This is a genomic window from Leisingera sp. XS_AS12, from assembly GCF_041224635.1.
In the GTDB taxonomy this organism is placed as follows: Bacteria; Pseudomonadota; Alphaproteobacteria; order Rhodobacterales; family Rhodobacteraceae; genus Leisingera.
Genome location: NZ_JBGFGM010000087.1, coordinates 1 through 55,232 on the forward strand (window position 1 = coordinate 1; position 55,232 = coordinate 55,232).

Here is a 55,232-nt window from a genome sequence, read left to right on the forward strand (position 1 = left end):
GCATCGATGGCGCGCATGTGATCTTCCAGGCGGTCTGTCAAAAGACAGATCTCCTCAACCATCGGATCCATGGGATCGATTTCTGCGAAGAGCGCGTTTTCGAGGCGCAGCGGGTCACCAACGTATTTCAGAGTGAACAGCTCGTGCAGGGCGGCGAGATCGAGGCGGGCACGACGGGTCAGTTGCCGGGCTTCTCCCAGATGATCCAACAGATGTTGAACGCGTTTCAGGGCCTTTCCGCCACCCAAAACGAGGGCAGCATTCTGCAGGCCCTCATTGTTCTCGGAAAGAAAGAGAAAGAGGGCCTGAACGGCAGGTGAAGGGGATGTGTGCATAGCGCAACTCCTTGTTAGTGGTTTGCTGCCACTCAGGGCAGCTCAAGAAGGGGGCGGAGCGTCGCTGTGTTGTTCCTTTTCAGTTTTCGAATGACTTTGTTTTCTGCGCGGTCTCAGCCTGAGGACTGCGCGGAAAACAAAGGTCTTCGATCTCTTCGTGATTGTGGGTTCGGCCAGATAATCAAATTCTCCTTTGGCATCATCACCGATGCATGCCTCATTCTCTGCTTTCTTTGATCCCTGCCAGCCAAGCCCGGGCCAGTTTGGCCGCATCGTCACATGCGCGATGAACCGTCGTTTCATTCGCCAGATGGCTGTACACGTCGTGCAGACGTCCTGGAGCAATCTGACCGTCCATTTCCGAAAAGGCCCACCAGACCGCACGATCAAAGTCGTCGAGCGTGATATCCGGTGCTCCACCGGTGGATTGCATCAGACGGTCGAGCCAACGCTGATCGAATTCCGACGCATCGCTGACAACGTGTTTTCCTTGGAGCTTGCCCCGAAGCCACATCGCTACGCCTTCCGCCGTCTCCGCCTCATTCAGGGCACTCCTGGGGATGCCGTGCACCTTCTCGCTTGCCGGATGCCAGTCATCCATCGACCAAGACGGCTCCGGACGGATGAGTTTCGCCTCGGCAGCAACCCGACCGTTGTCCACCCAAGCGATACCAACTTCGATGGGCCAGCTTTTGGCCGCCAGGCTTGACGCTTCGAAATCGATGAAAACAGGTTCCATGGTTCTTCCTTTTCTCAGGGTTGGAGGACGCTTTTCAGCGCATTCTCACCTCGAAGGATGCGCTGAAAAGCTCGCCTCCAAGCCCGTTTCAGATGAATTCAAAGAGCTTCAAGTTCACGCCGCCGACCATATCCTCAAAGGCTTTCTGTCCTTGCAGGCGCTGTGCTTTCCCCCGCCTGTTCTGCAGTCTCACGAAAACCCAGCTGTTGATCCTCGATGACTGGGGGCCGGACCGGCTGACTGCACCGCAGCGCCGCGATCTCATGGAGATCATCGAAGAGAGTTACGAGCGCGGTTCCACCATGATCACCAGCCAGCTGCCCGTCTCCGCCTGGCACGACCTTATCGGAGAACCCACCTTCGCCGACGCCATCCTCGACCGCATCGTCCACAACGCTTACCGCATCAAACTCGAGGGCCAGTCCATGCGGAAAACCATCGCCGAAAAGGATGACGTAACACCTCAGACCTGATACCCCGAAACCTATGCCTCACGGCAACGCGTCAAGGGTGGCCGAATACTTCGGTACAGGTGGCCGGATAAAATCGGAATCAGTGGCCGAATACGTCGGAATACGCAAACATGACACGAAAACTCGTCACGGATAGGTCCAGCTGGATGAGCCTGTTGTAGAGTCGCCAGGACAGCTGAACCCTTGGATTTTCGACAAACATGAATGTCCTTTCTTTCGCTTGCAGAAAGGACATGGTCGCTACCAGTTGAAAAAATAGAGGCGGGTTTGATTCCCAAGGCTTGGGGAAAACCCGGCTGTGTTCGGTCAGTTTATGGGGTCTAAAGTCGAAAAATTCTCGTTCACATCCGCTCTACACAGGGCTTCCAGCCGCGTAACCGTTTGCTTTCAAGGTTTTTCCTTGGTTGAGAAGCAAGAGAAACGGTAGAAGTTGAAGAAACTACAGAACCCAAAGAAAGACGCTTTGAAAGGCGAAACCATCAAGATTTTGCCAAATTCCACCTCGACTCGCCTCGACGCAGAATCTGACGGTTCCTTGGCAAGATACGATCCTGAATTTGAGAGAAGGACTTGACTGGGAACAGGGAGGTGGCGTGTTTGACCGGCGCCCTTCCGCTCCATTTCTCAGGTTCAGCACAGGGAGCGCCAAGTGCCCGCACCCCCATTTTAGCGGAGCAAATGAACGAAGAGTGCGTCATTCACCTCTCGGGTCTATTGCGCACCACCCAAACCAGGTGAATCGTTCATCTGAAGTTAATGCGATGTTTTTCCCGGCCAACCCACGCAGACTGGACTGGCAGGATTCTACTCACTCGGATTAACCGCGATTGCCCCAGACCGGGCTGAACCCGATCACGGCAATCTGCCCTTCACCGGTTATGCGCACGTCATTCGCCTGATCGCCGCCGATCATCAGGCAATCCCTGGCGCCGAGCTTTTCGGGCCGGTCGGCCGCGGTTGCCACCATGTTTCCTGACAGGCAGAAAAACGCCATGGTCGACCAATAGCAATCGACCACCACGGTTCCGGCAACGCCAATCCGGAAGGCCGAATGCTGAATGCGGCCTCTCCGCGACATGATGTTCAGGTCGACGACCTGATCACCAAGCAGCCGCGAGGTGACCCGGGCGTCCGCCGGAAAAGCCAGAAAGCCGCGTGGCCCGAGGGTTTCGACCGGGCCATCCGCAAAGAGCAGCTCGATCCCGTCGCCGTCGAGGATAAACAGGCTGCGATCGATGCCGTCGAACACCGAGAACGGCCCGTCCCGGGCAACGGTGGCCATGGAAATGCGCCAGTCGAAGCTCTCCATGTCCGCACCGGCTGGAAAAACGGCGATCTCGCGGGTTTCGCCGCCGCCGTTTTTCCATTGGTTGACCGGGTAGTCCGAGGCCCGGAGCAGCCGCATCAGTTGCCCAGGATCCCGGGCAGGCACAGCCCGTGCTCCTTGGCGCAGTCGATGGCGATGTCATAGCCGGCATCGGCATGGCGCCAGACGCCGGAGGCGGGGTCGTTCCAGAGCACCCGCTCGAGCCGCTTGGCGGCCTCGGGCGTGCCGTCGGCGCAAATCACCACGCCAGAGTGCTGCGAGAAGCCCATGCCGACGCCGCCGCCGTGATGCAGGCTGACCCAAGTGGCGCCCGAAGCGGTGTTGACCAGCGCGTTCAGCAGCGGCCAGTCAGAGACTGCATCCGAGCCATCCTTCATCGCTTCGGTCTCCCGGTTGGGGCTCGCCACGGACCCCGAGTCCAGATGGTCGCGGCCGATCACGATCGGCGCTTTCAGCTCGCCGCTGGCGACCATTTCGTTGAACATCAGCCCGGCCTTGTGGCGGTCACCCAGTCCGATCCAGCAAATCCGGGCCGGCAGGCCCTGGAATTCGATCCGGTCGCGCGCCATGTCGAGCCAGTTGTGCAGATGCTTGTTCTCGGGGAACAGCTTCTTCATCGCCTCGTCGGTCTTGTAGATGTCTTCCGGGTCACCCGACAGCGCCGCCCAGCGGAACGGGCCGACACCCTTGCAGAACAGCGGGCGGATATAGGCGGGCACAAATCCGGGGAAGGCAAAGGCGTTTTCCAGCCCCTCTTCAAAGGCCATCTGGCGGATGTTGTTGCCATAATCCACCGTCGGCACGCCATCCTCGTGGAAGGCCACCATCGCCTCGACCTGCACCTTCATCGAGGCGCGGGCCGCGGTTTCAACCGCCTTCGGCGCCAGCTCCTGCTTGGCACGCCATTCCGACACGTTCCAACCCTGCGGCAGATATCCATGCACCGGATCATGGGCGCTGGTCTGGTCGGTGACGATATCGGGTCGGATGCCGCGCTTGTAGATCTCGGGGAAGACATCCGCCGCGTTGGCAATCAGCGCCACCGATTTCGCCTCGCCCGCCTCGGTCCAGCGCCGGATCATGTCCAGTGCCTCGTCGAGCGAATGGGTCTTTTCATCGACATAGCGGGTGCGCAGGCGGAAGTCGGCGCGGGTCTCGTCGCATTCGACGGCCAGACAGCAGGCCCCTGCCATCACTGCCGCCAGGGGCTGGGCGCCGCCCATGCCGCCCAGACCGCCGGTCAGGATCCATTTGCCCGTGAGGTCGCCGTTGTAGTGCTGGCGGCCCGCCTCGGCGAATGTCTCGTAGGTGCCCTGCACGATGCCTTGGCTTCCGATATAGATCCAAGACCCGGCGGTCATCTGGCCATACATCATCAGGCCCTTCTTATCGAGCTCGTTGAAATGGTCCCAGTTGGCCCAGTGTGGCACCAGGTTCGAGTTGGCGATCAGAACGCGCGGGGCATCGGCATGGGTCCTGACCACGGCCACCGGTTTGCCCGACTGCACCACCAGGGTCTCGTCACCCTCCAGATCCTTCAGCGTGTCGACGATCAGATCGAAATCCTTCCAGGTTCGCGCTGCCCGGCCAATGCCGCCATAGACCACCAGTTCGTGCGGATTCTCGGCAACGTCGGGATGCAGGTTGTTCATCATCATCCGCAGCGGCGCTTCGGTCAGCCAGGACTTGGCGTTCAGCTCGGGGCCGGTGGGCGGAAAGATGTCGCGGATATTCTTGCGGGGATCGGTCATGTCGGGTCTCCTTATCGGGTCAGCACGCCGGACAGGGCGAGGTCGTTCAGGTTTTGCAGGATGGTCTTGAGATGCGGGTGCAGCCGCTCGGCGCGGTCGGCACGGTAGGCCCAAGGGGCGGATTCCTCCATATAGGCCCGCTGGGCGAGTTCCATCTGGATGGCGTGTTCACCTCGCCCCGGCCGACCGTAATGGCGCGTGGTCCAGCCGCCCTTGAACCGGCCATTGGTGACGTCGTCGAAGTCATCGGCGGCAGCAGCGATGCCGCTCACGGCCGCCTCGATCTCGTGGTCTCAGGTCTCGCCATTATTGGTGCCGATGGAAAACACCGGCAGGGTGCCCTCGAACAGGAAGGGGATCTCGGACCGGATCGAGTGGCATCATAGAGGATCGCCACACCATGACGCGCCTTCACTCGCGCGATCTCTTCGGCCAGTGCGGCGTGGTAAGGCGCGTGGTAAGCCACGCGCCGGGCCTCGATCTCGTCTGCCGAAGGCTCCTGCCCCGCTTCCCAGATCGCCTGCCCGTCGAAATCGGTCAGCGGCACCAGCGTGGTGGTGTTCTGCCCGGGATAGAGCGACACGCCCTCGGGATCGCGGTTGGCGTCGATCACGTAGCGATGGACGTTGGATTTCACCACGGTGGCACCGTCAAGCAGCCCGTCATAGAGCCGGTTGATATGCCAGTCGGTATCGTCCAGCCCCTGCCCGCGCGGGTTCAGGCGGGCAAGGATGTCCTCGGGCACGAAAGTGCCGCCATGCGACTGACCCAGCACGATCGGGCTGTCGCCCCGGATGACGTCGAAGACGTTCATGCGCCCAGTTCCGGCAGTTCGGAGCCGCAGGCCTCGGTCAGCGCACCGGTGCCGACCAACACCGCGGAGACCTCGAGATCGGGGGCCATGTAGCGGTCTGCGCCAAGTGTGGCGATATCCTGACGCAGCCGCGCCACGACCTGTTGCAGCGGGCCGCTGGTCTGCAAAGGTGCGCGGAATTCCACGCCTTGCGCCGCGCAGAGCAGTTCGACCCCAAGGATGCGGTTGAGGTTTTCGACCATGCGCGACAGGCGGCGCGCGCCGTGCGCGGCCATAGAAACGTGGTCTTCCTGGTTGGCCGAGGTGGGTGTCGAGTCGGTCACGCAGGGATTGGCCAGATGCTTGTTCTCGCTCATCAGCGCGGCAGTGGTCACCTCGGCGATCATCAGCCCCGAGTTCAGCCCCGGCTCGGGACTCAGGAAGGGCGGCAGGTCAAAGCTCAGCGTCGGGTCCACCATTAGCGCGATGCGGCGCTGCGCGATGGCGCCGATTTCCGAGACCGCCAGCGCGATCATGTCGGCGGCAAAGCCCACCGGCTCGGCATGGAAATTACCGCCCGAGACGATCAGCCCGGCCTCGGTCAGAACCAGCGGATTGTCCGTGGCGGCATTGGCCTCGATTTCCAGCGTGGCGGCCGCCTGCCGCAGCACGTCCATCGCCGCGCCGGTCACCTGCGGCTGGCAGCGGATGCAATAGGGATCCTGCACCCGCGTGTCGCCCTCGCGGTGGCTCTCGCGGATTTCGCTGCCTTCGAGGATGGCGCGCATCGCCGCTGCCGCCTCGATCTGGCCGCGCTGGCCGCGTAGGCTGTGAATTTCCGGCTGCAGTGGCGCCGTCGAGCCCATGATCGCGTCGGTGGACAGCGCCGAGATCACCAAGGTGTTTTGCGCCGATTGCCAGGCCTCGAACAGGCCAGCCAGCGCGAAGGCAGTGGAAAACTGGGTGCCGTTGATGAAGGCCAGCCCCTCTTTAGGGCCCAGCTGGATCGGTGCGAGGCCCGCCTTCGCCAGCGCCTCGGCGCCCGGCAGGATCTTGCCATCATACTCGGCCTCGCCCTCGCCGATCACAACGGCGGTCATATGCGACAGTGGCGCCAGATCGCCCGAGGCGCCGACTGAGCCCTGCGCTGGGATCACCGGAGTCACACCGAGCGCCAGCATGGCCTGCAGCAGTTCGACATACTCCCAGCGGACACCGCTCGCGCCGCGCCCGAAGCTCAGGAGTTTGAGCGTCATCATCAGCCGGGCCATGCGCCGCGGCACCGCCTCGCCCACGCCACAGCAATGGCTGAGGATCAGGTTGCGCTGCAGCGTGGCCGTGTCTTCAGGTGCGATCTTCATCGAGGCCAGCTTGCCGAAGCCGGTATTGACGCCATAGACCGCCACGTCGCCGGCCGCGGCCGCCGCGATCCGTTGCGCCGCCTCTTCCACCGCGGTTCGGCAGGCCGGGTTCAGGGCAACCGGTGTCTCATTCCAATAGACATTTGCCAGTTGCGCCAGCGTCACCGCGCCGGGGTTTAGTTCAAGCACGCTCATGTGCGACCTCCGAAAATACGTTTATGAAGGGGGTTAAAGCCGATGCGATAGGCCAGTTCGGCCGGGTGCTCTACGTTCCAGATCGCCAGATCGGCGCGCTTGCCGGCCTCGATGGTGCCGCAATCACCAAGCCCAAGTGCGCGGGCAGCGTTGCGGGTCACCCCGGCCAAGGCCTCTTCGGGTGTCATCCAAAACAGGGTGCAGCCCATGTTCATGGTCAGCAAGAGCGAGGTCAGCGGCGACGATCCGGGATTGGCATCGGTGGCCAACGCCATCGGCACGCCATGTTTGCGCAGGGCGTCGATCGGCGGCACCTGGGTTTCGCGCAGGTTATAGAATGCGCCGGGCAGGATCACCGCGGTGGTGCCGGCCTCGGCCATTACCGCCACGCCGTCTTCATCCAGATATTCGATATGGTCGGCACTGAGCGCACCATAGCTGGCCGCGAGTTTCCCACCGCCGAGGTTGCTGAGCTGCTCGGCATGCAACTTGACCGGAAGACCCAGTTCCTTCGCCACATCGAACACGCGCGCAATCTGATCCGGCTGAAAAGCGATGCCTTCGCAGAACCCGTCCACCGCATCCACCAGGCCCTCCGCATGGGCGGCCCGCAGAGCGGGAATGCAGACCTCGTCGATATAGACATCGTCGCGGCCCGTGTATTCCGGCGGCACCGCATGGGCGCCGAGGAAGGTCGTCTTGACCCGGATCGGGCGTTCGGCCGCGATCCGGCGTGCCGCGCGCAGCATCCGCAGTTCGGTTTCCCGATCAAGCCCGTAGCCTGACTTCACCTCGATCACGCCGGTCCCTTCGGCGATCAGCGCATCGACCCGGGGCAGTGCATCGGCCAGCAGCTCATCCTCGGTGGCAGCGCGGGTCGCCTTCACGGTCGAAACAATGCCACCCCCGGCCCGCGCGATCTCTTCATAGCTGGCCCCCTCAAGCCGCATCTCGAACTCGCGGGCGCGGTTGCCGCCAGCAACGATATGCGTGTGGCAGTCGATCAGAGCAGGTGTCACCAGACGACCGCCCAGATCCTGCGCGGTCAGCCCGGCAAATTCGGCAGGCAGATCCGCCTGCGGGCCAGCAAAGACGATACGGTCGCCATCCATGACAATCGCGCCATCTTCGATCAACCCATAGGCACCGGGCCCAGCCATAGTGGTGAGGTTGGCGTTTTTCAGCAGCATGCCGACGAATTCCTTGCGCGGTTCATTTCATTATGGTTTATGTCTGCACATAATGTTCTGTCAAGCGAGGAATCGACATGAGTATCATTTGGGCAGAACAGGCGATCACCACGAGTGGATGGGACAGAGACGTCCGGGTAGAGATCGGCCCGGACGGGCGCATCGCGCGCATCGAGGCCGGGACAAAGCCGGAGGGCCAAAGGGTTGGCGCGTTGATGCCAGCCCCGGCCAACAGCCACAGCCATGCCTTCCAGCGCGCCATGGCCGGCCTCAGCGAGCGGCGGGGCGACGGCCCCACCGACAGTTTCTGGACCTGGCGGCAGTTGATGTTCCGCTTTCTCAACGAAATCACTCCGGATCAGGTGCAGGCCATCGCCGCCCTGGTGCAGATGGAAATGCTCGAAGCCGGCTTCGCCACCAATGTCGAATTCCACTACCTGCACCACCAGCCCGGTGGCGTGCCTTATGACCGGCTGGGTGAGATGGCCGAACGCGTCGTCGCCGCCGTAGAGACCAGCGGTATCGGCCTGACCCTGCTGCCTGTGCAATACCAGTTTGGTGGCTGCGACCAGCGCCCGCTGGGGTCTGGGCAGGCACGTTTCGGCAATGATCCCGACCGGTATGCGCGGCTGGTGGAAGAGGCCGGAGCGGCCCTCAAAGGCCTGCCGGAGGACGCGGTTCTGGGCGTCGCACCGCACTCGCTGCGCGCTGTGGCGCAAAGCGATTTGCGCAAGGCAGCGCTGCTGGTCGCCGACGGGCCGGTCCATCTGCATCTCGCCGAGCAGATCCCCGAAGTGGAGGAGGTTCAGGCCGCGTGGGGGGCGCGGCCCGTTGAGTGGGCGCTGGATAATCTGCCGCTCGACGCGCGCTGGTGCCTCATTCACATTACCCAGATGATGCCGCAGGAAACCGAGGCCCTGGCCCGGACCGGTGCGGTGGCGGGGCTGTGCCCGCTGACCGAGGCCTCGCTGGGCGACGGCATCTTCGACGGCATGCGCTGGATGGATGCGGGCGGACGCATCTCTGTCGGCTCGGACAGCAACATCCGCATCTCGCTGGCCGAGGAACTGCGCCAGTTGGACACGAGCCAGCGGCTCCGCGATCAAACCCGCGCAGCCCTCGCCACACCGGATCTCTCTACCGGGCGGCGCCTGTTTGACGCTATCTGCGCAGGTGGCGCACAAGCGGCTGGGCGAGACTCAGGGCAACTTGCCGTTGGCAAATGGGCGGATCTGATGGCGCTGGACACCACGCATCTGGATCTGGCCGGGCTGCAGGGGGATACGCTGCTCGACAGCTTTGCCTTTACCGGCGACAACCGCATGGTCACTGATGTCTGGTCTGCCGGGCGCCACATGGTCCGAGAAGGTCGACATATCCGCCGCGACGACATCGTAGCCGCCTACAGCAAGGCGGTAAAATCCCTGCGCGACGGGCTTTGAGACTCAATACCGCGCCGTCATCCGATAGCTGCGCTGAAAAACCAGCCGGACATAGGTGATGGCGCGGGAGTCGAACCAGGTCGAGCGTTCGGCCAGAAACAGCGAGTCACCCAAGGCGCAACGCAGATGCTTGGCGACGTCCTCATCCGCCGTCAACGCCGAAAAGCTGATCTCGGCATCCGAATAGGGCACCTCTGCGATCAGCCATTCATTCGGCCCGATCTGTGAGAAATCCGCCTCAATGGCCTGTGGCAAAGCCGCCAGGTTGATCCAGCGATCCTCGAACTGATAGGGGCTGCCGTCGCCGTAATGCATGCAGGTCAGATGCAGCACCTGCCCGCCCGCCTCCAGGCTGAGCCGCGCCCGCAGCCAGTCGGGCGTGTCGATGACCTCGCGATTGACCAGCGCATAGCTATACATCAATCCGCGGCTCTCGATCTCCTTGCGCACGATGGGAATGTTGAACCGCGCCTGCCGCACCGGTGACAACAGAACGCGGGTGCCGGCCTTGCGCTTGCGCTCAACCAAACCCTCTTCGGCCAGCTCCCGCATGGCGCGATTGACCGTGGCCCGCGCACAGTGGAACTCTTCGGCAATATCCACCTCGTTGGGCAACAGATCCCCCGGCCCCCAGACTCCCTGGATAATACGGCGCCGGATATCTTCCTTTACATCCCGAAAGGCGGTTTTCATCAGTTCACATCCTCTCCGATTTGATTTCCATTTTAGCGCACACATAAATTCATTAAACAAGATTTGGTTTGTGTTTTTCCTTTTTGGCGGTCGAAGTCGCCGCTGGATTGGCAAAACATGTGTTCGCCACTCAACATTTTAGGTAATCACGAGCATTCATTAGTTTTTTTGTATGCACATATTGACCCGTACTGATGTAATCTGCCTGAAATCCCAATCTTTCGGAAAGGCAACACAGTATGGCCTCGATCTTGATGATTATCGCTAAGCGGCTGGCGATCGGCCTGCTCACGCTGCTGGTCGTCACCGTCATCATCTTCTCCGCGCTTGAATTGCTGCCCGGGGATATCGCCACAGAGAAACTTGGGCAATCGGCCACACCCGAAACCCTGGCCGCCTTTCGTGAGAAGCTGGGGCTGAACGATCCTGCACCTGTGCGCTACTGGAACTGGTTGACCGGGGCACTCGGTGGGGACTTCGGGGTTTCGCTTGCCAACGAGCGCCCCATTACCGACCTTATCGCGAACCGCACCGCCAACACCTTCTTTCTGGCCGGCTATGCCGCTGCCATCGCTGTGCCGCTGGCGGTGCTGTTCGGAGCCCTGGCCGCGCTCTACCGGAATTCCTTTTTTGACCGCTTTATGTCGATCTCGACGCTCTCGGCGATTTCCTTTCCGGAATTTTTTGTCGCCTACATCCTGATCCTGCTGTTCTCGGTGCAACTGGGTTGGTTTCCCAGCCTTGTCAGCGTGGATTCGAGCACCCCTTTGGCAACGCGTCTCTATCAGACCTTCCTGCCAGCTCTGACCATGACGCTCATCGTGATGGCGCATATAATGCGAATGACGCGGGCCGCGATCATCAACCTGCTGGCTCTACCATACGTCGAAATGGCTCATCTCAAGGGCATGCGCCGCTGGCGGGTGATCGCCATCCATACCTTGCCGAACGCGCTGGCCCCGATCATCAATGTGATCGCGTTGAACCTGGCCTATCTGATCGTCGGCGTCGTGCTGGTCGAGGTGGTCTTTGTCTATCCCGGTCTCGGGCAGCTCTTGGTCGACAGCGTGGCCAACCGTGACGTGACCGTGGTGCAAGCGGCGTGCCTGATCTTTGCCGCCACCTACATCCTGCTGAACCTTGCCGCCGATATCCTGTCAATCCTGACCAACCCCCGTCTGATGCATCCGAGGTAACCCATGACCTTCTGGCTCCAAAAACTGCGTGAAGCACCTGTCTCGGCCTGGGTCGGGTTCGGCCTGATCGCCCTCTACATCTTTACGGCTCTTTTCGCCCCGCTGCTTGCGCCTTTTGGCGAAACCGACGTGGTCGGCCAGCAATACCACCCCTGGAGCGCGCCACATTATCTGGGCACCGACGCGCTGGGGCGGGACGTGCTGTCGCGGCTGATTTTTGGCGCTCGCAACACTGTCGGCATCGCGTTGGTCACAACCGCTCTGGCCTTTCTGCTGGGCACCACCACGGGGCTTCTGGCGGCAACAGTCGGGGGCTGGTTCGATACCGTCTCAAGCCGGGCCGCGGATGTGCTGATGGCGATCCCGTCGCTGATCTTCGCGCTACTGATCCTGACGATCACCGGCACTTCGATCCTGTCGCTGATACTGGTGATCGCAGTGCTCGACAGCACAAGGGTCTATCGTCTGTCGCGCGCCGTTGCACAGGGCATCCTGACCATGGACTATATCGAGGTCGCCAGGATGCGCGGTGAGGGCAACTGGTGGCTGATCCGCCGCGAGGTGCTGCCCAATGCCGCAGCACCCCTGATCGCCGAATTTGGCCTGCGGTTCTGCTTTGTATTCCTGTTCATCTCGGCGCTGAGTTTTCTGGGCCTGGGCATTCAGCCGCCCACCGCCGACTGGGGCTCGATGGTGCGCGAAAGCGCCAAACTGATTTCGTTCGCCAATTTCTCGACCTGGCAGACTGCAACTTTCGGGCTGGCCCCGCTGCTGCCTGCAAGTGCTGTCGCCCTGCTCACCGTGGCGGTGAACCTGGTGGTGGATTGGGTTCTGCACGTCTCCAGCGGATTGAAGGAGTAAGACCATGCGCGACAACGCTAATGCCAAGCAGGATCTGCTGCTGGACATCCGCGACCTTCGGATCGAGGGTTATTCCGACGGGACCTGGCACCAGATCATCAAGGGCGTGGATCTGCAGCTGCACCGCGGCGAGATCCTCGGCCTGATCGGCGAAAGCGGTGCGGGGAAGTCTACCCTCGGGATGGCGGCGATGGGCTATACCAAGGGTGGCTGCCGGATCTCTGGCGGTTCGGTCAGTTTTGACGGCCAGGAACTGGCCGACGCCGACGACGAGGCCCTGCGCAGACTTCGTGGTGCCCGCATCGCCTATGTCGCGCAATCGGCGGCGGCGGCGTTCAACCCGGCCTACAAGCTGATCAACCAGTATTGCGAGGCCCCCGTCAAACACGGGGTGATGAGCCGCACACAGGCCGAGGCCGACGCAGTGCAGCTCTACCGTGAAATCCGTCTGCCCAATCCCGAAGAGATCGGATTTCGCTATCCGCACCAGGTGTCGGGCGGGCAACTGCAACGGGCAATGACCGCCATGGCGATGGCCTGCCGGCCCGATCTGATCATCTTTGACGAACCCACCACCGCACTGGATGTCACCACCCAGATCGAGGTTCTGGCCGCGATCCGCAATATCGTTCAGGAACACCACACCGCCGCGATCTATATCACCCATGACCTGGCGGTGGTTGCGCAAATGGCGGACCGGGTAAAGGTGCTACTGCAGGGTGAAGAGGTGGAAGAGGCGGACACCCGAACCATGCTGGCCAACCCACAAGAGGACTATACCAAATCGCTCTGGGCGGTGCGCGATTTCCGCCGCGCGCCGATGCCTCACAGCGGTGAACCCAAACCGCTCTTGCGGATGAAAGGTGTGCACGCATCCTATGGCGCGATCAAGGTGCTCAAGGATATCGATCTGACCATTCACCGCGGCAAAACGGTGGCCGTGGTCGGCGAAAGCGGGTCCGGGAAATCCACCACTGCGCGGGCGATCATGGGGTTGTTGCCACCGACGGCCGGAACCATCACCTTCGACGGCGAGCCGCTGCCGGCAACCAGCCGCACCAGGCCGCACGCCTTGCAGCACCGGATGCAGATGATTCACCAGATGGCGGACACGGCGCTCAATCCCAAGCACCGCATTCGCGACATTCTGGGCCGTCCGTTGGAGTTTTTCCTCGGCCTGAAGGGCAAGGCCAAAGAGGAGCGTATCCGCGAATTGCTGTCGCTGATCGAGCTGGAGCCCGACCAATTCATCGATCGTCTGCCCTCAGAACTTTCCGGCGGGCAGAAACAGCGCCTCTGCATCGCCCGGGCGCTCGCAGCCGAGCCGGAATTCATCATCTGCGACGAGGTGACGTCAGCGTTGGACCAGTTGGTGGCCGAGGGTATCCTGCGGCTACTGGACCGGCTACAGCGGGAAATGGGGCTTACTTACATGTTCATCACCCACGATCTGGCCACGGTGCGCTCGATTGCCGACGAGGTGGTGGTGATGCTGAAGGGCCGGATCGTCGAGCACGGGCCCAAGGACGAGATTTTCACTCCCCCGCATCACGACTATACCGACCTTCTCCTTTCCTCGGTGCCCGAAATGGACCCGGATTGGCTGGATACGCTTCTGGCCGACCGCGCGGCGAGGCCCTTAAACATGGAAAGCGCGGATCAGTAGCCATGTCTCTTTCCTACGGCCCAGTCACCTGCTCGCTCGATCTGGACAGCCCGGGCAAGCGCGCGGGCTATTTCAGCCTGACCCATTCCGACAATCGCCATGAGTTTTCCGAGATCCCGGCCCCTCTGGCCGTGGTCAGAGGCGGCGATGGCCCGACCGCTCTGGTCTGCGCCGGAAATCATGGCGACGAATACGAAGGCCAGATCATCGCCCGGCGCCTGTTCGAACGGCTGAAATCGGATGAAGTGACAGGACGGTTGATCCTGGCCCCGGCATTGAACGCCCCCGCAGTGCTGGACGCCGCGCGCGTATCGCCGCTGGATCAGGGCAACATGAACCGCTCCTTTCCCGGCGCCGAGGATCGGGGCCCGACGGCTGCGCTGGCGGGATTTATTTCCACCCATCTGATGCCGCGCGCCCAGATTGCGCTCGATCTTCATTCCGGCGGCAGCGCCACCGATTATCTGGACTGCGCCTATTTCTGCCTGAGCCATGACAAGGCCCTCAACGGCCGGACCCGAGAACTGGTCGAAACCTTGGCGCTGCCCTATACCTTCGTGGTGCCGCCCGGCGACACGGCGGGCGATTTCGATGCTGCCGCCCAAGATGCGGGTTGCGCCATGTTGTCATGCGAACTCGGCGGCGAGGGCAAGGTATCGCTACGGGCGCTGGAGGCCGGGTGGAAGGGCGTGCTGCGCGTGCTTGCGCATGAAGGCGTCATAACGGCCAAGGCTGCCCAACGGCTTGGCGCTGACGTGGCTCAGCCGACAACCTATCTGGATTTCGGCGCGGGCGCATATCATGTGACGGCACGGCACCACGGGTTGGCGGAACCTCTCGTGCAGATCGGCGAAACCGTGGCCGAAGGGCAGACCGTCGCGCTGTTGTACGATGTCCACGACTTAGACGCGACACCGGTGCCCTTGGTAGCCCAGGGACCGGGAAGGGTTGCTGTGCGCCGACACAGCGTGCTGGTTCGACCCGGCGATCATCTCTTCGAAATCGCCCCCGAGCTTGGAGGTGATGATCTGGAGCGTCTGCTGCGCGCGATCTGAAGAACCACGCTGCAGGGGGCTGTTAAGCTTTACTCAAAGTGGCACACTAAATAAACAACAGCGGAGCGTAGCATGAAGACCGGGTTCTACTGGGACGAAAAGTGCTTTTGGCACAGCGGTGGCAACTATGCATTTACGTTTCAGGTCGGCGGCCACGTCCAGCCCCTTGCCGCCGGCGGTTTGCCGGAAAATCCGGAAACCAAGCGGCGGCTGAAAAACCTGCTGGACGTGACCGGACTGGCCCGCGAACTGGATTGTCGCGGCGCCGAGGCCGCGACCTGGAAAGACCTCGTGCGGGTGCATCCTGAAAGCTACCTGACCCAGTTTAAGGATATGTCGGATCAGGGCGGCGGTGAATTGGGGCTGCGCACTCCCTTTGGCCCGGGCGGGTTCGAGATCGCGGCCCAGTCCGCCGGTCTGGTCAAGGCGGCGCTGCGATCCGTGATGAAAGGTGAACACAGCAACGCCTATGCCCTGTCGCGCCCGCCGGGCCACCATTGCCTGCCGGACTTTCCCAATGGGTTCTGCCTACTGGCCAATATAGCCATCGCCGTTGAGGCCGCCATGGCCGAGGGACTGATCCGCCGGGTCGCCGTGCTCGACTGGGACGTGCATCATGGCAACGGCACCGAGGCGATCTACTACGACCGTGACGATGTCCTTACCCTGTCCATTCATCAGGAGCGCAACTACCCGCTCGACACCGGCGCCGCCGAAGATCGAGGCCGCGGCCAGGGGCTGGGATACAACATGAATATTCCCCTGCCCCCGGGCACCGGTCACGCGACCTATCTGGAGGCGATGGAGCGGCTTGTGTTGCCCGCGATCCGGAGTTTTGGACCGGACGTCATTGTCATTGCCTGCGGCTTCGACGCCGCGCTGGTTGATCCCTTGGCCCGGATGATGGCCTCGGCCGCGACCTTTCGGGCAATGACGGAACAAGTGCAATCGCTGGCTGAGGAAGTCTGCGGCGGCCGGCTGGTGATGGCACATGAGGGCGGCTATTCCGAAGCCTACGTCCCGTTTTGCGGCCACGCGGTCCTGCAGCAGATGTCGGGCAGCGCGATCACCGCAAAAGACCCCGCTGCTGAGGCCTCGGTTCTGCGTCAGCCCGGACCTGCACAACAGGCCTTCTGTTCCGCTCTGATCACCGAGCTGGAACAGCTCTTCGAACTCTCCTGAGCCAGCGCCTCCCTTTCGCGACCCATCCCCTGAGCCGTGAAAGAGGGGCACTCAAGCGAGCCACCGGTGCAGCTTCAGAGATCGAGGACGATGCGACCGGAAGGTCGCGAACAGCAGAGCAATACCTCGCCCAACGCTGGTGGGTCGAGTGGCTCCTCAAAATACTCCACGTCGCCTTCGCGGATCGAGCAAATGCAACTGTTGCAAATACCGGCGCGGCAACTGAATTCCGGGGTCAGACCGGATTGCTCTGCCAGGTCCAGAAGTGACTCCGCCGCCTCCGTCCATTTGGCCGACTTTCCGGAACGGGCAAAGACGACATCGCCCTCGGCATGATCCGGAGCCGTTGCCGGGGGAGCTTCCCCCACCGGATACTCCGTGCCCGGGTGCACCCGGAACCGCGCGTCATCATCCACTGCCCGCGCTTCGGGATCGGTCAGAAATGCCAGGTTTGCCAGCGCTGCTGGCGCGTTGGCCGGAATCGAGGCCCGCGCCTCGGATTGTTCCGAGACCTGCGCCAGTTTCTCCAGCGACGTGGCGGTGCCGAAGAACTCATAGGCGATGCGGTCGCTGTCCACGCCGAGCTCGGTCAACAGCCGATACATCGCCACCATAAAGGGTGTCGGGCCGCACATGTAGACATCGTAGTCGTCCAGCGGCAAGAGCGATTGCAGAACGCCGCGGTCGATCACGCCTTCGCTGTCGAAACGTGCCGCCTTTCGGTCCGCCTTGGTCGGCTGGCGATAGGCCAGGTGGGTGCGGATACGCCCCCCTGCCCGGCCAGCCAGCCCGGAAACCTCCTCGCCCATCGCCTGCACCTCGCCGTCTTCGCAGGCATGAATGAACCAGACATCACGCTCGGCATCCACCAGCTGGTGCAGCATTGACACAAGCGGTGTCAGCCCGACCCCGCCCGATAGCAGGACCACCGGGCGCTTGCTGTCCTCGTCGAGAACGAAATGCCCGCGCGGCGCAGCAATCTCGACTTCATCGCCAGCCTCGACCTCGTTGTGCAACCAGCAGGAACCGACGCCATCGGCCCAATCCGGCTGATCGGCTGGCGCGGCTTCGCGCTTTACGGTGATCCGATAGCCGTTGGGGCTCGTGACATCGCCCGAGATCGAATAGGTTTTGAGAACCGGCCCGTTCTCGGTCGGAACCCGTAGAGTCAGATACTGGCCGGGCCGCGCTGGCCAGAGCGCTTCGCCGTCCACCGGCACGAGGTAAAAGGAAGAAATTATGCTGCTTTCGCGCCGCTTTTCAGCGACACGAAACCGCCGGAAACCACCCGCCATTTCAGTTCCCCATCTTCTCGTCGACCAGCGCCTCTTCGGCGATCATCGCTTCGAGCTGACGTCGGAACCGCAACTGCCCGGCGTCGATGGAAAGGTCGATATGCGGCGAGGTTTTCTCGGTCATGCCGATCTGAACTTGGTTCAGCACCTCGCGGTCCTCATTGAACGCACCGCGCACGTCCTCGTTCATCATGTCCGACAGTTCCTGGTCGTCCGGCCGGACATTGCGCAGCTGGAACCAGTAGTAGCGGGTTTCTTTTTCGGTCGTGGGCGTCATGAAATTGTAGCTGTCCATGACAAAGGTCTTTTCGTGCAGGGTGCCCTCCGGGCCTCCGGTGCCCGCCGGTGTGAAAATCGCCCGGATCAGGGCGACGCTGGGATAGCGCACCTCGTAATGCTGCAATCGATCGCAATTGCCATCAAATTCGATCACCTTCTTGTAGAAGGGCGCGGGCTCAACATCCATCATCCAGCGATGCACGATCACGCCGTCCTCGGTCTTGGTGACTTTCAGCGGCGCGTCCTTGGTGGCATCCTGAGCAAAGGACGTCTCATGCACCCAGGCGACATGAGACGGATCGAGCAGGTTGTCGGTCATGTAGAGATAGTTGCACTGGAGCTCCATCGCCTTGCCCTGATTGATCCCCCAATCCGGGCTGTCGAAATTCGGGATGTCAATGATATCATCCGGGTCGGCCATCGCCGCGTTGCCCATCCATATCCAGACCAGATTATATTTTTCGTGCACCGGATAGGGGCGCACCCGGGCCGCTGACGGGATGCGCCCAGTGCCCGGCGCCCATGTGCACTGGCCTGCGCAATCGAAGGTCAGTCCGTGATAGCCGCATTCCACATTGTCGCCCTTGATCCGACCCTTGCTGAGCGGCAGCTTGCGGTGCGGGCAGGCATCTTCCAACGCGATGACCTCGCCCTCGGAATTGCGAAATACGCAGATCTTTTCGCCCAAAACGATGATCTGCTGAAGTTCGTTGCCAACTTCTTCACTCAAAGCGGCAACATACCAAGCATTCTTGAGAAACATTTCATCCTCACATCTGTCTTACTTTGCCAAATTTCTACATGAACTCGAAAATATGTGCAGATGAAAAAGACACTGGTATAGTTTAGAAATTCTAAAAAGTGCGCTTTCTAACCGAACTCCCGCGCCTCGGCATGCAGCCAATCCAGAAACTCCTTAGAGGTCGGTTTTTCCACCATCCTCTGGCCCCAGCATACAAAATAGGGTTCCGGCATCGGCAGATCGTCATCGGACACCCGGATCAATCGTCCAAGCTCCAAGTCCAACTTCGCAAATGACGCTTGTGCCAGCACTGCACCCTTCCCGGCCACCGCCGACTCCAAAGCAAGCCCGGAAAGTGAGTGCACTTCGACTGGCTTGATTTCACCAGGCGGGACACCGGAGGCGGCAAACCAGTCCTCCCACCCGGGAACTGTTGGATATGAAGCCCCCCAGTCGATCCCGATCAGAGGCAATCCAGCCAGCTCCACCGGATCCCGTGCTTGCGGATACCGTTCAAGATACTCCGGCGAGCAGACGGGGAAACATCTATCCGTAAACAGGGGCCGTGAATGTGGAAAACTCTGAGAAACAGCGCCGTATGTCAGCCGAAACATCTGCCCCGGCAAATCCGGATCGGGCTCGTTATGGGTGGCCTCCAACTTGATGACCCCATCCCCGCTGGAGGGCTGAAACCGATGAAGCAATGGATTGAGCCATTTCAGCAGAACCGTTGGGAGCCCGGAGATGATCAGGTCGGAGCCTTCCTTCTGTTGCGCAAGATAGGCTTGCGCAGCAGCGAGTTTTTCGAAGCCCTGTTCCACGAGGGCGTGATAGGCTTCCGCTTCCGGGGTCAGCACCGCCCGACGACCATCCTTCAGGATCAGCGTCATGCCAACAAAATCCTCAAGGGCCTTCAGTTGCTGACTGACCGCGCCAGGCGTGACATTCAAAGATTGCCCGGCACCATTTACCGATCCAGTCCGCCCAAAGGCTTCAAACGCCTGCAATGCCCTCAAGGGAGGCAAGTTTAGGTCTGCGGATTTCACTTTGTTTGTCACGGCGCCCCCTTTGATTCAGTTTAGCAAATGCGAGAGATAGTTTAGAAGACCTTTCTTGCATTCCGCTCCATGCACTGAATAACAAATAAATCCATACATATTCTTCGGCAACACGACAAGGCGCACTGAACGACGTCATGCGGACTGCCCCCCAACACGGGAGACACCCTTGCCCCTCACGACAGACAGAAGATCGCTTTTGATTGGCGCAAGCGCATTTGGCGCGGCGGCGGCACTTGGCTTGCCAGTATCCGCCTCAACCCCCAAGAAAGGCGGCGAGCTCCGGCTTGGCATCGCGGATTTCGACAGCGGCGACACACTGAACCCGCAGTTGACCGAAAGCCGGTTTGCCATGAACCTGCAATGGCAGCTGCGCAACAACCTGATCGAGGTCGGACCCGGTGGCGTGCTTCAACCGGAACTGGCGACCGAATGGGAATCCAGCGCCGATGCCCAGACCTGGAATTTCAAACTTCGCAAGGGCGTTGAGTTCCACAACGGCAAGACCCTGACCGCCGAAGACGTGATCTATTCGCTGAACCTGCATCGTGGCGAAGATACAGTGTCTGAGGTCAAGTCGCTGATGAAGCAAATCACCGACATCACCGCGAATGGCGACCATGAAATCACCATCACCCTTGAGGCACCCAACGCCTCGCTGCCGTCACTGATGTCGGTCTCCAACCTGACCATCGTTCAGGCTGGCGAGACCGATTTCGACGCCGGCATCGGCACTGGCGGCTATATCCTCGAAAGCTTTGAGCCGGGGGTAAAATCGCGTGTGAGCCGCAATCCGAACTACTGGAAAGAAGGACGCGCACATTTCGACGCGGTCGAGCTGATCGCCATCCGTGATGTGAACGCCCGCACCACCGCGCTGCAGACCGGTCAGATCGACGCGATGAACTTCGTCGACCCGACAACGGCCAACCTTCTCAAAACCCTGCCAGGGCTGGATCTCATCCAGACGCAGGGTAAGGTGCATTATTGCTTCTCCATGATCACCACCCAGGCGCCGTTTGCAGATGTGCGCGTGCGTAAGGCGTTGAAACTGGCGATCGACCGCAACGAGATGGTCGAGAAGGTGCTGGGCGGCTTTGGCTCGGTAGCCAATGACCAACCGATTTCGGTGGCCTACCAATACCACAACCCGACCATCCCTAAGCATGAATACGATCCCGATCAGGCGCGTGCACTGATCAAGGCGGCTGGCGCCGAGGGCGAGGTCCTGACGCTGCACGCCTCGGACACGCCGTTCACCGGCGCCGTGGACGCGGCGCAATTGTTCAGCGAACAGGCCGCCAAGGCCGGGATCAAGATCAACGTCACCCGTGAACCCGATGACGGGTATTGGTCGAATGTCTGGGGCAAGAAACCATTCTTCGCCTCGCGCTGGTCCGGCCGCCCGAACGAGGACCTGATGCTGACGCTCGCCTATTCCCGCGAGTCGACCTGGAACGCCACCCAGTGGGACAATGACGCCTTCAACAAGGCGCTTCTGGCCGCGCGCGGCGAAACCGACGAGACCAAGCGCAAGGAACTCTACTGGGAATGCCAGCGCTTGCTGTCGGAAGACGGCGGCCTGATCGCCCCGGTCTGGGCCGATTTCCTGGATGTCAAATCCAACAAGATCGCGGCCGGCGAAATCTCTTCCGACTGGGACCTCGACGGAGCCCGCGCTTCCGAGCGCTGGTGGATGGCATAAGAAATCCCCTCCCTGTGGGGCGTACTCCGGTGCGTCCCGTTTTTACCTTTTCGCCCACAATTTTTTCGGAAAGCGCCCATGACCGATCTTGATCAGACCATTGCCCAGCTAAGCGAGATGTTCGGAGACCGGCTCAGCACCTCCTTGGCAATGCGCGAGCAACACGGGTCCGGGGAAAGCTGGCTTCGCCCTGCCCTGCCCGACGCGGTGGTCACAGTGCGCAGCACCGAAGAGGTGGCGCAGGTTCTGAAAGTCTGCAACGAGGCTTTGGTGCCGGTGATCCCCTTCGGGGCGGGTTCATCGATCGAAGGCCAGATCCATGCGCCGAAGGGCGGGATCAGTCTGAATCTCTCTGAAATGAACGCCATCTTGTCGGTCGAAGAGGCCGACATGGATTGCACGGTGCAGTGCGGTGTCACACGCCAGAAACTAAACAAGGAACTGCGCGCCACCGGCCTGTTCTTTCCGGTTGATCTGGGCGCCCACGCCACGCTGGGCGGAATGGCGGCGACCCGGGCCTCTGGCACAACCACCGTGCGCTATGGCTCGATGCGCGATCTGGTGCTGGGCCTGACTGTGGTTCTGCCGGACGGGCAGATCATCAAGACCGGCAGCCGCGCCCGCAAGTCCGCAGCCGGCTACGACCTGACCCGGCTGTTCGTTGGTGCCGAGGGTACGCTGGGCGTTATTACCGAACTGACAGTCCGCTTGTTCGGTCAACCGGAATGCGCCCGATCGGCCATGTGCAGCTTTCCGACGATGGAGGCGGCGACAGAGGCTGTGGTCATGGCTTTGCAATTCGGACTGTGCCTCAATCGGATTGAACTTGCAGACAGCCTGCAGATGCAGGCGATCAATTCCTGGTGCAAAACGGATTTCCCCGCGACGCCGACGCTGTGGCTTGAGCTCACCGGCTCGGAGGCGGCAGTCACCAATGATCTGGAGGTCTTGCAGGGTTTAACGGCTGATCGGGGCGCAACCCGTTTCGATCCCGCCAAGGACCAGGAGGCTGCTGCCCGGCTTTGGCGATTCCGGCACGAGGCGCTCATGGCGTCACGGGCGCTGCGCCCAGGTATCAAGGGCATCTCGACCGATGTCTGCGTGCCAATCTCGAAACTGCCCGCATGTATCGAGCGCATCCAGGCGGTGATTGCCGAAACTCCGATCTTGGCTCCTCTTGTTGGGCATGTCGGAGACGGCAATTTCCACATGGTCCTGCTGTTCGACCCCGGTGACCCAAAGGAATCGCAATACGCCCGAGACATCAATGCCGCGCTGGTGACCATGGCCCAGGAGCTTGGCGGCACCTGCACCGGAGAGCACGGCATCGGGTTGGGTAAAAAGACGTATATGCCGGCCGAACACGGCCCGGCCCTGGATCTGATGCGCAAGCTGAAACACGCCATTGATCCGGGTAATATTATGAACCCGGACAAGATGTTCGACTTGTAGAAAGGGCGCGACAAATGACGATTCCGCAAGATATGATCCGCCCTGAAATCGCTGGTCTGCCGGCTTATAATGCTGGCCTGGCGCTGGACCGGTTCCGCGACACCTATGGGATCGACTGCCTCGCCAAGCTTGACAGCAACGAAAACCCACACGGGGCCAGCCCGCATGCGGTGGCGGCCATCGAACTCGCCGCAGCCTCAGTCGCGTCCTATCCTGATGCCGTCTCGCTGGGACTGCGTCGCCAGATCGGCGCGGCGCTGGACCTACCGGCGGAGCGGATCGTTATAGGCAATGGTTCCGAAGACCTGATTGGCGCGATTTACCGAGCCATTCTGCGCCCGGGCGACCATGTGGTCACGATCTGCCCCAGTTTCGGCCTGCATGAATTTGGCGCACAGGCCTGCGGCGCGACAGTCGAGAAACTTCAGTTCCATGACGACTGGAGCTTCCCGGTGCTCAAAATCGAGGAGGCGCTGACCAGGAAACCGCGCGTGTTGATCTTTTCCTCGCCGTCAAATCCGGCAGGGCCCGCGATCTCAGCAGCGGAGTTCGATCAGGTGGTGGCGGCGCTTCCTCCTGAAACGCTTTTTGTGTTCGACGAAGCCTATGTCGAATTCCTCTCGCCAGAGCAGCGTTTCGAAGCGCCTGCTCGCCTTGGCGCAACCGGGCACCCCTGGATTTCTCTCCGGACATTTTCGAAAGCCTACGGCCTGGCGGGTCTGCGCGTCGGTTACGGGCTTTGTTCGCATCCTGAATTCACCGCCGCTTTGATGAAAACCCGCAACCCCTTTGCTGTGAACGCGATGGCCACCGTGGCCGCCAGCGCCGCCTTTGCGGATACCGAGCACCTTGACCGAAGCGTCAACGCCATTGTCACCGAACGCGAAAGGGTTGCCGGTGCGATGAAGCAGGCGGGTTTCACCGTTGCTCCCTCGCAGACCAATTTCCTGTTTTTCGACTGCAAACGCAGTGGCGCCGAATTCGCCGAGGCACTGCGCCACAAGGGCATTCTGGTCAAGGGGTGGCTGGAGCCGCCCTTCCTGAACTGGGCCCGTGTCACCATCGGCACGCCCGAAGAGAACGACGCCTTTCTCTCAGCTCTCCCGTAAGGCAGTGTCGTATCGGATGCCGAAATAAGCGCTTTATGATCGCCAAAACCAAGAATTCTGACCAACAAATCAAACAAAAAACAGGAGAACACTATGCGAACACGCGCTGCTGTTGCACTCGCTCCCGGAAAGCCGCTGGAAGTCATGGAAGTAAACCTCGAAGGCCCGCGTGCCGGCGAGGTTCTGGTTGAAATCAAGGCCACTGGCCTGTGCCACACCGACGAATTCACCCGATCGGGCGATGATCCCGAAGGCATTTTCCCCGCGATCCTCGGCCATGAGGGCGCCGGCGTGGTAGTCGAGGTCGGCGAAGGTGTGACCAGCCTGGAAGTGGGCGACCATGTGATCCCGCTCTACACCCCCGAGTGTCGCGAATGCGAATACTGCCTGAACCCGAAAACCAACCTCTGCCAGTCGATCCGCTCGACGCAAGGGGCAGGCCTGTTGCCCGACGGCTCGACCCGGTTCTCGATGCTCGACGGCACGCCGATCCACCACTACATGGGCTGCTCGACTTTCGCCAACCACACGGTGGTGCCGGAGATCGCACTGGCCAAGGTGCGCAAGGACGCGCCGTTCGACAAGATCTGCTATATCGGCTGTGGCGTGACCACCGGTATCGGCGCGGTGATCAACACCGCCAAGGTCGAGATCGGCAGCCGCGCCATCGTGTTCGGCTTGGGCGGCATCGGTCTGAACGTGATCCAGGGCTTGCGGATGGCGGGTGCCGATCAGATCATCGGCGTGGATCTGAACGATGCGAAAGCCGAGATGAGCCGCCATTTCGGCATGACCGATTTCGTGAACCCGTCAAAAGTCGAGGGCGACATGGTGGCCCATCTCGTCGAACTGACCAAGGGCGGCGCCGATTACACCTTCGACGCCACAGGCAACGTTAACGTCATGCGCACCGCGCTGGAAGCCGCGCATAAAGGCTGGGGCGAGTCGATCATCATCGGCGTGGCGCCGGCCGGGGCCGAGATCTCGACCCGCCCGTTCCAGCTGGTCACCGGCCGCTCGTGGCGCGGCACCGCCTTCGGCGGCGCCAGCGGACGCACGGACGTGCCCAAGATCGTCGACTGGTATATGGACGGCAAGATCGAGATCGACCCGATGATCACCCACAAGCTGACGCTCGACCAGATCAACGAAGGGTTCGAACTCATGCACAAGGGCGAATCTATCCGCGCTGTTGTCGAATTCTGAATCCCAAGGGCCTCCGGGCTGGTCGCAAAAAATGCAACCGGCCCGGACGGTGAACGGCCGACAATCGACGACATACGCAATCAACCGCGCCTCGGAATCTGAAATCCTGCACAAATCTCGCGTAACGCGGCCGGCACCTGCAAGCCAGGGCGGTCCACTTGGTTCATGTCCAAGACAATCTCATATCCAGAGCCACCGGATATTTCTGCCACAGGCGTGTTGCCTTTGAGAACATGCGCGAGTCTGGCATTTCGAACAGAAGCCCGCCCAGGGGCCCATGCTGAAAGAAAGACAGAAACGAGCACTCACGCGCTTACGCAGTCGCGTAATCACGCATGAACACAGTCCTTTATCTGCCTGTCTTTCTTTGCGCGAGGTAGGTGTTGATCCGTGAAAACGCCTCGCGGTAGTCCATGTCGAAGAACTCTGGGTCGCTTCGGATCCTCCTGTCGGCAAACAGATCATGGATGTCCTGCTCGCTCATGCTGGGGTCATCCACTGACCAGGCCATCAAGACGATCTCTGCTCGCCGCCCTGATGGAAAATTGCTTGAAGATGATCTTGATGAAGTTGGCGGCAAGACAACGGCTTTTACCAAAGTAGTGGACCGGCTCCTGACCGGACCGGAAATCAAGCTGCCGGAGGATTAATTCATGACAATGCCGGTCATGAAAGAAGGCCTTCCGTCTGGCCTGGTGGCACTCCCGGGCGCGTAATTGGGGGGGGCGACATTGTCTGCGCCCGATCGCTCTCAGCTGCCTGATGATCCGCTCATTGGTGCAGCGGACGATCTCCTTTACCCCGAAGGGGGCCCACAGGTGTTTGTCGGCCATTATAAGATGCAGGGTGCACCCGGCGTCGAAGCAGGCTCGGCGATCTGCCTGGATTCCCCAAGTCGGCCCTGCCTTTACCAATGCCGCGGGGAGACCCGGCTGAAACCGGAAAACCTGCTCGAGCTCTATTGAATCTTGCCGGGCAAATCGATGTTGCGCCAGAACACTAACCATGACACGTTGGTTTGCACAAATTGGTGCGGGTTGCACATGAACCTGGATTTTGTTGTTTAGTATCAACGCTGTGAAATTTGGCTCCGCGCCCTACCGCTGGAGCGAAAACTGATGGCATAGCTGTCTCCAGAGAGTTCCATCCTATTTCAGATTGCAACACCATACTAAGATGCTCGTGGGACACTCTCCTACTAACCCATTGATCTCTATGAGGGAGTGTGGACGTTCTCGTGGGACACCTTTGTCCTTTTTTTGTTGAGTTTTCAGGAAAACTGCGATTCCCCTACGGGCTGCCACTTTTCCGCACAGATCACGACTTCGAGACGCGCCGCTTTAGTGCGTTTTTTTCGTTTTCGCCCAATGAATTACGCCTACCCCGGCCATCGCAAAAAAAACTTCCCATTCCGGCAAAAATCCTCTTGCGCCCGGCCAGCGCAATCAGTAAACACCCCCTCACAGACAGAGTGGCCCGTTCGTCTATCGGTTAGGACGCCAGGTTTTCAACCTGGAAAGAGGGGTTCGATTCCCCTACGGGCTGCCACTTTTCCCTCTTAAATTCGAAGTGACGCAAGCAAGCGATAGTGTTTGCTGGCACATGTCGGCTCCGCGCATCTCGCGATGCTGTCGCTGTGCGATCAGGGGCGTCCAGAAGGTCTTCACTGGAAGCAGCAACCACATGCGCGAGCAACCACGGCACAGCCCTATGCGGCCAGCCCGCCGGGCGAACCTGTCGGAAACAGGAAAGAGCTCTCAAATCGGCTGTCGTGCAGGGCACGACGCCATTCTCATCAGGCCGCGGAACCGTCCTCAGCCGGGGCACCGTTGGGTGAGGAGAGCGAGGCGCCATTGGCAGCGGTCACCGGCCCCACCTCTTCCTTTTCCAACCCCTCGCGGTAGAAACAGTGCTGCGCCCGCCCGGCCCGCTTGGCCGCGTAGAGCGCCAGATCAGCCTGGTTCAACAGCTCCGCCGCATCCGGTTTCGACTGCCCGGTTGACAGCGTTGTACCCGCACTGGCGGAAATCCGGCACTGGTGGCCACCGTAGATGACCGGCTCCTCCAGCCGCGCGATCAGACGCTTCGCAATGGATTCGAGCCGGGAGCGGTCCAGAACCCCTTCGAGGATCATCACAAATTCATCGCCACCGACCCGCGCCACCGTGTCCGATTCGCGGGTACACTCCACCATGATGCGGGCCGCCTGCTGGAGCACCGCATCCCCGGCGGCATGACCATAGGTGTCATTCACCTGCTTGAAGAAATCCAGGTCCAGATGCATCAGCGCGAATTCACGACCGCCATTGATGAGGCGCGCGAGCACGTGGTCCATCGCCCGGCGGTTTTTCAGCCCGGTCAACGTGTCGGTAAAGGCCTGTTCTTCGGCGGCAATCATCGCGCCTTGCAGACGGGTGTTCAGCTGACGAGACGCCTCCATGGCGGCCGACTTTGCCTCGACCAGGTAGAGCATCTCGATGGTCAGATCCGTCGGCGAGAAATCGGCGCTGGTCAGGTCGTAGTCCCGCACGGCCTCGAGCACCGAAATGCCAAAGGAGAGGTTGATGAAGGCCCCCTGCCCATCCGGCAGCGGTGCACACACCCCCTTCAGCCCGGTTTGCGGCGCATCGCGGAATTGCAGATGCAGCTTGCTGCCAGCCGTGCGGTGCAGATCCGCGACAGAGCGGACCGAGCGGGGCCGTGACAGGTCGAAGAGACGGAAGAACCGGCGGCCCTTCCACGTCAGGTCCGGGCGCAATTTTCGCAGCGTCGGACCGGCAGACATGATGCGCCCCTTGGCGTCGATGATGACGTACATCGGACAGATGACCCCGGCCATCTGCGTGAGCTGCTCAAATGACATCATAGAGAATGCGCCCCCAGATCAAATTCGCGTCCTTCGGCGAATTTGGTGACCACCAAGGTAATCGAAATCACCTCGGCGCCGCCCTGGCGGCCGCTGTGGTCCAGGAACACCAGATCCCCGTAGTCGTCGGCCATCGCGCGCAAGACGCCCATCAGTACGTGGCCATATCCGGGCAGGCCAGGCTGGCAGATCAACTCGAATTGCTCCGGCGCCTGTTCAACCAGTTCCAGGGCCGGCAAATGCAAGTCCGACACCGCCAGTCGGGCCCGGTCCGGCAGATCATCCAATGAATGCAGGAATTCCACGTAGTTGACGCCCCCGAATCGCAACAACCTGCGCAGGGCTTCAACCTGCGGGTTGGAGACCAGGAACGTGCCCATATCCTCGAGAATTTCCGGCAGAGGCCGCGCCAGCACTTTTTCCATCGCGGTGAGCATCCGACTGGACTGCTCTTCTGAATAGACCAGCATTGCCTCGAACTCGGTAAAACCGAGCTCGGCTTCCTCCATGACCTTCTCCCACCGCGCCTTGCCGTAGGTCGTGGTCACAAATGCCTGAATCGCCCTATTGATCAGACCGTGCATGCAATGGCCTCTCCTTGCCTATGCCCCAGTCTTGCAGGCTTCCGGTTAAGAAAGCCCCAACAAAGCCCGATCACACAGCACACCGGCTTCACATGCACTTTGCCCGTTGCCCTTCGCACGTACTCTGCACCCTTGCCAGACACCCTGCAGGCCACTGTGGCGGCGGCCTGCGCAACGCTACCATAATCCGTCGACAGCCAGTCTGACCAATCAATTGCGTTTCATCGACCTTGATGAACGCAGTCGGGCCAGTACCGACTCTCGGCTGCTCATGAAGACCTAACTGAACCGGTCGCCGCGGCAGGGCAAGCCGACTGCGCCGCCTGTTCTGCGGATCAGCGGTTTTCCTCTTGCGCTTCAGGGCACTGGGCGGAACGCGAAGGTATCGCAGGCGCGCGCAACAGGATCAGAAATCCGTCGGCGCGCCGCCCTCAGCCTTGCGGCGGGCGACAAAATCCGCCAGTTCGTCCCGGATCGCAACGTCCATCGGCGGCGGTTCGAATTCGCCGATGATCTGGTGGAACAGCTTATGCGCCCGCTCCGCAGTCCAGACTGAGCCCGCCTTCTCCCAGGCCTCATAGTTGCGCCAGTCGCTCAGGAACGGCTGATAGAAGGCCTCGGCATACCGGTCCTGAGTGTGCTGAATGCCGAAGAAATGCCCGTCATGGCCGACCTCGCGGATCGCATCCAGCGCAATGTCCTGTGGGTCAGTCGCAGACAGCTGCGGCTGCATGTAGCGCTGGATCTGCTGCAGGATCTCGCAGTCCATGATGAATTTCTCGGGGCTGGCGATCAGGCCCCCCTCCAGCCAGCCGGCTGCGTGGTAGACCATGTTGGTGCCCGACTGCACCGCCGCCCACAGGGAATTGGAGGTCTCCCAGACCGCCTGCCCGTCCGGCACGTTGGCGGCGCAGACGCCGGAGGAGCGCATCGGCAGCCCGTAAAAGCGCGCCATCTGGCCGGTCATCTGGGTCGCGCGCATGTATTCCGGGGTCCCAAAGGCAGGCGCACCGGATTTCATGTCGACGTTGGAGGTAAAGGTGCCGATCACGCAGGGCGTGCCGGGGCGGACGTATTGAAACAGCGCAATCGCGCAGAGGCTTTCGGCCAGCGACTGCGCCACCGCCCCTGCCAGGGTGACCGGCGCCATCGCCCCTGCCAGCGTGAAGGGCGACACCACGATCGCCTGCCCCCGCCGCGCCAGCCGCAGGCAGCCGTCGATCATCGGCTGGTCGTGTTTCAGCGGCGAGGTGGAGTTGATGTTGGTGTACATATGCGGCTTGGACTCGAACTCCTCATGGCTGAGCCCGCCCGCGATGCGCACCATTTCCATCACGTCCTCGACCCGCTCCTTGCCCAGGCTGTAGGCGTGCATTGCCTTGTCGGTCAGCGTCAGCTTGTCATAGAGCACATCGAGATGGCGCACCGAGGCATGGATCTCCACCGGCTCCACCGGGTAGCCGCCAGCGAAGTGGATGCAGTTGAAATACTGGGTCAGCTTGAGCAGGTTCTGGCAGTTTTCGCGGGTCCCCGGCAGTTTGCGGTTCAGCGACATGTCCCAGTAGTTCGGCGGCGAGGAGACATTGCCGAACAGCATGTGGTTGCCGCCCAAGGGAATCGTCCGGTCCGGATTGCGCGGCGTAATCGTGAACTCGCTGGGCGCCTTGGCCAGCATCTCCATCACGAAGTCCCGGTCCATGCGGACCAGCTCGCCCTCCACCCGCATCCCCGCCTCGCGGAAGATGTCCAGCGCCTCGGAATTCAGGAAGACGACGCCGATGTCTTCCAGGATGCGCATGGCCCCCTCGTGGATGGCCTGCACGCCCTCCGCGCTCAACGGTTCGGTGGGGCGGTCGATGTTGACCGGGATCTGCCATGGCATCTGCTCCAGCACCGCGCTGCCGCGGCGCGCGGCCGCTCCGGCGCGACCACCCCCACGCCGTCCCGCGGATCGTCTCGTTGACCGCTCGGACGAGCCCGCACCATGCCCGTTGCCTGCCACTGCATCTGCCATTTCAACCTCCCTGCCGCGCGTTGAACTCCCGGCCTAGAGCTTAAATGTGCCAGCACGGGTGGTCCGGACCTGTCCAAACCCGACTCGCACATGTCGCTTTCGGAACATTACGGGGCGGATTTGGCATTTTCTGTACATAAGTGCCCAGTAATCGGCCCAGCGCGTCGCTTCCGACGCTGACCGATCGGGAATCAGTGGCGCGTCAACGGTCCAGCCAGGCCGGGATATGACCAATGTCGGGCAGCACCACATCGGCATGCGGTGCCAGTTCCGCTTGCAGCGCCATACCGGTCAAAACGCCGATCCGCTGCATCCCTGCCGCCGCCCCAGCCGCCAGGTCATGCAAGCTGTCGCCCACCATCGCCGTGCGCTCCGGGGCCACGCCAGTTGCGGCGCAGAAGGCCAGAAGCGGCGCCGGATCCGGTTTCGCGCCGTGGCCGCTGTCGCAGCCCGCCACGAAGGCAAACCGGTCCAGCACCCCCGCCCGCCGCAGCTGGCTGACGGCCGAGACTTCGGCATCGTTGGTCATCACCCCCAGCACCAGACCACGCGTCCTGAGGCCATCGAGAAAGGCTGCCAGCGGCACGGCCGGAGCCAGTTCCGCCGCGGCGGCACTTTCGGCCAGGTAGTCTGCCAGCGCCGCGGCATCCATGTCATCGACGAACGGCGCCAGCACCGCGGCAACCTCGTCATTGCTGCCCGCGATCACGAGACTGTCCGGGTTGAATGCCTTGCGGTCCAGATCATAGCTGATTTCCGCTGCCATCATCTGCAGCCGTTGGGCGTTGCCGCCGGAGAGCCGGTCCAGAACTGCTGCGGCCCAACCGTTCCAGGTCGCCGCGAAATCAAACAGGGTTCCGTCCTTGTCGAACAGGAGGGCTTCAATTGGCATGACAGGTCCTTGCAGCTGCGGATTCGCAGGCGAGCCTATCAGGTCCAGTTCACCTGCGCACCGCCCGGCAGCGCCATCCGCGCCATCATCGGCGCCTCATAGGGCAGACCGGCCCCATCGCAGAACTGCATCACCCAATTGTCGTCCATCGTTAAGAAATCGAGCACCGAGCCCAAGAATTCAGGCTCTGTCGCCCGGGCCCGCAGATCCGCTTCGCTGGCGCCGGTAGCGCCCAGAAACACCGGCAAAAGCTCATCATTGCCTGCCAGCCAGCCCAAAACCTTCAGCGCCAGCGTCTCCGCCGCGTCAGCGGAAAACCGCATATTCTCCACTTTTGCCCCGCTTTCCCGCCGCATTGCGGCCAATTTAGTAAAAATACGAAAGGGTTTCTTAACCAGTCTCAGCAAAACTTCCAGTCATAGGATTTGCAAGGGGCGAAAGGATACCGCGTGCAAGGAACGATCCTGGTCATCGACGGCGTCTCCACCAACCGCATCATGCTGAAGGTGCAGCTGGCGGCCGCCTATTACGATGTGGTTCAGGCTGGCAGCCTTGCCGAGGTGCTGCCTGCCATTCGCCAGCATCGCCCCGACCTGGTGCTTTCCGCCATGTCGCTGCCCGATGGGACTGCGGCCGACGTCAAGCGCGAGTTGTCCAACGACGAGAGCCTCGCCGACCTGCCGCTGATCGCGGTGAGCGACATCGAGGGACCGCAAGCCCGACTGGCCGCGCTGGCGGCAGGGATTGATGACGTCTTGCAGCAACCAGTGAACGACGTGATCCTGCAAGCCCGCATCCGCAGTCTGCTTCGTGCGCGCTCTGCCTCCGAGGAGCTAAACCTGCAGCGCGACGCGTCTCATGGGTTCATGTTGCCGCTCAGCGACCGAAGCAACAGCGAGGAGCTGCAACAAGCGACCGTCGCGCTGGTGGCACAGGATCCGCGCGCAGCCAAAACCTGGCGTGACCAATTGGCCACCTGCCTGCCCTTTGGCCTGCGCACCCATGCGATCAGCGACATTCAGGGGCTTATGCAGGCGCCGGTCGCGGATGCCATCATCATCGAGCTGACCGAGCAATCCGCCAGCGCCGGGTTGCGGCTTCTGGCCGACCTGCGCGCCCGTGCGGCAACGCGAAAATCTGTCGTCATCGCGATTCCGAACCCCGGTGATGCGGAGCTGGCCGCCGAAGCCCTCGACCGCGGGGCGCATGACGTGCTGCAACACGGATTCGACGTGGCCGAACTGGAGCTGCGCCTGACCGCCCAACTGCGGCAGAAAATACACCAGGACCGCCTGCGCGACAGTGTCCGGAACGGGCTGCGGGCCGCGGTGCAGGACCCGATGACGGGTCTGCACAATCGCCGTTATGCCCGCCCGTTCCTGGATCGAACCACCCAGGCCGCAGCCGTGAGCGGCGAAAAATTCGCCGTCATGCTCGCCGATCTCGACCATTTCAAAAGGATCAACGATCTCTACGGCCACCCCGCTGGCGACGCTGTGCTGATTGAGGCCGCCCGACGCATGCAGGCCGTCCTGCGCCCGGCGGACCTGCTGGCCCGGGTCGGCGGCGAGGAGTTCATGGCGGTGTTGCCCGGAGCCACCGAGGCAGAGGCCGGCATGGCTGCCATCGCGCTGTGCAACGCCATCAACAGCAAGCCCTTTCAGGTACCCGGTTCCGCCCAGCCGGTGCGGGTTACCATCAGCATTGGTGCAGTGATGGGCGGCGGGGGACAGGATCTCAACGCCACCACGCTGATCGAAAAGGCAGATCAGGCGCTCTACAATGCCAAGAATGCAGGGCGCAACCAGGTCACCTTGCCGACCGGCTGCATTCAGGCCGCGTGATCGGCTGACGCCAGCGTTTGACCCACGGCAGTGCTGAGGGCCGCCATGACCTCGAGATCTTCTGGTGCAAACGGATCTCGCGCCTCGATCGCCGTGAAGTTCACCGTGCCCCAGGTCGCCCCGTCTATCACGACAGGGGCCCCGACATAGGTTTCCAGCTGGAACATATCGTAACAGGGATGTCCCGAAATCTCCGACGTACCAGCGCGGTGGAAGGCGACCGGCCCGGCGGCCTTCAGCGTGTGGCTGCAGTAGGTCTCTTCCAGTGCAAACTCTGTCCCGGGTTCAACCTCCACCTCATGCGACGCACAGTGCATGACGGTGTAGCGGCTGTCCTCGACGCGGCTGAGCAGCCCTGACGATGTCTTGAAGAAGGTGTTGCCGAATACCAGCAGCTCTTTCAGCTTGTCTGATGACGTCAAATCCTCGCGGCGGGCGATGGCCTCTACGGTCTCGACCGCACCGGCCGCGCTATCGGCTCCTGACATGTCTGCGCTCCTCCTTCAGCCTCAAAGCACCGCAGGCCCCCTCTCCAGCCCCGCAGCCGTGACCTGAGCGGCCACCAGACAACCCTGTCACAGGGCGGCGAAACTTGGCAACGTGTAAGTTACGGGCATAAAGCGACAATTTGCAATTCAAAGGGGTTTCAGCGGTGCTCACAACAACCCCTGACAGAGGAGGCGAAACAGTTTCCTGCGATTGTCAGGGCCGCTTTGCGGCCCCGCGGGCAAAGCGTTCCGCCACCCGATCAGCGAAGTCCTGCCGCTCCTTCGGCGCCATCTCCGCGAGCTTGCGCACCCAGGCGTTCTGGAGCTTCAGGTGAAAATCATGCCGGGCGTCCGCCTGTTGCCGCAATTCCGCCAGCAACGCCTCCGCATCAAAGGTGTCCTTGCGCAGGATCGCAATCACCCGCTCGGCCTCGGCATGACGGCGCTGCACATAGCTGCCGTGCGGACCGCCGGCTTCCTGCCGCAGCTGCCTGCGGGTGTCCCGGTCCAGCTCACGAAAGATCATCGCCCCCACGTCTGGTGGCCGGTGCCAATTCTTCTTTTGTCCGGCATGACGCAGTGCCGCCCCCGCGGCGAGGCCAATCACCGCTAGGTTCAGCGCCAGCGACGCTGCCAGCAGCAGTTTCACCCAGCGGCGCATTCCGGTTCTGGCACCGTTTTTCGGGGCCCCGTCCTGTTCGCTCATTGCATATCCTCGCTCAGCACCATGGCCATTTCATATCCGTCGAAGGGCATCCCCTGGCTGTCGGCGTCCAATCCCGCCAAGGCCACCGGATCGGGAATGAAGGACGGCGGCGACAACCCCAGCCACAGGCCCGCCGCACTGGCCATGGCAAACCCGCCGAATGCAGGCCAACCACCGACCGCATTCAACAATTGCCGCCAGCGCCCAAGACCTTCACGCGTATTTCGCGGCGCCAACGCGGCGGCCGTGCCATCCGGTTGCTGCGCGGCCGCATCGTCAAGGATTGCCGCGGCCAAATGCGCTGGAAGCGCCGGACGGGCGGCACGTGCCGTGGCGAACAGTTCGTCCACATGCGCGAGATCGGCCGGGTCCTCCCGCCCGTGTGTGATCGGGTCTGCCTTGTCCATGTCAGCCATCGCTATACCCCAATTCTGCGCGCCGCCCGTCCAGTGCCGCAGCAAGCGCCCTCTTACCGCGGGCGGTGAGACTTTCCACCGCCTCGACAGTGATTTCCATGATGGCGGCGATCTCCGGGTTGGAGAGTTCCTCCAAGTGCCGCAGCACCACCGCCTGGCGTTGTCGTTCCGGCAACCTCATCAGCGCACCCTGCAACGCGTCCTGTCGCGCCGTCTCCTGCATCCGTTCAGCCGCAGACTGCCCCTGGTCCGGCGGTTCCGGCACCGCATCGAGGTCCACATGCCCGCCACGGGCGCGCCGCTTGCGGTCGATGCACAGGTTCATCGCCACCCGGTACAGCCAGGTCGAGACTTTCGCCGCTCCGGGCTGCCAGTCGGGTGCCATCTTCCACAGCCGCAGCATCGCCTCTTGCGTGACGTCTTCGGCCTCGGCATGGCTGTTCATCACCCGCATCGCGACCCCGTAGACCCGCGGCGCCAGACGCGTCGTCAGCTGCGCCGCAGCGCGCTGGTCGCCGTTGGCATAGAGCCGCAACAGCGCATCGTCCGAAAGCTTGTCGCTCGCCTCCGCCGCCGTCATGGCTGCCGGCCCCCGAGATGGGGTCCGGCGCCTTTGTATTTGCGCCTTGTCCAGCACTGGTCAGCGATCAGTTCTGCTCCGTCTTGGTCCCGTCAGCCCCCGGCGCGTGACGATGCTTGCCACCGCGATGCATCCGGGCTTCCTCAAACTCCTGTTTCGAAATGCCCCCGCTGCCATCACGGTCCATACGCTCGAACATACGGGCGCCATCGCGCGGCTTCGGCATCTCGCCCTTACTCAAACTGCCATCGCCGTTCTTGTCAAAGCGTTCCAGCATCCGCGCCGCGCGCTCTGCGGCCTTGGCGCTGGCCTGCGCCTGCAGCTCGTCCAGCGACAGAAGGCCGTCACCATTGGCATCCGCGGAGGCAAAGCGAGCCTGTTTGTGCGCCTGCAACTCGGCCTGGGTGACCTCACCGCTGCCATCTGCATCGAGTTCTTCAAATGACATCTTCGGCCCGTGGTGCGGCCCGCCCTTGGCCAAGGCCACCCCGGAAGCGGTGGCGCAGGCGACGGCTACAATCGCGGCGATGAACGTGTTGTGTTTCATGTCATCTTCTCCTTGTCCGATCGGCAGCTCCGTGCTGCCCGATGCCCAAGAAAAACGCCGCAGCTTCGCCGTTCCGTCGAAAAAATTCCGCCTGCGATTTGCACCGCCCGACGCCCGGGGGTTACCCCAGGCCATGCAGCGCGGCGAAGGGCGGATTTCGCGATTGGCTGGCGCACCGCTTCGCGCTACCGTCGGCGCCAAGGCAAGGGCCGCTCGCGTGCCGCCCGGCAGACAGAAAGAAAAACCAGACATGACCGACCGCGCTCCCTACGGACAGACAACCACCGACAAGACAGCCATCCGCAACGCCGCAACCGTCATCGCAGTTCGGGGCCGCATGGGGGATGACCCACAGGTGCTGATGGGGCAGCGTGGCGCCAAAGCGGCCTTCATGCCCAACAAGTTCGTCTTTCCTGGCGGCGCTGTGGATCTCGCGGACCAACAGGTGCCGCTGGCCTCGCCACTGCCGGACCTCTGCCGCCAGCGGTTGTGCGACCATGCGCCGACGGATGTGCAACATGCCCTCGCGGTGGCCGCCGTGCGCGAGCTGTGGGAGGAAACCGGTCTGATCCTGGGTGAGCCCGGCACCTGGCCCGGCGAAGTGCCTCCGGATTGGCACAGCTTCGCGGCCACTGGCCATCTGCCCTCGGCGCGGGCCATGCAATTCGTGTTTCGCGCGTTGACACCTCCGGGCCGGCCGCGTCGGTTCGATGCCCGTTTCTTCCTGGTGGATGCCGATCAGATCAACGGTGATCTAGATGACTTCTCACGCGCATCGGACGAGCTGTCCCACCTACAGTGGATCCCGCTGAGCGCCGTCCGCAGTTTCGATCTGCCCTTCATCACCGAGGTGGTTCTAGCCGAAGTCACCGCGCGGATCCGGGACGCCGAACCGCCGGGCAGCGTTCCATTCTTTCAGAACCACGATGAGGCCAGCCTGTTTTTGCGCCTGAAAGGCTACCCGATGCCGGCGGATGGCTGATCCCAACCGCGCTGCGTTGGTTACCCAGCCAGCACCAGCGCAAGGATCGACAGCACCAGCAGCGCCATCCCCAGCATCTCGCGTCGGGTCACGGTCTCCTTGAAAAACAGCACCGAGGCGAGCAGCGACAGCAGCAGCTCCACCTGGCCCACCGCCTTGACATAGGCTGCGTTCTGCAAGCTGAAGGCCCAGAACCAGCAAAATGAGCCCGCCATGCTGGTCAGGCCGACCCAGACCGCGACACGTCGCGCCGCCCATACACGGGCGATCTCACCCGGCTGCCGCAGCCCCAGCCAGGCGGCCATCAGCACGGTCTGAAGGCTGACCACGGCTGCCAGCGTGACCGCAGCGCGCACGGCAGGCTCCAGTTCCGGTAGCTGCAAGGATGCGCCGCGGTAGCTGACGGCGGAACAGGCAAATAGCACGCCCGAAGCCAGCCCCAGCAGCGCCGCGCGATGTGTCAGGTGGCGCCACCCCGCGCCGACAGCATCAGGCGCCCGCGACAACACCAGGACGCCGCCCAACCCGATCAGGATGGCCACCCAGCCCCACAGGCTGACCGGATCGCCGAGCACCACGAGGCCAACCAGTGCGGTCTGAACAACTTCGGTCTTGGTGAAGGTGATGCCGACGGCGAAATTGCGCTGTTTGAACAAGGCCACCGTGCAGATCGTGGCCAGGATCTGCGCGGTACCGCCGAACGCCACAAAGGCCCAGAACAGCAGCCCCAAGGCAGGCAAGGCGGTGCCGCTGATCCCCAGGTAGACCGCCAGCCCACATAGAATGAAAGGGGCCGAGTAGACAAAGCGCGCAAACGTTGCTCCGCCCGGCGACAGGGTGACACTGCTGAGGATCTTCTGCAGCATGAAGCGCACGGTTTGAAACGCGGCCGCGGCAATCGAGACGGGTATCCAGGCTATCATAAGCCTGCTTATGGGCGATTAATCCCGCGGCGACCAGAGCGGATGCGGCACCGGGTCCTTGGCGCGCAGCAGGAAGCGGCGGAAAACCTCGGCATAGCTGCGGTAGACATAGCCGCCGTTGGCCCGCAGGAACCGCCGCCGCTCGGCCCGGTAGAGCCGCGGCAGCGCGTACCAGGGCACGCCCGGATACATGTGATGGACCAGATGCAGGTTGTTGTTCAGGAACAGGAAGGCCAGCGGCCCTCGATCCTCGATCACCACGCAACGACCATGCACGGCTTCGTGGGCGCGATGCTCCAGGAAGGTACGGATCTTCAGCAGCCCCAGCCCCAGATAGGCGCCTCCCAAGGCCACCCACATGGGGGCGGGCGACAGCCAGACGACGCCCAGGACGCCGACCAGCCCAACGCCATGCAGGATCCAGTCGCGCAGCACCCCCGACTGCCCAGCGCGGATCAGCCGCCAGTCCGATGCCATGAAACGAACCTGACCGATCAGCGGTCCGAGTGTCACGCGTCCCAGCAACGTGTTGTTGACCTGCAGCAGGTAGCGCCACCAGCGCGGTAGACGCGCCCAGACCTGCGGGTCCTGGAAATTGCTCTCCGGGTCGTCATACGGATCGGTGAGGCGTTCGTCCCTGTGGTGTGCAAGATGGGTATCGCGAAACCGCCCGTAGGGGACCGCCAAGCTGAGCGGCAGGAACATCAGCGCCTCGTTGAGCCAGGCTCGGCGGAAGGGATGGCCATGCAGCGCCTCATGACTGAGCGATGAATGCAGCGCGCTGAGACCGCCCAGCGCCAGAACGGCCACCAAAAGGCTGACCTCAGGCAGCAGCCAGAGCGCGGCCAGCCAAGCCGCGTAACAGAACAAGATCAGTGCCAGCGTGCCCCACTCCACCCCGCTTGGCAGATAGTCGGCGGGCCGTTTGGTATGGATACCGCGAACCGGGTCAGCCATCGCGCCGCCCCCATGCAACCCGGGCCCAGGCGCGCTCGTAAGCCAGGTAGGTGGCAAAGCCGATGGAGGTGTTCAGTAACGCAAGCCCCCCCCCCTGTCGCAGCGACCCCGTCACGGCAAACCCGGCCAGCGTCATCACCGCCAGCCCGATGGCATTCCACAAAAGCGCCTTCACCACTGATCGGCTACGCGTCTCCATATACCCTCCTGCTTTCGATGTTGGTTTTGCAGGAAAAGGATAAGGCGCAGCCCTTATGTGCAGAATTCCGAATGTAGTTAACAAAAAGAGACGATTGTGATATTAATCAACAGATGCGGGAAATAGTCGACAAACGCCTGCGCGCCGCACAGTTTCGCCAGCGGCTGAACCGCGCCTTGCAGGACAGCGGTCTCAGCCAAAGCGCGCTGGCCCGCGCAACGGGGGTGGATCGGTCCACCATTTCGCAACTGCTGAGCGATGCAGGCGCGCGGCTGCCCAATGCGCACGTCGTCGGTGCCTGCGCCGCGGCACTCGGGGTTTCGGCGGATTGGCTGCTCAGCCTGTCGGATCGTCCTGAAAGCGCGGCAGAACTTCTGGCTTCCAGCCTGAGCCTGTCCGAAGCCCCGCGCGCACTGGTGGATGAGCGCATCTTTGAATGGCACCAGGAGGCGCTTGGATACAAGATCCGCCATGTGCCTGCCGCCCTGCCCGACATGCTGAAGACACGCGCCCTTCTGGAGTGGGAATACGCACCACATCTGGGGCGAACCGCCGACCAGGCCATCGGTGCCTCCGAGGACAGGTTGGCCTGGATGCGGCAGTCGCCATCGGACTACGAAATCGCGATGCCGCTGTACGAGCTGGACAGCTTTGCCCATGCGGTCGGGTATTACGAAGGGCTGCCGCTGGACATCCGGCTGGAGCAGCTCTGCCAGTTCGAACGCCTGTGCGAACAGCTATACCCGCGCCTGCGCATCTACCTGTTTGACGCCAAGCGGCTGTATTCCTCGCCGATCACCATCTTCGGCCCGCTCCTTTGCGTATTCTATGCCGGTACGCATTATCTGGCGTTTCGCGACAAGGAGCGGGTCAGCACCTTTACCAGCCATTTTGACAACCTGGTGCGGGAGGCCGACATCACCGCCCGGCAACTGCCCGGTCGGCTCAGGGCGTTACGGGCCGCGATTGGCGGCTGACCCTACAAACCGACCGGTCTGCACCCCAATGGCCTGGGTGGCGGAACTGTCGGCCGAGGCGTCGGCAGACAGACCAGGCCCTGACGGCTGATCCACCCCCTTGCCATGGGCACCACCGGCAGGCGGACGGTTCCGCCCGCCGGATCGATCCTACACCTTGGGGTCCGGGTTTACCGTATGCCCGTCCACGGCGATCACCTGCCCCGAGACCAGCCGGGCGGCATCCGACGCCAGAAACACCGCCATATTGGCAATGTCGCGCGCTTCGACAAAACGCCCCATCGAGGTGCCGGAGGCATAGCCCTCATAGACCTGATCCCGGGTCATGCCCTTGGCCGCGGCCTCGCGCTGCAGAACCCCTTCCATGCGCGGGCCTTCGACGGCGCCGGGGCAGATGGCATTGGCCCGGATACCAAAGGGGCCAAGCTCCATCGCCAACGTCTTCATCAGGCCGATGACGGCCCATTTCGCCGCGGCATAGGGCGCGCGGTTGGGATAGCCGTATAGCCCCGCGGTCGAGGACGTCAGCACCATGGCCCCGGAGCCGGCGGCCTTCATCATCGGGGCTGCATGTTTGGCGGCAAGAAACGCCCCCTCGAGGTTGACACTGACGCAGGCGCGCCAGTCGTCCAGCGCGATGTCCTCGACCCGTGCGGTCGGCCCGGCGATACCGGCATTGGCGCAAAGCGCATCCAATCCGCCCCAGGTCTCGTCGATCGCAGCAAACAGCGCCGTCATGCCCGGCTCGTCGGTGACGTCCACCACCGTTGCGCGCCAATCCGACGGAATATCCGCAAGGCTGGCGGCATCCACATCCGTTACCCAGACCTGGTGGCCGGCCGCTGCGAATGCTGTCGCCATTGCCCGACCGATGCCGGAGCCACCGGCGGTGATCAACACCCGGCTCATCTGGCAGCTCCGATCGCGCGTCCCAGCCCATCAGGCGCAGGCAAGGCCGCATGCGCCTCTGCCAGCGCGACAAGATTGGCCTCCACATGCGGTGCCGGCGGGGCCGAGCGACGGGTTTTCAGATCTACATGCAGCAGCATATGCTCCCCCGTTGCGAGCAGGCGCTCGCCCGAGAACATCTCGTGCCACAGGTGCATCTTCTTGCCCTGCCCCAGGATCACGCGGGTGCGCACCTGAATGGGATCGCCCGCATGCACCTCGTCGAGGTGGCGGATGTGGGTCTCGGCGGTAAAATAGCTGCCGCCATTGGCGATATACTCGGCATCGCAGCCGATGATCTCCATCAGCCGGTCGGTGGATTGCGCGAAGGCATCCAGATAGCGGCTTTCGGTCATGTGCCCGTTGTAGTCGGTCCAGTCCAGCGGCACCACGCGGTTCAGCGTCTGCACCGGCTGGGTGATGTCGTCGACCTCCGCCATGCTGCGAGCAAGCCCCGCCTCGCCCATGCGGGCAGCGTCATGGGCGTTCTGCAGCGCCCCTGCCCCCCAGTCGTTGGCGCCCAGCGCCCGCATGATTCCAACCAGGTTGTCGTCGCGGATCCGCTCCAGCTCGCGGATCGAATACTGGCCCGATTGCGCATCGGACTGGCCCGCGATCAGCTCGACCAGCTCATCGTTGTATTCCGGCACATCCATCAGCTTGGTCCACGGCCAGCTGAGACAGGGGCCGAACTGCGCCAGGAAGTGCTTCATCCCGGCTTCGCCGCCCGCCACCCGGTAGGTCTCGAACAGGCCCATCTGCGCCCAGCGGATGCCAAAGCCATAGCGGATGGCGTTGTCGATCTCTTCCGTGGTGGCGATGCCGTCCTTGACCAGCCACAACGCCTCGCGCCAGACCGCCTCGAGGAAGCGGTCGGCGACATGGGCGTCGATCTCCTTCTTCAGATGCAGGGGATACATGCCGATGCCGGTGATGATCTCCTTGGCCTTGGCAATCACCTCGGGGCTGTTGGCCTCGGTGGTGACCACCTCCACCAGCGGCATCAGGTAGACCGGGTTGAAGGGGTGTGCCACCACGATCTGCGCGGCATTGGCAAAGCCGTCCTGCAGCTGCGAGGGCTTGTAGCCAGAGGTGGAGGACCCGATGACGGCGCCCTGCCCCACATGCTGCTGCAGCTCGCCATAGACTTTCTGCTTCAGCTCCAGCCGTTCCGGCACGCTTTCCTGCACCCAGTCCGCGCCCTCGACAGCCTCGGCGATGGTGGCGTGCCAGCTCAGCTGGCCTTCGGCGGGCAGCGCCACGTTGCCCAGCCCCGGCAGGCTGCGTCGCGCGTTGTCCAGAACCGCGCCGATCTTGCGCCCGGCCTCCGGGTCGGGATCGAAGACCCGCACGTTCCAGCCATTCAGCAGGAACCGCGCGGCCCAGCCGCCGCCGATAACCCCACCGCCGATGATTGCAGCCGTCTTAGTCATTCACCTTGATCCTCAATTCTGGGGTACCATCTTCAGCGCCCTGATGTCATAGCCATTGCCGCGCAGGACCGATTTCGCTTCGGACAGCTGTTCTGCGCTGATCTCGGGGGACCTGGCCAGGATCCAGCCCTGCTTGCCATTGGGTGTGCCGACCACGGCCACCCGGTAATCGTCATCCACATCCAGCACCCAGTAGTCGCCCCAGGTGAACGGCAGGAAGCTCAGCCAGGGGACAAAGTTGACCTCCAGAATGCCCGGCGCGACAACGCGCGCTTTGCCCTCCGCACTCTCAGCGGGGCCGTCGGGTGCTCCTTTGCGGCAGGTATTCACGACCTTGATGCGCCCCTCTGGCAGCGCGCTGTATTCCGCCGTGACGCCCTCGCAGCCCTTTTCGAAATCGTTGGGAAACCGGGCGATTTCATACCATTTGCCCAGGTAGCGGGAGAGATCCAGGCCGGTCTCCACCGCCATCGGCACGTCAGTGTCGCGATAGCCCTCCGCCATAGAGGCTGACGGCAGGGCAAAAGCCGCGAAGGAAAAGGCAAGGGCAGCACGGGTCATTGGGCCGGTCATGAATTCAGTCTCCAGGGGCAGGAATTGGGGGGATAGGCTCCACCCCGCAACGCCTGCTTCCAGCACAAGTTCCGCCGCAGCCTATTTCGACACCGGCGCGCGCTTCACCAGTCCCAGCTTCTCGCGGACCTCATCCGGGCCGATCACCCGCGCGCCCATGTTGGTCACGATGTCCGCGGCACGCTCCACCAGCTGCCAGTTCTGTGCCAGTTCGCCCTTGCCCAGCCACAGGTTGTCCTCCAGGCCGACACGCACATTGCCGCCCGCCAGCACCGCCGCCGCTGCGTAGGCCATCTGGTTGCGCCCCAGCGAGAACGCCGAGAAGGTCCAGTCGTCGGGCACGTTATTGACCATCGCCATGAAGGTGTTCAGATCATCCGGCGCGCCCCAGGGCACCCCCATGCACAGCTGCACCAGCGCGTTCGGCTCCAGCACGCCTTCTTTCACCAGCTGCTTGGCGAACCACAGATGGCCGGTATCGAACGCCTCGATCTCCGGCTTCACGCCCAGATCGGTCATCATCTGCCCCATGGCGCGCAGCATGCCGGGCGTGTTGGTCATCACGTAGTCGGCTTCGGCAAAGTTCATGGTGCCGCAGTCGAGCGTGCAGATCTCGGGCAGGCATTCCGCCACATGCGCGACGCGGGCGCTGGCGCCGATCATGTCGGTGCCAGCGTCCTGCAAAGGCAGCGGGTTTTCGGTGTCGCCAAACACCATGTCGCCGCCCATGCCCGCGGTCAGGTTCAGCACCACGTCCACCTCGGCATCACGAATGCGGTCGGTCACCTCGCGGTACAGAGCCAGATCGCGCGAGGGGACGCCGGTCTCGGGATCGCGCACGTGGCAGTGCACCACCGCGGCGCCTGCCTTGGCCGCGGCGATGGCCGACTCGGCGATTTCCTTCGGGGAGCGCGGCACATGCGGGCTGCGGTCCTGGGTGCTGCCCGAGCCGGTCACGGCACAGGTGATGAAGACCTCGCGGTTCATTTCCAGCGGCATTTTTCTTCTCCCGTCGATGTACAGGGTTTTGCCCCGGGTTATCCCCAGGCTCCTCCCCAGATTCCGATTTGCGCTAAGACCCACTGTGCCGCAGCCTCGTGAAACACAGTTTACACTAGGCGAATCGAAGTTGATGAAATCCGCAAAAAACATCCTGCAACCGGAGCACCGGCCGCTGAAAACCGCGGTTCTCGTGCTGGACGAATGCAACACCCTGTCCTTCGCGGCCACCGTCGACCCCATGCGTGCGGCGAACCGGCTGGCAGGGCGCGCGGCCTTCGACTGGGATTACATCAGCGCCACCAACGAACCGCCGATGCTGACCAGCGGGCTGACCGTGCCCAGCATCCCGCTGGCGCGGCTGGAGGGCTGCGAGCTGCTGATCGTGGTTGCGGGCTTTCAGCTGGCGCGGCATGCCACGCCGAGCCTTCTGGCCGGATTGCGCCGGATCGCCGCGACCGGAGCCACCATTGCGGGCATCGACGGCGGCCCCTGGTTGCTGGCAGAAGCGGGCCTGCTGGACGGGCACCCGGCCACCACCCATTGGGAAGATCTGGACAACTTCGCCACACGCTTCCCTGAGGTGGATGTCCGCACCGACCGGTTCACGGTCTCCGAGGCCCGCATGACCTCCGGCGGCGCGACACCGGCGATCGAAATGATGCTGCATATCATCGGGGCCCGTCACGGTGCGGGATTTGCCTCCCGCGTTGCCGGCCTGTTCCTCTACGATGGCCCCGCCGCCGAGCCGCGTCCACAAAGCCGCCTGGGCGGCCACAAGCACAGCGCCCTGACCGCGCGCGCCAATGCCTTGATGGAGGCTTCGCTGGATGAGCCGCTGCCGCTGTCGCAGATTGCCGAGACACTGGGCACCAGCCCGCGCAGCCTGCAACAGCAGTTCCGCCTCAAGCTCAACACCACGCCGCAGGACCACTACCTGCAGCTGCGTCTGGCCGAGGCCCGCCGCCTTGTCACCGACACCAACCTGCCGCTGATGGAAGTGGCAATGGCCACCGGCTTTTCATCGCAATCGAGTTTTGCCCGTGCCTTTCGCACGGCCCATGGCACCTCCGCGCGGGAACTACGGCAGGAGCGGGAGCAGGAACGCCCCACCGCGCACTGAGTGCGCAGGCCCGACCGTCTGCCTGCGCTGCGTCAGCAGCGCCGGGCCCAACCGGCCAAGGGCATTTCAATGCCCGCCGGACGGGCGGGAGCCGCGCCCCGCCCGCCCTGAAACGATCGGCTACTCAGGCGCGACCTAGGCGGTCAGCCTCAATACGGCATCGGGTGGGCGCGGTGCGCGGCATTGATTTCATCCAGCACCTCCTGGCTCAGCTCGACCTCCACGGATTTCAGCGCATGCTCCAGTTGCGACAGCCGGGTGGCGCCGAAAATGGCCGAGGCCATGAACGGTCGGGTCCGGCACCAGGCCAGCGCCATATGCACCGGATCCAACCCGTGCCGGGCCGCAATATCCAGATAGGCATCCACCGCCGCATAGACCCGCGGCGTGTCACGTCCACCAAGGTCGGTGTTGATCGTCTTGCGCGAGCCCTCGGGAAGACCGCCCTCCTGGTACTTGCCCGTCAGCAGCCCGGTGGCCAGCGGCGAAAATGCCAGCAGGCCCACATCCTCATTCACGCTCAATTCGGCCAAGTCGGTGTCATAGAGGCGGCAGAGCAGCGAATATTCGTTCTGGATTGAGGCCACCCGCGGCCAGCCCATCTCCTCGGACAGGCGCAACCACTGCGCGGTTCCCCAGGCGCTTTCGTTCGACAGGCCGAAGGCCCGGATGGTGCCGCGGTCAACCTCCTTCTGGAGCGCCTGCAGGCAGTCTTCCATGTTGGCCAGCGTTGCAGCGCGGTCCTGCTGGGACGGATCATAGTCCCAGTTCTTGCGGAACATGTAGCTGCCGCGGTTGGGCCAGTGAAACTGGTAGAGGTCGATGTAGTCGGTCTTCAACCGCTTCAGCGAGGCTTCGATGGTGGGCGCGATGGTCGCGGCCGAGATCGGCGCGCCGCCGCGGACGTGCTGCATGCCTTCGCCGGAATGTTTGGTCGCCAGGATGTACTCAGCGCGCCGCCCGGTCGCGGCATTCCAGTTGCCGATAATGCGCTCGCTGTCGCCGATGGTCTCGGCTCGAATGGGGTTGACCGGATACATCTCAGCCGTATCCAGAAAGTTCACGCCCTGCGCCAGAGCCATGTCGATCTGCGCATGCGCCTCGTCCTCCGGTGTCTGGGTACCAAAGGTCATCGTGCCCAGGCACAGCTCGGACACCATGATGCCGGTGCGGCCCAACGGGTTCATTTTCATAACTCGGTTCCTCTGATGCAGAATTGGCCGCGACCTTATGCGGATGCCGCAAAAGTGCAACCCGCTTGCGTCTGAGCGCCAAAACGGCCAGCCTGCCAGCCGAAAAACAGGAGGAGACCCGATGCCACAGACCATCACCAAGGGCATCAAGGCGCTGCTGGCCGAAGCCAACGACAGGGTCGCCACCCTGTCGGTCGCGCAGGCAAAGCAGGCCCATCAGGACGACGCCTATGTCTTCGTCGACCTGCGCGACATCCGCGAGCTGCAGCGCAGTGGCATGATCCCGGGCGCGTTTTCCTGCCCGCGCGGCATGCTGGAATTCTGGATCGATCCCGACAGCCCCTACCACAAGCCGATCTTCAACCAGGACAAGACATATGTGTTCTACTGCGCCAGCGCCTGGCGCTCGGCGCTCAGCGCCCGCACCGCGATGGAGATGGGGCTGAACCCGGTCCTGCATCTCGAGGGCGGCTTTGGCGAATGGATGAAACAGGACGGCCCGGTGGTGCCGCGCGAAGGCTGAGCCGCGACCGGGCGTGCCTTGCCATGGCGCATGTGGGGCAGGACTTCAGGCATGTTGAGAACAAAAAGCGAACAATGTAAACTGGCGATATGCCGACTCACCTGCTTGTCCCTCGCCGCCACGCACCCCGCCCCGCCTTGCAGCTGATGGAGGGGGTGGCGCTGGCACATGGCCGCCTGCATGAAGTCTGCGGTCCGGCCCGACATCGATTTGCACTGTGGCTGGCAGCCGCGGCGGCACCGGGAGCGGTGCTGTGGCTACCCAGCCCCCGCGGCGACCAACGGTTGAACCCGGACGGGATGGCGCATCTTGCCAGCCCCGCCCGGCTGCTGTTCGTTCAGACCTTGCGGAGCGAACAGCAGCTCTGGGCAATGGAAGAAAGTCTGCGCAGCGGCGCCGTGGCGCTGGTGGTGGCCGAGACAGATGACCTGCCCAGCATGACCGCCGTGCGGCGGCTGCATCTGGCGGCAGAGAACGCTGGCCATGGCAGCACAGACAGCGCGCCCGCGCCGCTGGGCCTGCTGCTGACCCCCGGCGAAGGCGGCGCGCAGGGCATCGAAACCCGTTGGCACCTGGCCCCAGCCCATCACCTGGCAGCCACCGCCTTGCTCTCTGCGGTCTCCGATCCGCCCGCGCCGCATCCGGCCCGACCAGCAGCCCCGCAACGTTCCACCGACGCGCCACCCGGTTTGCAAGACTGCTGGCGGTTGCAGCGCCTGCGCGCCCGCATGCAGCCCCCCCGCGACTGGTTGGTGAGCCAATCCGGCAACAATCCCCCAGTGGCGTTGCATCGCCCCCCAGACCCACCGCCTGCGCCCTGCGCCCCCCGTCACCCGGCACCACAGGCGGAACGCGCCTAGCCCCCGACGGGGCCAGAGCGAAACAGGGACAAATACGACGCGAGATGGCGAATTTCGACTGGCATTCCTGCTGCAGCCTGTCATGGTCAGGCCATTATGCGCCTGATCGTCTCCTTTGCCGCCCTATTCGTTTCCGTCATTCTGTTGCAGCTCTCCACTGGCGGCGTTGGCCCGCTGGATGCGATCTCCGGGCTGACGCTGGGTTTCACCAAGGAACAGATCGGCCTGTTGGGGTCGGCGCATTTCATGGGCTTTTTCGTCGGCTGCTGGTGGGCCCCGCGACTGATGGGCAATGTCGGCCATTCCCGGGCTTTTGCCGCGTTTACCGCACTGGGCGCCATCGGCCTTATCGGACATACGCTGACCCAAAGCCCCTACCTCTGGGCGCTGATGCGCGCCGCCTCCGGTCTCTGCGTGGCAGGCGCCTATACGGTGATCGAGGCCTGGCTGAATGCCAAGGTCACAAATGAAACCCGCGGTCGCGCGATGGGCACTTACCGGATCGTCGACATGGGCGCGTCATTGGCGGCGCAGCTCATCATCGCGGTGCTGCCCCCTGCTGCCTATGTGTCCTACAACCTTCTGGCGGTGCTGTGCTGCGCGGCCCTGATCCCGCTCACCCTCACCAAGGCCAACCAGCCGGAGACGCCAGACGCGCCGCGCCTGCGGCCGGACCTGGCCTGGCGCTGTTCACCCTTGGCGGTGGCCGGGGTCATCGTGGCCGCGCTCAGTTCCGCCTCCTTCCGCATGGTCGGCCCGGTCTATGGCCGCGAGGTCGGGCTGGAAGTCGGCCAGATCGCCTTTTTCCTGGCCGCCTTCGTGCTGGGCGGCGCGCTGGCGCAATATCCGCTGGGCTGGCTGGCCGACAAATACGACCGCCGCTGGGTGTTGATCTGGCTCTCCGCCGCCGCCATTCTCAGCTGCGGCGTGACCATGGCCGCCAGCGGCACTGGCACCACCGGGGTGATGCTGGCCGCGGTGTTCTTCGGCTTCACCACCTTTCCGATCTTCTCGGTCTCGGCGGCCCACGCCCATGATTTTGCGACCTCCTCCGAGCGGGTCGAACTGGCGGCCGCGTTGATGTTCTTCTTTGCCCTCGGCGCAATTGCCAGCCCCTATGTCTCCTCGGCGCTGATCAGCGCCTATGGCCCAGCCGCGCTGTTTGCCTATGTCGCCTGCGGCCATCTGTTGCTGATCGTCTTCGGGCTGAGCCGCATGAAAGTTCGGCCGACGCCGGAAGAACGCACCCCCTATGTCTACGCGCCCCGCACGTCCTTTATCATCGGACGCCTGCTGAAGCGGGCCCGACAGCGGCGCTGAGCGACAGCAGGACAGCCCTTATTTCAAGGGAAACTCACCACCGGGGTTTTCGCCGTGCGCGCCATGCGCTAGACGGGCCACTGACACATTACCTGGATGGACGGCATGGCACGCATTCTGATTACTTCGGCGCTTCCCTACATCAACGGGATCAAGCATCTGGGCAACCTGGTGGGCAGCCAGCTGCCCGCGGATCTTTACGCCCGCTACAACCGCGGCCGCGGCCATGAGGTGCTGTTCCTTTGCGCCACCGACGAACACGGCACCCCGGCCGAGCTGGCTGCCGCCAAGGCAGGCAAGCCGGTCGCCGACTACTGCGCCGAAATGCACGAGGTCCAAAGCCGGATCGCCGACAGCTTTGGCCTGTCTTTTGATCACTACGGGCGGTCGTCCAGCCCGCAGAACCACGCGCTGACCCAGCATTTCGCGGGCAAGCTGGAAGAGGCCGGCCTGATTACCGAAGTGTCGGAAAAGCAGGTCTACTCCAACGCTGACGGCCGCTTCCTGCCGGACCGCTACATCGAGGGCACCTGCCCCAACTGCGGTTTTGAGAAGGCCCGCGGCGACCAATGCGAGGAATGCACCAAGCAGCTGGACCCAACCGACCTGATCAACCCGCGCTCGGCCATTTCGGGCTCCACCGATCTGGAGGTCCGCGAGACCAAGCACCTGTTCCTGCGCCAATCCGCGATGCGCGACCAGTTGGACCAGTGGATCGACAGCAAGACCGACTGGCCGGTGCTGACCACCTCCATCGCCAAGAAATGGCTGCACGACGGCGACGGGCTGCAGGACCGCGGCATCACCCGCGATCTGGACTGGGGCGTGCCGGTCAAGAAGGGCGATGCCGACTGGCCGGGCATGGAAGGCAAGGTCTTCTACGTCTGGTTCGACGCGCCGATCGAATATATCGCCGCCGCCGGAGAATGGGCCGAGGCCAACGGCAAGACCGACGCCGACTGGCAACGCTGGTGGCGCACCGACAAGGGCGCGGACGATGTGAAATACGTCCAGTTCATGGGCAAGGACAACGTGCCCTTCCACACCCTGAGCTTCCCGGCGACCATTCTGGGCTCGGGCGAGCCGTGGAAGATGGTCGACCACCTCAAGTCCTTCAACTACCTGAACTACGACGGCGGCCAGTTCTCAACCTCGCAGGGCCGTGGCGTGTTCATGGACCAGGCGCTGGAGATCCTGCCCGCCGACTACTGGCGTTGGTGGCTGTTGTCCCACGCGCCGGAAAGCTCGGATTCCGAGTTCACTTGGGAGAACTTCCAGCAGTCGGTGAACAAGGATCTGGCGGATGTGCTGGGCAACTTCGTCTCCCGCATCACCAAGTTCTGCCGCTCCAAGTTCGGCGAGGAAGTCCCCGCAGGCGGCGAATACGGTGAACAGGAACAGGCCCTGATCGACGAGCTGACCACCCGCATCCGCGCCTATGAGGGCCATATGGAGGCGATGGAGGTGCGCAAGTCGGCGCAGGAGCTGCGCGCGATCTGGGTAGCAGGCAATGAATACCTGCAATCCGCCGCGCCCTGGTCAGTGTTCAAGACCGAGCCTGAGCGCGCCGCCGCGCAGGTACGCCTGGGCCTGAACCTGATCCGGCTCTATGCGGTGCTGTCGGCGCCCTTCATTCCGCATGCCGCAGACACGCTGATGGCAGCGCTGAACTCGGATGACCGCAGCTGGCCCGACGATGTCGCCGCCGCCCTGTCGGCGCTGCCCGCAGGCCATGGTTTCACCGTACCGGACGTGCTGTTCGCGAAGATCACCGATGAGCAACGCGAAGACTGGCAGGCGCGGTTCGCAGGCACCCGCAGCTGACCTTAGGCTTCGCCGTAGCAGCATGAGACATTAAAAAGGCCGCCCCCGGGGCGGCCTTTTCGTTTGCTTGCACTTGCGTTTGCCTACAGGGAGATCGCCTCCCCCTCCTGCGGCAGCAGCAGCTGCCAGCGGGGCGCCAGTCGACGATGCTCGACCTGCAGGACCTCCGGCCCTTCGCGGTAGAGCTCGTAGGTGGAGTGATGCACCGGCAACACGGATAGGGCCGCGATGCGGTCAGCAAATTCGGCGGCCTGCACACCGGTCATGCTCAGCAGTCCCAGCGCGCCCGCGCCGCCGACCGCACCGATATGCGGAATGAACAGATCCGCAGCCGACTGCCCCGCCAGCGCATCGGCCACCGGATCGGCATGAAAACTGTCGCCCGCCCAGTAGATCCGCTGCAGTCGTCCGTCACTCTCGACCTCGATCACGTAACCATTACCCAGCCCCAAAATGGCTGAGATCTGCGGGTTCTGTGAATGCACCGCCGGTACGGCGGTGATGGTGACACGCCCCTGCGGCGCGTCGAACTGCCGGGCGGCGCCATGGCGCAGAGGTTGCGGCGCAAAACCTTTCTCTGCAAGCCCCGGTGCATCATGCTCTGGCGCGATCATCGGCAGTTGACGATCCAGCCAGGCCTGCGCCTTCTGGTCAAAGTGATCCTCATGCGCGTGGCTGAGCAGGACCAGATCATACGCGTCATGCCCCAGTCCCGGAAAGGGCGTCAGCCGCGCATGCGGCTTGACCTGCGGCCCCTTGGCCAGGTCGAACATCTCGTTCGGATCCCCCATCAGGAAGGCCTCCGGTCCCTCCCCGAGGCACGGATCACAGAGGATGCGCAAACCCGCCGCCTCGATCTCCAGCATGGCACTGCCCAACCAGCGCACACGCAAGGGATCTGCCGCGCTCCGCGCCACAGCAGGCATCAAACCTGCCGCGACCCCGGCCCCGGCAAGTTTCAGAAAATCACGTTTTTTCATCGAGCTCTCCGTTGTCACTTCTTCCGAAGTAAGGCTTGGGGCGAGCACGAAAAATCCGCATAATATCGAACAACTAGAACGGAAAAGTCGCATAATGAGCCAGTTGCAGCATATCGAAACCTTTGTGGAAGTGGCCACGCAGCTGAGTTTCGCGGCAGCCGCCCGCCGATTGGGGATCCCCCCCTCGACCGTGACAACGCGGGTCCGCGCGCTGGAGGACTCCCTCGGCGTGCGCCTGCTGGAGCGCTCCACCCGCAACGTGGCGCTGACCTCGGAAGGGGCGATCTACCTGGACAGCTGCCGAACCGCGCTGGACGCGCTTGCCACGGGGCAGGAGCAGATTTCGGCGACCAGCAGCCTGTCCGGCCCCCTGCGCCTGTCCGTCCCGGTCGCCTTCCCCATGGCGCAGTTGGCCGATCTCTGCCGCAGATTTCTGCAGGAGTATCCGCAGGTCACACTGGATATATCGGTTGAAGACACGCCGGTTGATTTCGTTCGCGACAATGTCGACCTGGCGCTGCGCGGCAACCACCCCGGCGGCGACGGCACCCTCGCCCGTCTGTTGACCCGCACCCCAGTGGTGCTGGCAGCCCTCCCCGGGCGTCTGTCGGACGAGAGCCTGCCGATACTCGGCCCCCTTGCGCGCCACCTGCCAAGCCCCGACCTGCCGGGCACGGCCCGCTGCACCTCCTTCGCACTGGCGCTGGAACTGGTCGCGCTTGGCATGGCCCGGGCCTGTCTGCCGACCTCCCTTTGCGACGGTCGCGGGCTGGAGCTGGGACCAGTTCCCCAAGGGGTGCCGGAAACACTGGCCCTGTATCTTGCCTACCACGACCGCCGCCACCTGCCGCGCCGCGTAAGATTATTCATGGATTTCCTGATCGCGGAATTCGCCTGACCTGTGGCGTCGCCGTTAAACATCCGGACTGCCACAAAACTTATTCCTTATTAAAAAAGTCGGATTGACATACCCGATTAAATAAATCAGGAATACGGCATCCAGCCAGCCTGACTCGTGTCGGGCGAGCCCGAGTGAGCCACAATCAACCGAGATCGCCCGATGCCGAGCAGAGACAGCCGCAACTGCGGACCGACTGTGACTGACCTGGAAGCCGAAGACAGACGCCACATCTGGCCACAGGTCTTTGCCGCCTCCGGTACCCTCTGCGGCTTTTGTCTGGAATGGCTTCTGGACCGGGCGGAATTCAGCAATGGGCGGAAGTCATGAACCAGATCGCATCCAAGCCGGTGCCTACCACCGCGACCACCGAAGTTTTCCCGACCTACCACGCCGAAGACCTGACCCGCGGCGGCGTACAGGCCCGCATCCTGCTGAACGGGCAGATCTATTCGCTGCGCATCACCCGTGCAGGCAAACTGATCCTGACCAAGTGAGCGCGCTCGAATGACCTCCGCACAGCCCCAAGCCAAACCGTCGCGCGGCGGCATCACCGTCGGCACCCTGTCGGAATTGCCGCCACTGGAGGCCGGCGCGGTGATCTATCTGCGACACTGGTTTTCCAGCGCCGAGACGCGGGCCCAGATGCGTCGCGATTTCGAGGTGAATTTCGGCCCCGGCCTGGCCGAAGCCGCCTTTGAGGCCTTTGGCTACCTGTGCAACTTCTGCGTCACCCACGGCCGTCGTCCGCTGGTGCGCCATGGCATGAGCTGCAATTGCCTCGGCGCGGATGAAAACTGCTTTGCCAATCTCCTTGCCGCCGCGGCGGATGGCCATGAAGAGGACACGCAAATCCTGGCCTCGCTGATCGTGCAGCCCCGAAAAGCCCGGGAGCTGGCCCGGCTGGCCGACGATTGCAGCACCTTCCTGCAACAGATCACGGGCGCCCCACCGCTTGCGCGGGCAGCCCACCCGATGACCGCCACACTTCATTGAAATACAATAGACCAAGGACTTAGCTGATGAAAAATCTGTTTCTCGCGGGCACTGCCCTTGCCGGTCTGGCCTTCGGCACGACCGCCGCTTTTGCCGCCGACAAGGCCGCGGTGCTGACCAATTACGCAAACATCGCCGAGGCGAAATACCAGGACAGCCTGATCACCGCCAAGGCGCTGAAAGCCGCGGTAGACGCGCTGGTCGCGGAGCCTTCCGCCGAGAACCTGCAAGCCGCCCGCGCCGCCTGGCTGGCCGCTCGCGTCCCCTATCAGCAGTCCGAGGTGTTTCGCTTTGGCAATGCCATCGTCGATGACTGGGAAGGCAAGGTAAACGCCTGGCCGCTCGATGAAGGACTGATCGACTATGTGGATGCCTCCTATGGCGGTCCGACCGAGGAAAACACCCTCGCAGCACTGAACGTCATCGCGAACCCGCAGTTTGAACTCTCCGGCAAGACCATCGACGCGACGGAGATCACCCCGGAATTGCTGGAAAGCGCCCTGCACGAGGCAGACGGGGTCGAAGCCAATGTGGCAACCGGGTATCACGCCATCGAATTCCTGCTGTGGGGCCAGGATCTGAACGGCACCGAGCACGGCGCAGGCGACCGCCCCTGGACCGATTACGCCGATGGTGATGCCTGCACCAACGGCAACTGTGATCGCCGTGGCGACTATCTTAAGGCAGCCACCGATCTGCTGGTCTCCGATCTGGAATGGATGGCCCAGCAATGGGGCAGCGATGGTGCCGCCCGCACCACCCTGCTGGCAGACGAAGACGCCGGCATCACCGCCATGCTGACCGGCATGGGGTCGCTGTCTTACGGTGAAACCGCCGGTGAACGCATGCGCCTGGGGCTGATGCTGAATGACCCCGAGGAGGAGCACGACTGCTTCTCCGACAACACCCACAACAGCCACTACTACGATGGCCTGGGCGTACAAAACGTCTACCTGGGGGAATATGTGCGGGTGAACGGCGAACTGGTGTCTGGCGCGTCGCTGTCGGACCTGGTGGCCGCCAAGGACGCCGATCTGGACGCCGAGATGCGCAGCAAGCTGGCCAACACCATGCAGGCGCTGGGACGGATCAAGACCGCGGCCGAGGCCGGTCTGTCCTATGACCAGATGCTGGCGCAGGGCAATGCCGCGGGCGAAGCCCTTGTGATGGGGGGCGTCGACGGGCTGATCGAGCAGACCCGCACCATCGAGCGCGTGGTGAGCGCACTGGAACTGGAGGACGTCGCCATCGAAGGTTCCGACAGCCTCGACAACCCCACGGCTGTCTTCAACTGATCTCGGCGGCCGCTCAGCGCGGCCACGAACCACCCTGCAGAGCGGCCAAAACCGGTCGCTCTGCCTCCCGCCCCGAGCGGAAAACTGCCGCCACCAAGCGATAACCGAGTAAATCACTCTGATTAACACTTGTATTCCGACTGTTTTAATCGGAAAAAACGGAGACGGAATCATCCCCCCCGGCCAC

At 62.8% G+C, this 55,232-nt stretch carries 53 protein-coding genes, 1 tRNA gene and 2 pseudogenes; 26 read left to right on the plus strand and 30 right to left on the minus strand.

What is annotated here, in order from left to right; all coding sequences use genetic code 11:
* On the plus strand, positions 1-320 hold a 320-nt coding region (locus AB9K35_RS08345), incomplete at its 5' end, for a hypothetical protein (protein ID WP_369925279.1).
* A gap of 232 nt (positions 321-552) precedes the next feature.
* On the opposite strand, the gene AB9K35_RS08350 is transcribed toward AB9K35_RS08345, so the two are convergent.
* Entirely contained in the window at positions 553-1,074 is a 522-nt protein-coding gene (locus tag AB9K35_RS08350) for an exonuclease domain-containing protein (RefSeq protein WP_369925280.1), read from the minus strand.
* Between the two features lie 167 nt (positions 1,075-1,241).
* Between AB9K35_RS08350 and AB9K35_RS08355 the strand changes: the two are divergent.
* Positions 1,242-1,547: pseudogene (locus AB9K35_RS08355) on the plus strand (ATP-binding protein); the annotation flags it as partial.
* A gap of 817 nt (positions 1,548-2,364) precedes the next feature.
* Here the strand turns inward: AB9K35_RS08355 and AB9K35_RS08360 are convergent.
* The 5 genes and pseudogenes from AB9K35_RS08360 to hutI all read right to left on the minus strand — a co-directional run bounded on the left by AB9K35_RS08360 (position 2,365) and on the right by hutI (position 8,164).
* Complete coding sequence (locus AB9K35_RS08360) at positions 2,365-2,952, minus strand: HutD family protein (RefSeq protein WP_369925281.1); 588 nt, start codon at positions 2,950-2,952, stop codon at positions 2,365-2,367.
* Complete coding sequence (gene hutU, locus AB9K35_RS08365; protein WP_369925283.1) at positions 2,952-4,625, minus strand: urocanate hydratase; 1,674 nt, start codon at positions 4,623-4,625, stop codon at positions 2,952-2,954. The genes AB9K35_RS08360 and hutU overlap by 1 nt, the downstream gene beginning before the upstream one ends.
* Positions 4,626-4,636: 11 nt before the next feature.
* A pseudogene (gene hutG / locus AB9K35_RS08370) lies at positions 4,637-5,439 on the minus strand (N-formylglutamate deformylase).
* Positions 5,436-6,974 (minus strand): histidine ammonia-lyase, encoded by a 1,539-nt coding sequence (gene hutH, locus AB9K35_RS08375; protein WP_369925284.1) that lies wholly within the window; start codon positions 6,972-6,974, stop codon positions 5,436-5,438. The pseudogene hutG and the gene hutH overlap by 4 nt, the downstream one beginning before the upstream one ends.
* On the minus strand, positions 6,971-8,164 hold the full coding sequence (hutI, locus tag AB9K35_RS08380) for an imidazolonepropionase (RefSeq protein WP_369925285.1): 1,194 nt from the start codon (positions 8,162-8,164) through the stop codon (positions 6,971-6,973). The genes hutH and hutI overlap by 4 nt, the downstream gene beginning before the upstream one ends.
* Before the next feature lie 77 nt (positions 8,165-8,241).
* Between hutI and AB9K35_RS08385 the strand changes: the two genes are divergently transcribed.
* Positions 8,242-9,606 carry a formimidoylglutamate deiminase gene (locus AB9K35_RS08385; RefSeq protein ID WP_369925286.1) on the plus strand — a complete coding sequence of 455 codons (1,365 nt, stop codon included), beginning with the start codon at positions 8,242-8,244 and terminating at the stop codon, positions 9,604-9,606.
* Between the two features lie 3 nt (positions 9,607-9,609).
* On the opposite strand, the gene AB9K35_RS08390 is transcribed toward AB9K35_RS08385, so the two are convergent.
* On the minus strand, positions 9,610-10,299 hold the full coding sequence (locus tag AB9K35_RS08390) for a GntR family transcriptional regulator (RefSeq protein ID WP_369925287.1): 690 nt from the start codon (positions 10,297-10,299) through the stop codon (positions 9,610-9,612).
* Between the two features lie 239 nt (positions 10,300-10,538).
* On the opposite strand from AB9K35_RS08390, the gene AB9K35_RS08395 reads away from it, so the two are divergent.
* From AB9K35_RS08395 to AB9K35_RS08415, 5 genes are all read left to right on the plus strand, one after another.
* Positions 10,539-11,495: an ABC transporter permease gene (locus tag AB9K35_RS08395; protein WP_369925288.1), complete on the plus strand. Its 957-nt coding sequence runs from the start codon at positions 10,539-10,541 to the stop codon at positions 11,493-11,495.
* Between the two features lie 3 nt (positions 11,496-11,498).
* Positions 11,499-12,356: an ABC transporter permease gene (locus tag AB9K35_RS08400; RefSeq protein WP_369925289.1), complete on the plus strand. Its 858-nt coding sequence runs from the start codon at positions 11,499-11,501 to the stop codon at positions 12,354-12,356.
* A gap of 4 nt (positions 12,357-12,360) precedes the next feature.
* Entirely contained in the window at positions 12,361-14,022 is a 1,662-nt protein-coding gene (locus AB9K35_RS08405; RefSeq protein WP_369925290.1) for an ABC transporter ATP-binding protein, read from the plus strand.
* A gap of 2 nt (positions 14,023-14,024) precedes the next feature.
* On the plus strand, positions 14,025-15,077 hold the full coding sequence (locus AB9K35_RS08410; protein WP_369925291.1) for a succinylglutamate desuccinylase/aspartoacylase family protein: 1,053 nt from the start codon (positions 14,025-14,027) through the stop codon (positions 15,075-15,077).
* Positions 15,078-15,149: 72 nt separating this feature from the next.
* A complete protein-coding gene (locus tag AB9K35_RS08415) occupies positions 15,150-16,259 on the plus strand; it encodes a class II histone deacetylase (RefSeq protein WP_369925292.1) in 1,110 nt (369 codons plus the stop codon).
* Positions 16,260-16,333: 74 nt separating this feature from the next.
* Here AB9K35_RS08415 and AB9K35_RS08420 read toward each other — a convergent pair whose 3' ends face one another.
* The 3 genes from AB9K35_RS08420 to AB9K35_RS08430 form a co-directional block, all read right to left on the minus strand.
* Entirely contained in the window at positions 16,334-17,554 is a 1,221-nt protein-coding gene (locus AB9K35_RS08420; RefSeq protein ID WP_369925293.1) for a 2Fe-2S iron-sulfur cluster-binding protein, read from the minus strand.
* A gap of 1 nt (position 17,555) precedes the next feature.
* Positions 17,556-18,596: a Rieske 2Fe-2S domain-containing protein gene (locus tag AB9K35_RS08425; RefSeq protein ID WP_369925294.1), complete on the minus strand. Its 1,041-nt coding sequence runs from the start codon at positions 18,594-18,596 to the stop codon at positions 17,556-17,558.
* 107 nt (positions 18,597-18,703) lie between these two features.
* Entirely contained in the window at positions 18,704-19,633 is a 930-nt protein-coding gene (locus AB9K35_RS08430) for a LysR substrate-binding domain-containing protein (protein ID WP_369925295.1), read from the minus strand.
* Positions 19,634-19,832: 199 nt separating this feature from the next.
* On the opposite strand from AB9K35_RS08430, the gene AB9K35_RS08435 reads away from it, so the two are divergent.
* The 4 genes from AB9K35_RS08435 to AB9K35_RS08450 all read left to right on the plus strand — a co-directional run bounded on the left by AB9K35_RS08435 (position 19,833) and on the right by AB9K35_RS08450 (position 25,105).
* A complete protein-coding gene (locus tag AB9K35_RS08435; RefSeq protein WP_369925297.1) occupies positions 19,833-21,338 on the plus strand; it encodes an ABC transporter substrate-binding protein in 1,506 nt (501 codons plus the stop codon).
* A gap of 78 nt (positions 21,339-21,416) precedes the next feature.
* Positions 21,417-22,790 (plus strand): FAD-binding oxidoreductase, encoded by a 1,374-nt coding sequence (locus AB9K35_RS08440; RefSeq protein WP_369925298.1) that lies wholly within the window; start codon positions 21,417-21,419, stop codon positions 22,788-22,790.
* Between the two features lie 14 nt (positions 22,791-22,804).
* Positions 22,805-23,899, plus strand: a complete 1,095-nt coding sequence (locus AB9K35_RS08445; RefSeq protein ID WP_369925299.1) for an aminotransferase class I/II-fold pyridoxal phosphate-dependent enzyme — start codon at positions 22,805-22,807, stop codon at positions 23,897-23,899.
* A 93-nt stretch (positions 23,900-23,992) separates the two neighbouring features.
* The gene (locus AB9K35_RS08450) at positions 23,993-25,105 is read left to right on the plus strand and encodes an S-(hydroxymethyl)glutathione dehydrogenase/class III alcohol dehydrogenase (protein ID WP_369925300.1); all 1,113 of its coding nucleotides are present in this window, start codon (positions 23,993-23,995) and stop codon (positions 25,103-25,105) included.
* A gap of 349 nt (positions 25,106-25,454) precedes the next feature.
* On the opposite strand, the gene AB9K35_RS08455 is transcribed toward AB9K35_RS08450, so the two are convergent.
* Entirely contained in the window at positions 25,455-25,589 is a 135-nt protein-coding gene (locus tag AB9K35_RS08455; RefSeq protein ID WP_369925301.1) for a GIY-YIG nuclease family protein, read from the minus strand.
* On the opposite strand from AB9K35_RS08455, the gene AB9K35_RS08460 reads away from it, so the two are divergent.
* Positions 25,588-25,755, plus strand: a complete 168-nt coding sequence (locus tag AB9K35_RS08460) for a hypothetical protein (RefSeq protein WP_369925302.1) — start codon at positions 25,588-25,590, stop codon at positions 25,753-25,755. The genes AB9K35_RS08455 and AB9K35_RS08460 overlap by 2 nt on opposite strands.
* Before the next feature lie 823 nt (positions 25,756-26,578).
* A tRNA-Glu gene (locus tag AB9K35_RS08465) sits at positions 26,579-26,653 on the plus strand.
* Positions 26,654-26,900: 247 nt separating this feature from the next.
* Here the strand turns inward: AB9K35_RS08465 and AB9K35_RS08470 are convergent.
* The 5 genes from AB9K35_RS08470 to AB9K35_RS08490 form a co-directional block, all read right to left on the minus strand.
* Positions 26,901-27,971 (minus strand): GGDEF domain-containing protein, encoded by a 1,071-nt coding sequence (locus AB9K35_RS08470; protein WP_222455796.1) that lies wholly within the window; start codon positions 27,969-27,971, stop codon positions 26,901-26,903.
* Positions 27,968-28,555: a heme NO-binding domain-containing protein gene (locus AB9K35_RS08475; protein ID WP_222455795.1), complete on the minus strand. Its 588-nt coding sequence runs from the start codon at positions 28,553-28,555 to the stop codon at positions 27,968-27,970. Before AB9K35_RS08475 ends, AB9K35_RS08470 begins: the two co-directional genes overlap by 4 nt.
* 406 nt (positions 28,556-28,961) lie before the next feature.
* Positions 28,962-30,569: a trimethylamine methyltransferase family protein gene (locus AB9K35_RS08480; protein ID WP_369925303.1), complete on the minus strand. Its 1,608-nt coding sequence runs from the start codon at positions 30,567-30,569 to the stop codon at positions 28,962-28,964.
* Between the two features lie 202 nt (positions 30,570-30,771).
* A complete protein-coding gene (locus AB9K35_RS08485; protein ID WP_222455793.1) occupies positions 30,772-31,461 on the minus strand; it encodes an HAD family hydrolase in 690 nt (229 codons plus the stop codon).
* 38 nt (positions 31,462-31,499) lie between these two features.
* Complete coding sequence (locus AB9K35_RS08490; protein WP_222455792.1) at positions 31,500-31,784, minus strand: DUF3572 domain-containing protein; 285 nt, start codon at positions 31,782-31,784, stop codon at positions 31,500-31,502.
* Between the two features lie 126 nt (positions 31,785-31,910).
* On the opposite strand from AB9K35_RS08490, the gene AB9K35_RS08495 reads away from it, so the two are divergent.
* The gene (locus tag AB9K35_RS08495) at positions 31,911-33,305 is read left to right on the plus strand and encodes a diguanylate cyclase (RefSeq protein WP_369925304.1); all 1,395 of its coding nucleotides are present in this window, start codon (positions 31,911-31,913) and stop codon (positions 33,303-33,305) included.
* Here the strand turns inward: AB9K35_RS08495 and AB9K35_RS08500 are convergent.
* The 5 genes from AB9K35_RS08500 to AB9K35_RS08520 form a co-directional block, all read right to left on the minus strand.
* Positions 33,293-33,793, minus strand: a complete 501-nt coding sequence (locus AB9K35_RS08500; protein ID WP_369925305.1) for a GAF domain-containing protein — start codon at positions 33,791-33,793, stop codon at positions 33,293-33,295. The genes AB9K35_RS08495 and AB9K35_RS08500 overlap by 13 nt on opposite strands.
* Positions 33,794-34,007: 214 nt before the next feature.
* A complete protein-coding gene (locus AB9K35_RS08505; RefSeq protein WP_369925307.1) occupies positions 34,008-34,499 on the minus strand; it encodes a periplasmic heavy metal sensor in 492 nt (163 codons plus the stop codon).
* The gene (locus AB9K35_RS08510) at positions 34,496-34,915 is read right to left on the minus strand and encodes a hypothetical protein (protein ID WP_369925309.1); all 420 of its coding nucleotides are present in this window, start codon (positions 34,913-34,915) and stop codon (positions 34,496-34,498) included. Before AB9K35_RS08510 ends, AB9K35_RS08505 begins: the two co-directional genes overlap by 4 nt.
* Positions 34,908-35,495, minus strand: a complete 588-nt coding sequence (locus AB9K35_RS08515) for an RNA polymerase sigma factor (protein WP_369925311.1) — start codon at positions 35,493-35,495, stop codon at positions 34,908-34,910. Before AB9K35_RS08515 ends, AB9K35_RS08510 begins: the two co-directional genes overlap by 8 nt.
* A gap of 67 nt (positions 35,496-35,562) precedes the next feature.
* Positions 35,563-36,042 carry an EF-hand domain-containing protein gene (locus AB9K35_RS08520; protein WP_369925313.1) on the minus strand — a complete coding sequence of 160 codons (480 nt, stop codon included), beginning with the start codon at positions 36,040-36,042 and terminating at the stop codon, positions 35,563-35,565.
* Positions 36,043-36,292: 250 nt separating this feature from the next.
* Between AB9K35_RS08520 and AB9K35_RS08525 the strand changes: the two genes are divergently transcribed.
* Entirely contained in the window at positions 36,293-37,024 is a 732-nt protein-coding gene (locus AB9K35_RS08525) for an NUDIX domain-containing protein (protein ID WP_369925315.1), read from the plus strand.
* Between the two features lie 20 nt (positions 37,025-37,044).
* Here AB9K35_RS08525 and AB9K35_RS08530 read toward each other — a convergent pair whose 3' ends face one another.
* The 3 genes from AB9K35_RS08530 to AB9K35_RS08540 are packed head-to-tail and all read right to left on the minus strand — an operon-like array spanning position 37,045 to position 39,103.
* Positions 37,045-37,947, minus strand: a complete 903-nt coding sequence (locus AB9K35_RS08530; RefSeq protein ID WP_369925316.1) for an EamA family transporter — start codon at positions 37,945-37,947, stop codon at positions 37,045-37,047.
* Positions 37,948-37,965: 18 nt separating this feature from the next.
* The gene (locus AB9K35_RS08535) at positions 37,966-38,904 is read right to left on the minus strand and encodes a fatty acid desaturase (protein ID WP_369925318.1); all 939 of its coding nucleotides are present in this window, start codon (positions 38,902-38,904) and stop codon (positions 37,966-37,968) included.
* A complete protein-coding gene (locus AB9K35_RS08540; protein WP_369925320.1) occupies positions 38,897-39,103 on the minus strand; it encodes a DUF2061 domain-containing protein in 207 nt (68 codons plus the stop codon). The genes AB9K35_RS08535 and AB9K35_RS08540 overlap by 8 nt, the downstream gene beginning before the upstream one ends.
* A 113-nt stretch (positions 39,104-39,216) precedes the next feature.
* Here AB9K35_RS08540 and AB9K35_RS08545 point away from each other — a divergent pair, with 113 nt between their 5' ends.
* Positions 39,217-40,080: a helix-turn-helix domain-containing protein gene (locus AB9K35_RS08545; protein WP_369925323.1), complete on the plus strand. Its 864-nt coding sequence runs from the start codon at positions 39,217-39,219 to the stop codon at positions 40,078-40,080.
* A gap of 150 nt (positions 40,081-40,230) precedes the next feature.
* On the opposite strand, the gene AB9K35_RS08550 is transcribed toward AB9K35_RS08545, so the two are convergent.
* The 4 genes from AB9K35_RS08550 to AB9K35_RS08565 all read right to left on the minus strand — a co-directional run bounded on the left by AB9K35_RS08550 (position 40,231) and on the right by AB9K35_RS08565 (position 44,033).
* Entirely contained in the window at positions 40,231-40,989 is a 759-nt protein-coding gene (locus tag AB9K35_RS08550) for an SDR family oxidoreductase (protein WP_369925325.1), read from the minus strand.
* Positions 40,986-42,461: a carnitine 3-dehydrogenase gene (locus tag AB9K35_RS08555; RefSeq protein WP_369925327.1), complete on the minus strand. Its 1,476-nt coding sequence runs from the start codon at positions 42,459-42,461 to the stop codon at positions 40,986-40,988. Before AB9K35_RS08555 ends, AB9K35_RS08550 begins: the two co-directional genes overlap by 4 nt.
* Positions 42,462-42,473: 12 nt before the next feature.
* A complete protein-coding gene (locus tag AB9K35_RS08560; protein ID WP_369925329.1) occupies positions 42,474-43,034 on the minus strand; it encodes a lipocalin family protein in 561 nt (186 codons plus the stop codon).
* Positions 43,035-43,115: 81 nt separating this feature from the next.
* Positions 43,116-44,033, minus strand: a complete 918-nt coding sequence (locus tag AB9K35_RS08565; RefSeq protein ID WP_369925332.1) for a 3-keto-5-aminohexanoate cleavage protein — start codon at positions 44,031-44,033, stop codon at positions 43,116-43,118.
* A gap of 133 nt (positions 44,034-44,166) precedes the next feature.
* Here AB9K35_RS08565 and AB9K35_RS08570 point away from each other — a divergent pair, with 133 nt between their 5' ends.
* Positions 44,167-45,156 carry a GlxA family transcriptional regulator gene (locus AB9K35_RS08570; protein ID WP_222455776.1) on the plus strand — a complete coding sequence of 330 codons (990 nt, stop codon included), beginning with the start codon at positions 44,167-44,169 and terminating at the stop codon, positions 45,154-45,156.
* 149 nt (positions 45,157-45,305) lie between these two features.
* Here the strand turns inward: AB9K35_RS08570 and AB9K35_RS08575 are convergent, their stop codons facing one another.
* Entirely contained in the window at positions 45,306-46,349 is a 1,044-nt protein-coding gene (locus AB9K35_RS08575) for an aldo/keto reductase (protein ID WP_222455775.1), read from the minus strand.
* Between the two features lie 121 nt (positions 46,350-46,470).
* On the opposite strand from AB9K35_RS08575, the gene AB9K35_RS08580 reads away from it, so the two are divergent.
* The 4 genes from AB9K35_RS08580 (at position 46,471) to metG (ending at position 50,876) form a co-directional block, all read left to right on the plus strand.
* Positions 46,471-46,872 (plus strand): rhodanese-like domain-containing protein, encoded by a 402-nt coding sequence (locus AB9K35_RS08580; RefSeq protein ID WP_369925335.1) that lies wholly within the window; start codon positions 46,471-46,473, stop codon positions 46,870-46,872.
* An 89-nt stretch (positions 46,873-46,961) separates the two neighbouring features.
* Entirely contained in the window at positions 46,962-47,732 is a 771-nt protein-coding gene (locus AB9K35_RS08585; protein WP_369925336.1) for a hypothetical protein, read from the plus strand.
* 96 nt (positions 47,733-47,828) lie between these two features.
* Positions 47,829-49,052, plus strand: coding sequence for an MFS transporter (locus tag AB9K35_RS08590; protein ID WP_222455772.1), 1,224 nt, complete (start codon positions 47,829-47,831; stop codon positions 49,050-49,052).
* 105 nt (positions 49,053-49,157) lie between these two features.
* Positions 49,158-50,876, plus strand: a complete 1,719-nt coding sequence (gene metG / locus AB9K35_RS08595; RefSeq protein ID WP_369925338.1) for a methionine--tRNA ligase — start codon at positions 49,158-49,160, stop codon at positions 50,874-50,876.
* A gap of 83 nt (positions 50,877-50,959) precedes the next feature.
* Here metG and AB9K35_RS08600 read toward each other — a convergent pair whose 3' ends face one another.
* Positions 50,960-51,856, minus strand: a complete 897-nt coding sequence (locus AB9K35_RS08600; protein ID WP_369925340.1) for an MBL fold metallo-hydrolase — start codon at positions 51,854-51,856, stop codon at positions 50,960-50,962.
* 94 nt (positions 51,857-51,950) lie between these two features.
* Here AB9K35_RS08600 and AB9K35_RS08605 point away from each other — a divergent pair, with 94 nt between their 5' ends.
* From AB9K35_RS08605 to AB9K35_RS08620, 4 genes are all read left to right on the plus strand, one after another.
* Positions 51,951-52,754 carry a LysR family transcriptional regulator gene (locus tag AB9K35_RS08605; protein WP_369925342.1) on the plus strand — a complete coding sequence of 268 codons (804 nt, stop codon included), beginning with the start codon at positions 51,951-51,953 and terminating at the stop codon, positions 52,752-52,754.
* A 326-nt stretch (positions 52,755-53,080) separates the two neighbouring features.
* Positions 53,081-53,251 carry a hemin uptake protein HemP gene (gene hemP, locus AB9K35_RS08610; protein ID WP_008554566.1) on the plus strand — a complete coding sequence of 57 codons (171 nt, stop codon included), beginning with the start codon at positions 53,081-53,083 and terminating at the stop codon, positions 53,249-53,251.
* Between the two features lie 10 nt (positions 53,252-53,261).
* Positions 53,262-53,750, plus strand: a complete 489-nt coding sequence (locus tag AB9K35_RS08615) for a hypothetical protein (RefSeq protein WP_369925345.1) — start codon at positions 53,262-53,264, stop codon at positions 53,748-53,750.
* Between the two features lie 26 nt (positions 53,751-53,776).
* Complete coding sequence (locus tag AB9K35_RS08620) at positions 53,777-55,045, plus strand: imelysin family protein (protein WP_369925347.1); 1,269 nt, start codon at positions 53,777-53,779, stop codon at positions 55,043-55,045.
* Positions 55,046-55,232: the final 187 nt, after the last annotated feature.

Excerpts from the sequence above, each read along its gene's own strand:
- hutI (WP_369925285.1), bottom strand. The coding sequence starts at position 8,164 with ATGCTGCTGAAAAACGCCAACCTCACCACTATGGCTGGGCCCGGTGCC.
- AB9K35_RS08460 (WP_369925302.1), top strand. The coding sequence starts at position 25,588 with ATGCTGGGGTCATCCACTGACCAGGCCATCAAGACGATCTCTGCTCGC.
- AB9K35_RS08475 (WP_222455795.1), bottom strand. The coding sequence starts at position 28,555 with ATGCACGGTCTGATCAATAGGGCGATTCAGGCATTTGTGACCACGACC.
- AB9K35_RS08490 (WP_222455792.1), bottom strand. The coding sequence starts at position 31,784 with ATGCGGTTTTCCGCTGACGCGGCGGAGACGCTGGCGCTGAAGGTTTTG.
- AB9K35_RS08600 (WP_369925340.1), bottom strand. The coding sequence starts at position 51,856 with ATGAAAAAACGTGATTTTCTGAAACTTGCCGGGGCCGGGGTCGCGGCA.
- AB9K35_RS08470 (WP_222455796.1), bottom strand. The coding sequence starts at position 27,971 with ATGATGTCATTTGAGCAGCTCACGCAGATGGCCGGGGTCATCTGTCCG.
- AB9K35_RS08570 (WP_222455776.1), top strand. The coding sequence starts at position 44,167 with ATGAAATCCGCAAAAAACATCCTGCAACCGGAGCACCGGCCGCTGAAA.
- AB9K35_RS08505 (WP_369925307.1), bottom strand. The coding sequence starts at position 34,499 with ATGAGCGAACAGGACGGGGCCCCGAAAAACGGTGCCAGAACCGGAATG.
- AB9K35_RS08590 (WP_222455772.1), top strand. The coding sequence starts at position 47,829 with ATGCGCCTGATCGTCTCCTTTGCCGCCCTATTCGTTTCCGTCATTCTG.
- hutU (WP_369925283.1), bottom strand. The coding sequence starts at position 4,625 with ATGACCGATCCCCGCAAGAATATCCGCGACATCTTTCCGCCCACCGGC.
- hemP (WP_008554566.1), top strand. The coding sequence starts at position 53,081 with ATGAACCAGATCGCATCCAAGCCGGTGCCTACCACCGCGACCACCGAA.
- hutH (WP_369925284.1), bottom strand. The coding sequence starts at position 6,974 with ATGAGCGTGCTTGAACTAAACCCCGGCGCGGTGACGCTGGCGCAACTG.
- AB9K35_RS08395 (WP_369925288.1), top strand. The coding sequence starts at position 10,539 with ATGGCCTCGATCTTGATGATTATCGCTAAGCGGCTGGCGATCGGCCTG.
- AB9K35_RS08450 (WP_369925300.1), top strand. The coding sequence starts at position 23,993 with ATGCGAACACGCGCTGCTGTTGCACTCGCTCCCGGAAAGCCGCTGGAA.
- AB9K35_RS08420 (WP_369925293.1), bottom strand. The coding sequence starts at position 17,554 with ATGGCGGGTGGTTTCCGGCGGTTTCGTGTCGCTGAAAAGCGGCGCGAA.
- AB9K35_RS08580 (WP_369925335.1), top strand. The coding sequence starts at position 46,471 with ATGCCACAGACCATCACCAAGGGCATCAAGGCGCTGCTGGCCGAAGCC.
- AB9K35_RS08445 (WP_369925299.1), top strand. The coding sequence starts at position 22,805 with ATGACGATTCCGCAAGATATGATCCGCCCTGAAATCGCTGGTCTGCCG.
- AB9K35_RS08620 (WP_369925347.1), top strand. The coding sequence starts at position 53,777 with ATGAAAAATCTGTTTCTCGCGGGCACTGCCCTTGCCGGTCTGGCCTTC.
- AB9K35_RS08550 (WP_369925325.1), bottom strand. The coding sequence starts at position 40,989 with ATGAGCCGGGTGTTGATCACCGCCGGTGGCTCCGGCATCGGTCGGGCA.
- AB9K35_RS08350 (WP_369925280.1), bottom strand. The coding sequence starts at position 1,074 with ATGGAACCTGTTTTCATCGATTTCGAAGCGTCAAGCCTGGCGGCCAAA.
- AB9K35_RS08545 (WP_369925323.1), top strand. The coding sequence starts at position 39,217 with ATGCGGGAAATAGTCGACAAACGCCTGCGCGCCGCACAGTTTCGCCAG.
- AB9K35_RS08530 (WP_369925316.1), bottom strand. The coding sequence starts at position 37,947 with ATGATAGCCTGGATACCCGTCTCGATTGCCGCGGCCGCGTTTCAAACC.
- AB9K35_RS08575 (WP_222455775.1), bottom strand. The coding sequence starts at position 46,349 with ATGAAAATGAACCCGTTGGGCCGCACCGGCATCATGGTGTCCGAGCTG.
- AB9K35_RS08615 (WP_369925345.1), top strand. The coding sequence starts at position 53,262 with ATGACCTCCGCACAGCCCCAAGCCAAACCGTCGCGCGGCGGCATCACC.
- AB9K35_RS08520 (WP_369925313.1), bottom strand. The coding sequence starts at position 36,042 with ATGAAACACAACACGTTCATCGCCGCGATTGTAGCCGTCGCCTGCGCC.
- AB9K35_RS08535 (WP_369925318.1), bottom strand. The coding sequence starts at position 38,904 with ATGGCTGACCCGGTTCGCGGTATCCATACCAAACGGCCCGCCGACTAT.
- AB9K35_RS08565 (WP_369925332.1), bottom strand. The coding sequence starts at position 44,033 with ATGCCGCTGGAAATGAACCGCGAGGTCTTCATCACCTGTGCCGTGACC.
- AB9K35_RS08360 (WP_369925281.1), bottom strand. The coding sequence starts at position 2,952 with ATGCGGCTGCTCCGGGCCTCGGACTACCCGGTCAACCAATGGAAAAAC.
- metG (WP_369925338.1), top strand. The coding sequence starts at position 49,158 with ATGGCACGCATTCTGATTACTTCGGCGCTTCCCTACATCAACGGGATC.
- AB9K35_RS08485 (WP_222455793.1), bottom strand. The coding sequence starts at position 31,461 with ATGCCAATTGAAGCCCTCCTGTTCGACAAGGACGGAACCCTGTTTGAT.
- AB9K35_RS08525 (WP_369925315.1), top strand. The coding sequence starts at position 36,293 with ATGACCGACCGCGCTCCCTACGGACAGACAACCACCGACAAGACAGCC.
- AB9K35_RS08410 (WP_369925291.1), top strand. The coding sequence starts at position 14,025 with ATGTCTCTTTCCTACGGCCCAGTCACCTGCTCGCTCGATCTGGACAGC.
- AB9K35_RS08585 (WP_369925336.1), top strand. The coding sequence starts at position 46,962 with ATGCCGACTCACCTGCTTGTCCCTCGCCGCCACGCACCCCGCCCCGCC.
- AB9K35_RS08515 (WP_369925311.1), bottom strand. The coding sequence starts at position 35,495 with ATGACGGCGGCGGAGGCGAGCGACAAGCTTTCGGACGATGCGCTGTTG.
- AB9K35_RS08480 (WP_369925303.1), bottom strand. The coding sequence starts at position 30,569 with ATGGCAGATGCAGTGGCAGGCAACGGGCATGGTGCGGGCTCGTCCGAG.
- AB9K35_RS08385 (WP_369925286.1), top strand. The coding sequence starts at position 8,242 with ATGAGTATCATTTGGGCAGAACAGGCGATCACCACGAGTGGATGGGAC.
- AB9K35_RS08540 (WP_369925320.1), bottom strand. The coding sequence starts at position 39,103 with ATGGAGACGCGTAGCCGATCAGTGGTGAAGGCGCTTTTGTGGAATGCC.
- AB9K35_RS08425 (WP_369925294.1), bottom strand. The coding sequence starts at position 18,596 with ATGTTTCTCAAGAATGCTTGGTATGTTGCCGCTTTGAGTGAAGAAGTT.
- AB9K35_RS08555 (WP_369925327.1), bottom strand. The coding sequence starts at position 42,461 with ATGACTAAGACGGCTGCAATCATCGGCGGTGGGGTTATCGGCGGCGGC.
- AB9K35_RS08390 (WP_369925287.1), bottom strand. The coding sequence starts at position 10,299 with ATGAAAACCGCCTTTCGGGATGTAAAGGAAGATATCCGGCGCCGTATT.
- AB9K35_RS08500 (WP_369925305.1), bottom strand. The coding sequence starts at position 33,793 with ATGTCAGGAGCCGATAGCGCGGCCGGTGCGGTCGAGACCGTAGAGGCC.
- AB9K35_RS08440 (WP_369925298.1), top strand. The coding sequence starts at position 21,417 with ATGACCGATCTTGATCAGACCATTGCCCAGCTAAGCGAGATGTTCGGA.
- AB9K35_RS08405 (WP_369925290.1), top strand. The coding sequence starts at position 12,361 with ATGCGCGACAACGCTAATGCCAAGCAGGATCTGCTGCTGGACATCCGC.
- AB9K35_RS08400 (WP_369925289.1), top strand. The coding sequence starts at position 11,499 with ATGACCTTCTGGCTCCAAAAACTGCGTGAAGCACCTGTCTCGGCCTGG.
- AB9K35_RS08510 (WP_369925309.1), bottom strand. The coding sequence starts at position 34,915 with ATGGCTGACATGGACAAGGCAGACCCGATCACACACGGGCGGGAGGAC.
- AB9K35_RS08455 (WP_369925301.1), bottom strand. The coding sequence starts at position 25,589 with ATGAGCGAGCAGGACATCCATGATCTGTTTGCCGACAGGAGGATCCGA.
- AB9K35_RS08560 (WP_369925329.1), bottom strand. The coding sequence starts at position 43,034 with ATGACCGGCCCAATGACCCGTGCTGCCCTTGCCTTTTCCTTCGCGGCT.
- AB9K35_RS08415 (WP_369925292.1), top strand. The coding sequence starts at position 15,150 with ATGAAGACCGGGTTCTACTGGGACGAAAAGTGCTTTTGGCACAGCGGT.
- AB9K35_RS08605 (WP_369925342.1), top strand. The coding sequence starts at position 51,951 with ATGAGCCAGTTGCAGCATATCGAAACCTTTGTGGAAGTGGCCACGCAG.